The following is a 57,671-nucleotide window of genomic DNA, read 5'->3' as shown; positions in this document are numbered from 1 at the left end:
ACTACATAATGGAGTCCGTGCTCTTTTTGATATGCTCTGTGATACCTTATATAAAACAGGTCTACTGCAACTACAACAGGAATATCTTGATCTATCAATTCCTTTACTCTGTTATATGCGCCATCTGGGTTGTTTTCAATATACATTTTTACAATAATTTGATCTTTATCTGTAACAGCTTTATGTTCAATATTATTTTCATAAAGCTTAGGAACTGGAAAATAGATAAGTTCGAATGATGTATTTAACTCTTTTTCTGAAAATTCCACTGAGGTATTGTATTTATATAGATAATTTACTCCCATGTATCCTGTTTCTTTATCATATAAGAACGAAAGGTAATCGGCCAATAATATATTAGGATTAAGCCCTAAATACAAAAATTGAGCTGATAATGCATTATGGAAACAGTCACTAACATAGGGTTCGAAAAATCTAGGTACGTTTTTAATACTTTTCATTGCCATTATTCAACACTCCTAAAAAGGCATTTTGATTTACTGCAAGTTGTAATATAACGCCTATTTTCAAAATGAAATTTTTCGATTTTATACATTTCCAAAAACACTTGTGGTTTTTGTGGCTCGAAACCTTGTTCGTAGATACATTACTTTCGAACTATTTACATTTTGCGGCGTTCCAAAAAGGCGGTAGATAATCTCACTGCCTGAAAACCAAAATTGTGGCCGTCACTTATAGAAGTGGGGACATTTTATAGAATCTTTATTATGCCTAGAATCAAAATAAATTATTGATTTCAAAATTGTGATTATAGATTTTTCGAATGTAGTTTTTTAATTGTAGTTTTTTAATTGTAGTTTTTTGATTATATTTTTTCGATTATAATTTTTTGATTGTAGAAAAATTTTATTAGAATCAGCGGCATCTTTGTAAGGTGTTGTTCTCTCAGTCTGAAAACCAAAGCGGTATCCACTGCTTATAAAAACAGAGAACAATTTTCCTCATTGTAACTTTTTCTCTATGTAATCACAAATTGCTTTTCCAGTAGAAAAATATTCATAAGTAAGTAAATTACTATCAAATGAGATATCAAATTCACATTCAATTTCAATCAAAATTTCGACTAAAGCAATAGAGTCTATACCATAGTTGTCTCTCAAATCACTATCCAACTTAATATTATCTCCATTAAACTGACTGCGGTTTTTCAAAATTTCAGATATTTTTTCTTCAATTTCCTCTCTTTTCATAACAAAAACTCCCCTCTTAATAACTAATTAAATAATGTTTCATAATAATTGCATCATCGAATATATGAACCGTAAATGTCATCAGTAATATATTTATATATAAATTAATAATTTTATATGAGTTAATACTTTCGGAACAATAATATTTTTTAGATTTAATTTTATGAACAATATGATATAAAAACTTATATATTAGTTATAATAAGTGTTTTTGTGTTAAGCTATAATATAGTCAACACTAACTTAACACGCATAACCCTCCATTTAGTGGAATATATGAATTAACTTATTTAAACACACCTATACGTAACCTTTTCAAATAAAAGTAATTTTATTGATTTGTATGCTATTTTGACAAAATTATCTAGAAATAGTATATAACATTACATTCAAAGCTGTCAAATAATAAAATTCGACTTTTCTAATTATGCTCGGATTGGGCTTGAAAAGTATGTTTTGAAAGCCTATCAATAAGTATCCATTATATATCAAATATCTCTTTTTCGAATTAACATACTTGACTACTATGTCTAAAAATTCCGTTGAATATATTTTATTTATTCCATTTATAATCCAATATAAATATATTAAGAGTTGTTATGACTTATTAATTGTTTAACTGATTCTCGCTTTACTAAGGATGCCGACAGAAGAACTTTCTGTGGTATTCCAGTACCACCATCTATTCTTTCAAGAAGTTTACGAACAGCTATCTTTCCCATTAATTCTTTTTCTACCTTCATAGTAGTTAATTCTGGCGTCATATTTCTTGCAGTTTCAATATCATCAAATCCAATAATTGACACTTTATTTGGTATCGAAATGTTCATATTTTTCATCGCCTTCATTGTTACTATTGCTTGAGCATCATTACAGCAAACATAAGCAGTAGGTAATCCTTCCTTAGATTTTACCTCGCTAATTATTTTTTCTACCTCTTCACTTGATAAATTACCCAGGCCTTTATCAAGCACAGAGTATCCTTCATTCATTTCAAGATTATACTCTTTTAGTGCTTTTGTATATCCCTGATATCTGTCATAAAAACTAACAGATAGCGAAACATCTCCAATAAACCCTATTTTTGTATGTCCACACTCAATTAAGTACTCTGTTGCAAGATATCCGCCGCAGTGGTTATCTGTTAATATACAATCCATTGGTAAATTATCAAAATAATTATCAACCATAATAACGGGGAGATTATATGAATTTATTGATTTTATAGTTTTTGGAGAATTTCTTCCAAGTGTAATTATACCTGAAATCATTCCCTCCTTGATGCAATTAGGCATTCCAAATACTTCATCATTCTCATCGTAATAATGTATTATTGTATTTAAATTGTTCCTTCTTGCCTCGTCCTCTATGCCTAGCTGAATATAGCTGAAAAATCCAATTGAATCACGGGTGCTTTTGGCTATAACAAGACACAGGTTACGCGTGTTTGAAGCCTTTACAGCGTTTGACTTATATTGATATCCCATGCTTATAGCAGTATCTTCGATTGCTTTCCTTGTTGCTTCACTAATACCTGACATCCCTCTCAATGCTAAAGAAACTGTATTTTTCGATATCCCAAGTTTCTTTGCTATTGTATCCATTGTAACTTTCTTTGGCATATATCCTCCATTTATATTTCAAATAACAATTTAATTAACTCAATATTTCACATAAAATTTCTAAGGGAGTAATTTTATCCACATTTTTATTACAAAATAAATATAAAATTTAGTACTATCTTTTTGTGAATCAATTCCAAATTAATTCTATGTCTATCCCATATATTACTTATGAAATTATAACACATGTATATTTTTATTTACAGCATTAGGTAAAAATACACATATTATATTTACAAATTTTACTATTTATAAATATCTATTGTCAAATATAGTGATTATGGTTTGATTTGTCGGCTTTTCAAAGTTCTTAATCATATAAACATATATATTCAAATATCATAATAAATAAGTCAATTTTCATATTTTACTCATATAGCTTAATCTTCAAGTTTTTTTCTTTCTTATATCAAGTATCAGCCACCCTCCAAGAATCAATGATACCGCATATCCAAGCACTCCAATCAATGGTATACCCAATATTTTCAGTTCCATATTTGTAGTACAAATTAAACTTGAACCAATTAGCAATCCAGCATTAATAATACAAATAACCAATCTATTTACCATTTTATCAATAGCAGCAAGCGGTTCTTCTGAGCCTGTTAGTTCCATATTTACCTTCGCTTGACCTTTTATTACCATTTTTAAAATATCTGAAAGCTGCGCGGGAATATCCAAAGTTTTCCTCGCTGAACCATATAATGTCTTTCCTACATTCAATATCTCTTGTGACAAATCTATGTTATTTAATACTTCTGAAGCCATTCGGTTTGTCATTACTTGAACTACATTTATATCTGGAGAAATTTTAGCCAATACACCTTCTATTGTTATTATTCCGCGGCTCAACATACTCATTCCCTTTGGCATGGATATCCCATGGGTATTTGCAAGGAAAAGGAACTCCTCGATTATAATTCCCAAGTCCATGTCTCCAATGCTCTTATTCCCATATTTAGACAGCATATCACTTATATCTGAATACAGCCTTAAATGATTAATCCTTCCCTTATGATTGCCAAGGGTTATTAAAATGTTCTTTATTTCATCAATATCATTTTCTGCAATAGCTTTGATTGCATTCTTAAACAGTAGCTTATCCCTATTAGACAGCCTTCCCATCATTCCTAAATCAATCCAAACAATCTCTCCGCCTCTAATTCGAATATTGCCAGGATGAGGATCCGCATGAAAAAATGCATCATCAATAATTTGCTTTATGTAATTATCAGCAAGCTTTAATCCAATTTCATTTAAATCATATCCCATTGAAACTAGTGTCTCAGTATCATCTATCTGAACACCTTCAATATATTCCATTACAAGTACCTTTGATGTGGTATATTTATGTTCTATTTGGGGACAGGTAGAATATACAATATCTTTATTATAATCATAGAATTCTTCTGCGTGACGTGCTTCAATAAGGAAGTCCATCTCCTGACTAGTCACTGTCCACATTTCATCGAGTATTATTCCAAAATCCACTGCATTTCCTGTATTAACAGCAATCTTTAAAATTTTTGAGGCTTTTCTGAGTAATGATATATCGCGAGCCATAATATCCTTTATGCCCGGGCGTTGCACCTTAACAACAACCTTTTCCCCACTTTTAAGAACTGCAAAATGTGCTTGTGCAATAGAAGCTGAGCCTAAAGGTGCACTGTCGAAGCATTGAAACACCTCTTCAAGCTCTGTTCCATATTCATCCTCAATAACTTTTTTTACTTCTGAAAACTCCATTGGTTTTACGTCAGCACGCAGTTTCTCAAGTTCTTTACAGTATTCCATTGGAAGTATTTCATTACGCATTGACATAATTTGTCCAAGCTTAACAAAGGTAGGGCCTAATTCTTCAATTATTTTTCTTAGCTTTTCTGGTGTAATTCCCTTAACAAGATCATTTTTTACTAATACTGAAATTATTTGACCTAATCTTTTTTTATTACTATCTGTACTATTCTCCTGTCTCCCCATCTGTATCTGTCCTCTCCAATTCTGCAAGCTTAGCCTTAATTGCAGCTATCTCTTCCTTGCTCAGTTTGTCAAGCTGCTTGGTAATAGACATTACATTTTTATCAGATGTATTTATTTCTGATGAATCAACGTTAACTTTCGCTGCCTCTTGTGTATCACATGTACTAAAGGGTACTTTGATTTTTGAATTAATATTTCTCTTAAGTTCTTCATTTAAAACCTTACCCTGCTCAACTGTAATTTCACCCTTTTTTACAAGTTCGTCTAATACTTGTTTTGACTTTTCAGCAGTTGTAGCAACTGCACCAATTCCAGCTAGTATAATCTTTTTTAAATCATCACTAATATTATTAATCATAATATCCTCCCATTCCTCTTTTTAGTACAAAATTATAATCAAAGACCCTCTGAGTTTTGCAAAAATAACCTCATTTTTAACTGCATAAGTTGACTTTCTATCAAGCTGCTCACAACCTGTTTGGGCGTACAACATAATATAACTGCCTATAGAAGGGTTTCACAGACATTGAGTTTATTATATAGCTTGTACACTATCTATCTTGGTAAGCTATTTGCGGTTAAAAATTTATAAAACACCATGTTTTCACAAGGTTTTAAGCGCAATAGCCTTTTAATTATTCTAATATAATATTAAAATACCCATTTGTAGTCAAAAAAAATCACAACATGCTTAATTAAATTATAGATGATTAGCCATATAAATAATAAGCTAAGTTATTAATTTATTCCTTCCACTCATCAATAAGTATTCCGTAGTGTTTTTCATCATCCCAAACGCCATTCTTATATCTGACTTTTCTGAGTTCGCCCTCTTTAGTCATTCCAACTTTTTTCATAATATTTTCTGATTTAAGATTATTAGAATTACATCTTGCACTTATTTTATGTAGTCCTAGCCTTGTAAAACCAAAATTAATAAGTGAATGTGCAAGTTCTGTAGCATAGCCCTTCCCCCAATATTGAGGAAGTAAAAAATACCCTATTTCGCCGCATCCACCATTAGAATTTAAACTATGAATAACAATATCTGCAAACCCAATAAATATATCTTCTTCCCGTAGAAATACAGCATACGCATAAGAATTATTTCTATTAATCCTATCATCATGATTAAGAAATCCTTCAAAGAATTCCCTCATTCCCACTTCATTTTCTATTTTATCTATCCATGCATACTTCATTACCTGTTCATTTGAAAATATAGAGCAAAACAGCTGATAGTCTAGTTCAGTAAAATATCTGCATTTCAGTCTTTGACTTTCAAATTTCATTTTGACCTCCATATAAATTAGCTTCAATTAATATATTATTCTATTAATTGAAGCTAATATTCTTAATTATTATATATTTAAAGTATACATCTGCTTACAAAATCTTCTTTCTCTTTATTCTAGCAAAATTCGAAATACAGTATTTTTTTCATTTGTATTAGTGTAGCTAATTTGATTTTTAGCACAATAATTAAAAATAAAATCCAAATTATATATTCCCTTATCATAACCATATATATACATAACAATATCTTTTTTGCCTTCACTTAAACTCTTCTTGACTAAATTTTGAAACTCCATATAGTTATGAACTACTAAGTCGTTATATACAAAATAGTTATACTTTGTACCAGATGCAACCGGCCATTTACTAGTGTCCCAGCTATGATCCCGTAAGAATTGCTCTTGCGTCATATTGAAATAATCATAACTTACATATCCTTCCTCATCAGGGGTAGGATCATTCCATGTTACGTCTAGCATATAGTATTCATCATCCAGCTTCAAAATGTTCCAAGCATGATTTTCATCTCTAGAAGTACCAGTAACTACATCACATTCTATTCCCACCCTATTCAGTAATAATTTTGTCACCTCTGCATATGCCTGGCATACTCCTGTGCCATTGATTAGCAGTCCATAAGGAGTATATGACTCATCTGGTATGGTATCATATAAATAATTATCATAATCATATTTATAATTACTTACTATATAGTCATGAATAGCTAATTCTTTTTCGTAATCAGTCATATCATCGGATATAATTTCAGATACGATTTCCTCTATTTTTTCTATAACTAAAAAATCCTCTGAAGACAATCTTGTTGATGCTATATCGTTTACCATAGATTTCTGTATTTTATGTACTTGGGAGTAAACAATATCCATTGTCAATTCAGCCATATTACTATACTCTAACCATCTTGCATTAACCTTAGTTGCTCCATATGGAGTAATATCTAATTGATTAAAATCCTCAAAGATATAGTCTGAGTCGTCAAAATTACTGCATTTTAGGTTAATTGTTGGTTGAAGGGTAATAGAAGCTAATCTCAATGCCTCCAAAAATTCAGTATTATTGTTTATAACAGTTCCATCTTCAACATCTTTTCCTTCTTCTACTTGTGATGCCAAGGTTCTATCAACATAGATTGTTTTTGTAACTCCATCCCACTTAACCTTAGCTCCAAAAGCCTCAGCTATATACTTTGCAGGCACATATGTTCTGCCATCCTTAATTATGGCAGTTGTGTCCATTTGCTTAGTTTGTCCATTTAATTGATAGCTGCTCTTTCCTATGTATATTACTAACTCTGTATCTCCAAAATAAAATTCTGCCTTCTTGGCTCTCGAGTTCCAAGAAACTGTAGCCCCCAATGCCTCACCAATATATTTTGCAGGTGTTTGAGTTCGTCCCTTAGCATCTACAAACGGCTGTGCATCTGGAAAAACAAGAGTGCTGTCGTTTACCACCACAGTTATTTGCGGTTGTGTAGCAAATACTCCTGTAGAAAAAATAATTGTTAAACTTAGTGCTATTATTGATACTAATGATATTTTTTTCATGGTGTATCCATATCAAGAAATCTAATAAAATTATTAATGATTGATATGGAATTGATACCCCCTTAATAATTATTAATGTTTTGCAGAACCAAGGATAATAATGTGTGACTACTATAAAGCTGAAAAGGAACAATATCAGTTCTTAACAGGAACTGATTATTACAATTATATTAACTAAGCCATCGATAATTCCCTAGCACCAATAAGCTTTAATAGATAAAAGTTTATTGATTCAGTTAAATCAATATTTAGCAAAATGCTTATATTCTCAGATTATTTACCTTAGATATAAATTACTTTATAAAATATTTTGTTACTAATTAAATAATACCACATACTCAATAAAATTTCTCTCTTTTTTGATAATCATTATAACACCTAGATTCAAAATAAAATTTTTTCGATTTAATATACCGCCAAAAGCACTTGTGGTTTTGGCTGACCATATGTTTCAATGCCCTTTGCAGTTTGCTTTTGCTGCATTCTGCAAATATTATCCCAATAAGCTGCCATATTCTTACCCCCTTGCATATTCCTTGAACACTTCTTCATTAAGTTGTAGTTCAATGCCTTAAGCCACGTAACCAAGACGTCCAGCAGCGTTGATATGGCAGCCTCCAATGTTCTGACTATGTACTGGACATACTGTATTTTCTATACATTACATTCAGCGGTGTTTCATCGAGTCGGAAGATATTCGCACCACATAAAATAATGGGATATTCTCCAATTATATAAGAGGGGGATATTTTTCTTGTCTCGTTTTTTCCAAATCAATCTATACATTCCCAAATTTGAAGTTAAAATCATATGATATTCCATGAAGGTGGTATATCTTATAAATAAGACTGGGGGAATAGCAAGTGAAATTTATCAATCCTTTGACTAAAGCAATGATGAAAAGCAATAAGCAATTAAGAGAGTTTCGCACTTCTGATACTACATCAGATAAATATGATTTTGAAGCAAATTTGAATGCGTTACTTGCTCAACAAAACTTTGCAAGTGAATTTTGCAAAAAACTCTACGCAGAAATTAATGAGTTCGATTCCAACCTAAATGAAGAAGACGAGGTAGTTGCCAGACTTGTAAATTTCGGAGAAATAATACAGTTCGGAATAGAAAGTATAGGCTTTTCAGATCCAAGCCTTATAATTTTCAGCGGACATACAGCTGATGGTTCCCATGTACAATTAGTTCAGCATGTTAGCCAAATAAGTGTACTACTTCTATCAGCTAAAAGACCAGACCCTGAAAAGCCAAAATTTCCAATTGGTTTTCGCCAAGTAACTTAATTGTATATTTATTTTAGTGTTAATTGAAATAAAATATTATATGATATGGCCTTAAAATTAAATACCTCAAACTCCGAATTGAAATTCAAATTTACAAAAATTCATGAAAACTCAAAGCCCAATAATAGGTTCCTTTAAAAGATTGGAATATATTCATTGGGCTTCAAGCACTTTTCTATATAGAGTTAGCACATAAAATTCCATTGGACTGTAAATTTTTCATAGTTAGCTGTCAGATAAATTTTTATTTTCTTAGGCAACTAATTCATACAATTGATTCTACCTAGGACTAGCTGTCAAACGAAAAGTAGAGTCGTGCTTAAGTTTACAGTCTGCAATAGCTTATTTTGTGAACAAGGTTAAATCTATTATTTCCGCCATCCTTTTGTACCCTGCTGGGCTAAGATGCAAATGGTCCCCACTGTCATATGTGCCTAAAAGCATGGTTTGATTGTTAGGATTTCTTACTGCAGCATCGAAATCAATAACCGCATCAAATTCCCCACTTGTTCTTATCCAATTGTTTACCTCTGTTCGTACCTTCTCATAACTAGCATATTGTGAGCCACCAATTGGTGTAATTGTAGCGCCATAAATACGAATATTTTTTGCATGAGCTTTAGCAATAAACTGCCTATAAGCATTTATTATATTTGCCGAAGTGGCGCCTGAACCTATGTCATTTACGCCCTCAAATATTATTGCATATTTAACTCCGCTTTGTTCCAAAATGTCACGGTCAAATCTTGTAAGGGCTGTCGGTCCTAAACCTCCTGACAATATTGTGTTCCCGCCTATGCCCATATTAAGCACTGAAATATTTGATGTTGCAGGATTTTCTAATAAACGATTAGCAAAAACATCTGTCCATCTGTTATTTTCATTTGTTGTAGAACCTCTTCCATCTGTAATTGAATCACCTAATATAGCAACAGCATCATATTTATCTTCTGTATATACATCTATTCCTGTTATAATATACCAGTGATCTGTTTTTACCGCTGATGGCATACTTGCGCTCGCAACAGCATTTCCTGTTTGAATATATGATGTTGTTCTTGAGCCAGGATGTCCTGTCAATGCCGAGGGCACACTTCCAAAGTATATTGTAATAGCCATATTAGTTAGTTTAGTTAAATTGAAGTCCAGTGGGTCAGAAGTTACAGTTTTACCAGCAGCAATTGTTACAGACTCTTTACCATCAAATTTTACTACCTTATCTGTACCTGTTTGAATTGAACTTCCACCTGCAGATACTGCTAAATGTACTGAATTCATTACAACAGGAGAATTTCCATATTGATTGGAAAACTTTAATCTTACCTGATTTCCACCAATTGAAACACGAACAACCTGTCTGAGTGTGTTGTTTGATAGTCCTGGGCTTGGAGGCATATTATTTTGCTCAGTCAATTGCGGTGCAGTTCCCCATGTTCCTACCCATTCATTAGTTATTACTGGAATTTCTCCTTCGGGCAGCTTGTCTATCATACCCAAAAGATACTTCTTCATAATTGCAAAATCGACTGCGTCTATTGCCTTATCAAGATTTAAATCCATTTCTTCTTTAAAAGCTTGACCAGGATTCATTAAATATTGCTTAATATACGCAAAATCTAAAGCGTCAATGCTGCCGTCATTATTACAATCCCCATAAACTACTGCTCTAGCCTGTGTAGCAGCAGTTGCAATACCAGATACATTACCCACATTACAAACACTTAGGATAAGACCTAGTACAATTAAAAAAGATAACACTCTTTTCTTCAAATTGAACATTTTCATACCCCCCATATTATATTTTTCAAATCCCAAAAATTTTACTTCCGGCATAATTGATTATTATGAAAGATTATGTATAAATTAATACAAATAAAAGCTTAGAATAACAGCGAAAAGTATAACAAGCATTATGCTTCTGTAATTGACTTAGTAAGCTGAATTTTGTCAAAGTCCTCCTTTCTTATTGTCATATTTAGCAGCGTATCATATTTCTATAAAGATAGCTGAACTACGCCCCACAAGTGTATTGTATCATATATAATACAATCATAAAATAATAAAGCTTAAGATTGGATTTTGACGAATTTATTGTATAAATACTCAGAGTGCATTACTTATTTTTGATTTAAAAGAAAAGACGGAACATACTATACTTTTTCTTGCTTTTTTTCGAAAACTTCAAACGTAACAGTCTATAGGAGTAGTAGAATTATAATTGGCTGGTTTAAAAAATAATAGCTAGAAGCTTAACATTTTTTGTTGTTCCGAAAACTAACTTTGTTATGAAGCTAGTTAACCTTTTTTGATTTTGAGGCATTGGGAATTTGTTTAGGTTATTTTACTTCATTATGAAACTATTTAACATTTTATTTGATGATGCCATCGCTCCTGCAATTTTCAACCTGCAAAAGCCGAATACCTTATAAAACAATAAGGAGACAGTTATACATCCATCCCCTTATCGTTAGTCCCTTTGTATTAAATTGTTTTACACTATCTATGTAAAATATGATTGTGGAATAACAACTTGGAGGAGGGTGAATTTTTATAATAATTTTTATTAAACTTATATATTCCGATACAATTTCCCCATACAATAAATATCAAAAAAAGACCTTAGAATTCTCCAAGGTCTTCATTCCTGTTGTTTGTAGAATCAGTATTTAACCTATAATTAATCTTGGATTTTAAATCCAAGTATTATAACTATCAACGTGTATATCTGTTTAGTTGCTTCTACTTTATTTTTTCAAGAGTATCCTAAACTAAAATATAATTTTATAAATACTGTAAACTAACAGCAATAATAATTATATATAATATAGCTTAAACCTTACTACACTCCATTTCTTCTGTCTTCTTTACAATTTTGATTTCTAAACCAACGCTATCAACATATTTAATAAAGTTCTTAAGAGTAGGCGAATTATCTATTGTTTCAATCCTAGAAACCATTTGCTGTGTTAGCCCTGACTTTTTAGCAACATCACTTTGAGATAAGCCCATATCATTTCTCATTTTAACAAGCTGCTTAACAATTTCATATTCTCGTTGTGATTCATTATATTCTTTTTTTAGTTCATTATCATTTTTTATTCTTTTTTCTATTTCTTCTTTTTCATTAACTTTCTTAAATGGCATAAATATTCCCCTCCTCGCTTCAAATGAATCTTTTATCGAGAGCATTTTCAAGTTCCCTAACTCTTTTTATAGCTTTATTCAATTCAAACTTTTCTGCCTTATTCTTTTGCTTTTTACAGGCATGAATTAGATACATATTTTCTCCATCAGCTATAACATACATAATTCTATTATCAAAAAACTTAATTTCCCAAAGTTTTCCTTAAATCTGTCTAGTATTAAGTATCTCTAGTGCTTCAAGGCCTTCCTTTTCAAGTTTTCCGAGAATTGTTAATCCCTCTGCCCTTTCCTTTTTCGGAAGTTTATCTATATATTCTAGAATTAAATCCTTACCTCCACTTGTTTCATAGTGGTATACATTCATATTATTTCTCCTATGTTTAATGTTTATACATCAAATATGATGTATCTACACTATTAGTTTACACCATATTTGATGTAAATACAATATATATTAAGTATCTTTATGTTTATAATATTTTTAACTAACAGCAAATACAGTTCAAAATCTAGCCCGATAAGTTATACGCCTTTTTCTAGGTAAATTATACTTTTAACAATATACAAATTATAAATTGAGTCGTTTAGGACACGCTAATCCTTATGTTACATTGTCGGTATATAGCCATGCATTGAAATCTGCAGATAAACAAGCAGCTGATATAATGGAACTTATTGTCACTAATACAAGCAATAATAGTGACACCAAAAAGGCTTAATCTTTTAATATCTTTTAATAACTTTTAATTTTAATAGTACCCAAATAGTACCCATAATTTATTTGTTTTAACGAAAATATAAACATAAAAAAACCGCTAAGCCTTATGACTAGCGATTCTTCATGGTTGCGGGGGAAGGACTTGAACCTACGACCTTCGGGTTATGAGCCCGACGAGCTACCAACTGCTCCACCCCGCGATGTATAAAATTTAATTGTACTATTATTATATACGGCAAATAAATTTTTTATTCACAAATTTAATCCCGCTGACAACTATTATAATTTAACATAAAACTTTGAATATTGCAAGTATTTTTTAATATTTTTTTAAGTAAAATTTATCTAAAATTTATCAACTCATTTGAAAAGTTAAATTACGCCTCTACTCTATCTACCTGAGAATACATAGCAAATCTCCTAGTTAAAATCTAGGTCCAGGATTTCGTCCGCACCTCCTCTGTACCCCATCCTTGTTAAGCAAATGTAATTTACTTTTTCACTCAATTGGTATTCTTTAACCAATAAATTTACCTAAAAATTTTCTTGCTCACCTTAAGCAATACAAATCCTTGTATAAAATAATAATACCTCTCATTTAACTTGAGGACGCTTATCATTTTATGCTAATTATATAAACTACTATTCCACAGTAGCCCAAATGATACTATTTTTATCAAAAATTCTAGACCTTTTCCTTAATATAGGGTATTATAGTCACAGGAACATTTTAATTGCTTGTAATGAGCATTAATAATTTACTTATCACAAAAATAATTAATTTATTAAAAAACGGAGGCTGTAATAATATGTTGAAATCTATTTTAAAAAAGTCAACGGCTCTTTTATTAGCTGTAATTTGCACACTTTCATTTACAACTAGCTGTTCAAAATCAGACAAAACTGAGTCTACAGGCAAACCACAGGTACAGATTGAAATGGAAAACGGTGATAAGATGGTTCTTGAACTGTATCCAGAATATGCTCCTGAAACTGTTAATAACTTTGTCAGCTTAGCAGAATCAGGTTTTTATGATGGCTTAACATTCCACAGAATTGTTAAAGGGTTTATGATACAAGGCGGCGATCCTAAAGGTGATGGAACAGGTGGATCAGAGAAAAATATAAAGGGTGAATTCAGCGGAAATGGATTTGAACAGAATACACTTTCGCATACTAGAGGCGTTATTTCAATGGCTAGAAGTCAAGACCCTAATTCAGCATCAAGCCAATTCTTTATTGTTCATGCAGACTCTGCATTCTTAGATGGTCAATATGCTGCATTTGGAAAACTCATCAGTGGTGAAGATGTTCTTGATAAAATTGCAGATACTCCAGTTGAAGCTAATCCTTTTTCTGGTGAAGTTTCCGTACCAACTGAACCCGTTAAAATTAAAACTGTAAAAGTACTTAGCAAGTAATTTAAAAGCTTAAAAACTATTAAAGTATTAATATTAAGAAAGTGGACAGGTAATTTGATTATTGGCCTGTCCACTTTTGTTATTTACTCATTATTCAAGTTGAATTGTAGGCAGATAACTTTCTTTTGGAAAATTGAGTTAGAAATAGTTGCATTAATTAGATTATAGAAAGTCTATTCTATGAGCCCAAAGATAAACTTTATAATTAACAAAGCAATAATTCATCTGACCAATTTTTAGTTAATTATGTTGCAAAACCATCACAACTCAGAAACAGCTATCCTTATCTGTTCAAGTGCCTTTTCAAGTATTGCTCTAGGACATGCCACGTTCATTCTCATAAAACCCTCACCATTTGATCCGAAGTATGTGCCTGAACTCATGGCTACACCTGCCTTTGAAGTCATAAACCTTGTGAGTTGTCCTCCATTTAGACCTAATTGTCTGCAATCAAGCCACATAAGATATGTTCCTTCTGGACGCTCCACTTTTATTTTTGGAATATATTTGTCAAAATAGTTCTTAACAAAATTTACATTCTCCTCAATATATTTTAATAGCTGCTCAAGCCACTCTTCTCCATGCCTAAAAGCTGCCTGTATAGCAGCAATGCTCATACAATTATTACCTTCCACGTGAAGTTTGTCCCACATTTGGTCAAATTGATGCTTAAGTTCTTCATTAGGAAAAATAACAATTGATGACTGAAGCCCAGCTAAATTAAAGGTTTTTGTAGCAGAAATGCAGGATATTGTTATTTCTCTAAGCTGTTCTGATATTGAAGCAAATGGAGTATGTTTATTCCCCCATAAAATCAAATCAGAATGAATTTCATCTGAAATAACCTTTATACCATATTTCAGACATATATCTCCCAACTTCTTTAGTTCATCAAATGACCATACTCGTCCTACAGGATTGTGCGGACTGCACAGAATCAAGTATTTTGCCCCTTGCTTTGCTTTTTCCTCCAAATCCTCATAATTCATATAGTACCTACCATCAACTTCTTTTAACGGGCTTTCCAGCAGTTCTCTAGATGCCTGCTTAACCGCATTAAAAAAAGGACGATATACAGGTGTTTGAATTATAACTTTGTCCCCTGGATTGGTGAGTTTTTGAATAATCATGCATATTGAAGGCATAACTCCCAAACAAGAACTCATTAACTTTTTATCTATGTTCCAGTTCTTTCTTTTCTTTTGAAATTCGCATACATCATCAAAATATGAATCTGGTCTCATCGTATATCCAAATATGCCATTTTCTATTCTATCCTTCATGGCATCAATAATAGGTTGTGCTACTTTAAAATCCATATCAGCGACCCATAAAGGTATAAGTTCTGAAGAGCCATAAAGTTCTTTAAGCTTTGCATGCTTTTCAGCAAATGTAGACTTTCTATCAATTATTTCATCAAAGTTGTATTTCATAGCTGGTTGGCCTCCTTACAAAAATTAAAAGACAGTATAAACAGAATTAATAGAATAATTTGATTAAAATAAATAAAGGATTAAGATTCTATAAAAGTAATCTCAATCCTTTATTTGGTGCCGAAGACCGGAATCGAACCGGTACGGAGGGTTAACTCCGCAGGATTTTAAGTCCTGTGCGTCTGCCAGTTCCGCCACTTCGGCTTGGCCACCATCGCTAACCATTCGCGACTAGCTTATTATAATACTATATGCACTAAAGTGTCAACACCTAAATTAAAAATTTTTTAAAAAATTTTAATTTTTTTATATAAATTATTATAGTACTTGTAATCCTCTTTATTATTTTATATAAAACAAAGTAAACAAATCATAAAAGCACACAAAATAAGGCCATTACAAGCGCCTAAAAATTAATTTAAACCATAATAATAAATGTTAAACTGAAAACGAGTATTCTGAAACTGTATATTAATCCAACGTTAATTAATACTGGGCTGATTTTCTATATCCGCCGCCTCCACGTTTGGAATCAACATTTTTCTTCAAGTCATGTAACCTTTCATCGCTATCTTTCAAAAATTTTGCTAAGCGATCCTCAAATGATGTGTTACTGGCAGCATTTTTGTTGCTATTCCATTCTATCTCCATTGGAGGCTTTACAGACATTGCAGCTTGTTTTGGTTCACAAGCTTTTTTTATAGAAAGGCTCACTTTACCATTTGAATCAATTGAAACAATTTTAACCTTTACAATCTGATTTTCTTTAAGATGAGCATTTATGTCCTTTACATACTCTTGGGCAACTTCAGAAATATGAACTAATCCTGTTCTCCCCTCTGGCAATTGAACAAATGCTCCAAATGCCGTAATGCCAGAAACCTTACCCTCAACTATTGTACCTACTTCAAGCGGCATAAAATAAGAAATCCTCCCCAGTTAACCAAGCTTACTACGTACTAAAACTTAATTTTTTTAAGCCATCTTCTTACGTTTACGTCAAGCTATAGTTATTTATTAGTATCAATATATATTTTTTCGTTATCTTTAATATAGCCTAATTTTTCTCTAGCCATTTGCTCATAAAACTCATCAGTATTAATCAATGATTTCTGTTTCAAAAGCTGCTGATTCTTGGCTGTCTCAATATTAATGTTTCTTTGCAGTTCTTGGTTTTTAAGTTCCTTTTCGTCAATACTGATTTGAAGTGTATATAATGTATATCCAAAATAACAAACTGAAATAATTACTAAATATGTTAACAGTTTCAACTTCTTTTGTTTTTTCATTATTAACCCTCTCATCAATATCTTTTGTAAAATAAAAATTGCTACTCCAACATTTTCTATATTCTATATGTCGGTAAAAACTCCTGCAAAATTAATTATTTTTTATTCTTTTTTTAATTTTTTTAAAGTAGCCATTCTCTTTAATTTCTTTTCAGTAACACTACTTGCTTTACTGCTAAAACCTTTTATTTTATCAAATAATATTTTAGTAAAAATAAGAGTTTGATTGGAAATAAAAGAAATTGGTTTCTCCAATAAGGCATATATTTTTTTTATTATAAATTTAACTAATATTATTAAAGGATTAAAAATAATCCTCAACAACTTATATAGTAATTTCAGTATTACTTTTACAACCTTATATAGCATTATAAATGGATAACTTACTACCTTAAATATAAACAAAACTATTCTTTTTATTATATTAATAATCATTACAGAGGAAGCAATAAATATACTGCTGAATAACGCCTCATATAGTAACACTCCAATAATATTTCCTATAAATATATATCCTCGCATCTCACCACTATTACTTTTATACACTGTAATGAATAAAAATACCGCAACTGCAAGCCAGTAAATAATATCTTCTATACTTACTATTACTGCATTTGTTTTTATTGCTCTTCTTTTTATTCTTAAAAAATCATAAAAGAAGGCTACTATCGCACCGCCAACAATTGCATACATAAATATGTATACTTGGTCTACAATATGTATCATTTGCTTTACCACAAGCCTTTACTGTTTTATAATTAACCTGAAGTTACTACTTAAACATTTTGCCAAAGAAAGACTTTGATTTACCTATTTCCCCATCACTGTATTCTAAAGAATAAATATCTCCTTCAATAATAAGTTCATTGCTCTCTAGGCAAAGTTTATTTATGTGAAGTTCTCCGCCACGAATAATAAGTATTCCTAAATCCGTTATAGCAACTATCATCTGATCGTTAAAGCTTTCAACATCAACAACACCGGTAATAACTAGTTTTTCTCTGTTTTCAAGCAGTAAAGTTTGATTTTTAGGCTTTATTATTTTCTTTTCTTCCATTATTAAATCCCTCCTTTATCCTATACATATGCATGTACAAATAAAAAAAGAACAAACACGCACCAGCGTTTTGCTCTTCTTTAAAATTACTTATTAATTTAAACAATTTAATTTAAACAATAAAATTTACTTTATAACGTACATTTCTTTTGCATCGTCCTTTGTTACATGCTCTGTGACCCTAGTTATCTCAATTGTCGTTGTATTATTTCCAAATTGAATTTCAACTACATCGCCAACCTTAACCTCAGAGCCCGGTTTAGCAATCTTATCATTGATTTTAACTCTACCTTGCTCACAAACTTCATTTGCAACGGTTCTCCTTTTGATAATCCTGCTTACCTTTAAATATTTGTCTATTCTCATTTTAACCTCCAATCTGCTCTCGGCAGATAAAATAATCCATTTTGCAGCGAATTATTTTTAAGCTAATTTAACCCCCTGTTTGACTTTTACATACTAGAAACCTCCAAAAATTAATATCTATCATGTAAAGTTCTAAATAAATTGTACTTATATAGCACAGATACTATCTATTAAAAAAATCTGGAGGCTTCTGCGCTTAAATAAATCCGCTAAGATATTCTATCGATATCTTTCTATTGGTTAACCTTTTCTTTTAAGTCTTTACCAGCTTTAAATGTAGGAACTTTACTCTCTGGAATATCAATTTCCTCCATTGTCTGAGGATTTCGTCCCTTTCTTGCTGCTCTTTGCTTAACTTCAAATGATCCAAAGCCTATTAGCTGAACTTTATCATTATTTGCTAATGCTTCTTCTACACTTTCAATTAATGCACTTAGCGCTTTTTCAGAATCTTTTTTAGTCAATCCTGATTTTTCAGCAATGCTGTCTACTAATTCTGACTTATTCATTAACAATTCCTCCCATAAGGTATATTATAACGCCTAGAATTAACATGAAATTTTCAATTATAAAGTATAAAGAAATTTCATTACATCAGTAGCGTTTCATCGAGGCGAGAGATATTCTCACGCCTGAAAATCAACACAATATTCACGTCTTTTTGAAGTGGTTGCCTCGTTAAAATACCTAGAATCATATATAAGATTTTTCTATTAAATTTTTCGATTGTAGAAAAATTTCACTTCTTCAGCGGTATTTCACCGAGATCAATGATATCTCACTGTCTTTAAACAAATGCGGTACGCGCTATATTATTAAAGAGGGTAGCTTTAATTACCTTGTTATAATACCTAGAATCATTGTGAATTTTTTCGACTATAGAAAAATTTAACTACTTATTTCACTTCTTTTAGAGGCATTTCGAGGTATTTCAACGAGGTCAAATATATTCTCACCGTCTTTAATCAAATGCAGTACACGCCGCATTATTAATGATGATGACTTTAATTACCTCGTTCTAATATGATTCTAACCATTTTTATCATATTTATGCATTTTTGCCTCTTCCCAAAGCTCATCCATTTCAGAAAGACTCATTTCATTAATATTTTTACCAATTTCTGAAGCTCTCTTCTCAACAATTTCAAATCTTCTGATAAATTTATTTGTAGACTGAGATAAAGAAAGTTCAGGATGTACCTTTAGGAATCTTGAAAGATTTACAATTGAAAACAATACATCTCCCAATTCATCTTCAATACCTGCTTTATCTGACTTTTTATACTCAGCTTCAAGTTCATTTATTTCTTCTCTAACTTTAGCAAAAACATCATCTATATTATCCCAATCAAACCCTACTTGAGCAGCCTTCTGCTGTACTTTGAAACTTCTCATAAGAGCAGGTAAATTTGCTGGTACATCCTGCAACACAGAAGTTTGATTTTTGCTTCCCTTCTCCTTTTTTTTGATTTCCTCCCAGTTTTTTAGAACTTCACTGGATGTTTCAGCGCTAACATCTCCAAAAACATGAGGATGGCGATGTATCATCTTGTCACAAACCCCATTTATAACATCCTCAATACTAAAATCTCCGTTTTCTTTTGCTATTTGTGCATGAAATACTACCTGCAGCAAAACATCACCCAGTTCTTCACACATCCTTTTTTTATCTTCTAAATCCACAACCTCCAAATACTCATAGGTTTCTTCTATAAGGTACTTTTTTAAGCTCTGATGAGTTTGCTCTCTGTCCCACGGGCAGCCTTCTTCACTTCTCAGAATTTCCATAATATTTATCAGTCTCTCTAGTTTACCTTTATCCATTTTGGGTTCTCCTTATTTCTATCATAAAATTATTACCATAATAAAATTATTGCCATAATAGTCAATTTACCGATAGTCTTATCTGCGTTTAATTTAAGTTTTAAAGCAAAATTAGCTTTAATGCACTAAAAAATATTATTGACCTTAAATAGACCGTCGAACGCATTTATAAAACCAATCCCACTATAGTCTGCTATTTAATTATACAAACTTCTTAATAATACGCATATAAAATAAACCAACTGGGATAGTTGATTTCAATATGGTGTAACAGCCTAAAATTAGCATTTTTATTATACTATATTTTTAATTCAAAAGAAAAGCATATGTAAACTAGGATGTTTTGTATATGAAACAGAATAACAAATAGCAATATATGCTTTTGTTATTATTTCTGAAATGTCTTAAGAGATTACAATCCTTTTTAAAATAATTGAGGAAATAATGTTGATGATAATAAACTCAATTGAAGAAAGCTTATAATAGCCCTTGCGTTTGCTTTGAGAATCTTGCTAATTATCTCACAGTCAGCGGAAGATTATTTAGCAGAATAAAGTCAATTACTATTGGCAAGCCTAACAAAATGAAGAATATGCATTAATTAGCTAAGTTAACCTAACTAATAGGTATAACTAGTTTTTTTTCATGCTTGTATGGCAGCTAAGACCTAAAATAGTAATTGACTTTAGCATTTTATTATAATTTAATATTTAGCTTATACCAATTTTTTTGCCTACAGTAGTATCTTTTTGTTAGCTTAATTCTGTAGGTAACTACTAAATTACATTCTCAGTTTCGTCTGCTATCACTTCAAATAATTCATCATCTTGATTATCATTTGAATCTTCTACAGCTTCTTCATTTAAGCCTTCATTTGAAACATCATTTAAATCTTCTGTATCTATTCCCTTATACTTTGAATCAGCAAAAAATACCCTGTCAGCAACCACCTCTGTGACATAATGCTTATTTTTTTGATCGTCTTCCCACATTCTTGTATGTATACTTCCCTGCAGAGCTATTCGATGCCCCTTTGCGAAATACTTACTTGAAAACTCAGCTGTTTTACCCCAAGTTACAATAGGAATAAAATCAGTTTTCCTATTCTCAAATACTTTTTTAATGTCTCTGTCAACTGCCAATACAAAGGAAGCTACAGCTTTAGAATTTTTTGAGGTATAACGTAAATCAACATCCTTTGTTAATCTACCAACTAGACTTACATTATTCATAATTATTCTCCTTCTGCTCTAACAATAAGAGCTTATATTTATATTATTACTGCTCTCAACCTAAACATATAAATTCTTAAAATAACTTTCTCAGAATATTTATTTGTTAAGCTTGAAAAGCATATGTAACCTATAAAATGAATTTTTCAGCTCAAACTTCGTAGCTAAATATACTGCTAAAATCTAATACACAGGTGTGGCAGCTTTATCAAATGAAAAGTAAATAGATAAACTCGAAATTATACTAGGTAAGCGCTAATTATACTTTTGAGATATTTGGGCAACAAACCATTGATATTTCTACCACTTCAATAGGCTTTCTATGTGCGAAGTTTGAGGTTTGAGTTATTTAGATATTAACCAAACACAGAACTGTTAATTTTGAATCATACAGAAGTAATCTCTATACCTGTCCAAGTATCCTATAATTCATTATCAATAGACAAACAGTGTATAGATACTTTTTAGGGATTGGCATTGTTTCCTTTTTGAGGATAATTACTAGAAAGAGAGAATTCCCCAAAAATAATAAAGATTAACTTTTGTCTATAAATTGAAATGTTTAAAAAGCACAAAATATGTTTGAAATGAAATTTAACATAATCCATACAATACTTTAAATTTAAATACTGGATAAAAGCCGAAAAGTAAATTTGAAAAAATAAAATTAACTAAAAGATAATATTAGAATATTAAGAAATGAACATCCATGCATTTTTCACAAATTCAAGATAATTATATAATATATGGCATTAACTGTCAATATCCATTTATTTATCAGTATTTATTTCCACCCTAAAATCATAATCAGCAGAATTAACTTTTAGAAATTTGTATAAAATGGGAGAACTACATCGATATCAATTTTAAGACCATCCATGTCCATTATTTTATTAAATTTATGGTAATTAATTACCATGAAAGGCTTAAATACTGAAATTTAAAAACTTTATGTTTGAAAATCACTATACATTTTATGTAAAAGTCTTGTATATTCATCCGGCTTTGTTATACAAAAGTTTAAAAATTTCTAGACATTTTATACAGGACAATAGGATAAATTATTATAAAGGAGAAGACCTAATGTTTCAATCCTCTCCTTAAATTAACCTAGTTCATTTGTTATACTTTTATTAAATTTAAATAACCTATTCACTCAACAGTATTTTTATTAATTTTGTTCCATTTGCTTACCTAAAAAACTAGCCGCTGATTGAGCAAGTTTAACTTCAATCTCACCCATTTTTGTATTTGCATCAGTAGACAGTAAAATAACTGAACCTATTGGATCGCCTTCAGATATTATAGGAGAAACTACTTGTGACGTATACTTTCTTTCTCCGTTTTCATCTGCCAATATCAAAATAGCTTTTTCTTCAGGAGATTTTATAAGTAGAGTAGTTTTGTCTTCAATGGTTTTTTCCACTTCACTGCTCAATTGTTTCTCAAGGAATTCCTTTTTAGACGCACCTGAAACTGCAATTATAGAATCTCTGTCAGTTATACAAGTAATGTGTCCGCTTGTTTTATGCAATGATTCTGCATATTGTGTGGCAAAATCGCTGAGTTCTCCTATAGGAGAATACTTCTTTAAAATAACCTCTCCTTCCTTGTCGGTAAATATCTCTAGTGGGTCACCTTCCCTTATTCTTAAAGTCCTTCTTATTTCTTTCGGTATAACAATTCTTCCAAGATCGTCTATACGTCTAACTATTCCAGTTGCTTTCAATTTAGTATTACCTCCTTAATAGGTTATTTTAGTCTTAGTATTGTTAAGTTGATGATTTTTTATACATAATTGGTAACTCAATTGATACCATCCATTTTTTACACACAAAAAAGAACCACACAATGTGTGATTCTCTTTTTTAAGTATAATTATTCTCCGTATAATTCTAAATTTAATTTGTTTAATACTTTATCATTTTTAATGATTTCGTATTTTTTGTCTTTCTTCCAGCCTTCTAATCTTTCAGTTATTTCCTCAGTAAATTTCGCCATTTTAAGATTTGATTTTATGTCTTCTTTAATTTCATCAAAATCCTTTACAGCACGTTTATCTACTCTTACAATATCATAACCATAAGCAGCATCAACAATTCCTACTGCTCCCACATCATTTGCAAAAGCCCAATTTTCCAAATCAGCAAGAACTGCATATTGAGTACTTAATTGACCTTTTACGAAAGTCATTTCAATGTTATCAGCAGTTGCACTTGAATTATTCTCTGTTGCTAAAATTTTCATATCTTTTCCAGCTTTTATTTGTGTTACTATATTTTCTGCCTGCTTCTTTAGCTCAGACTTTTTCCCTTCACTAACTGGTGCACCATTATTGTCATAAGTAGAAAGTACTATGTGTGATATTGTAACCTCTTCAAATAATTCCGGATTGTCATCATAGTATTTCTTCACTTCTTCATCAGTAACAATTATCTTGCTATTTTTTTGCTCTTCTTGAATATAATTTTGCTGTAAAATAAGTCCTTTGTAGAAATCCTTAAATTGATTATATGTTACACCATAATCAATCTTAATGGATTCCTTAGCTGCTTCTTCACTTCCATATTGTTGAATAATAGTAGAATCAATATTATTTATATCCTCATTTGAAAGTTTAACTCCAGCCTCTTCAGCCTTTATCAGCATAATTTTGTTTTCCTGCAATTGGTTTAGAGTATCCTTTTGTATTTGCTCTTTAATTGCTTCTCCATTCTTTTGTTGATTCCAATCATAACTATCTATTGTAGTATTGGCATCAACACCTGCACTTGCTAAAAACTGCTGCATATTAATCTTTGAAATGACTATATATTCTGGTGCTGTAATTTTATACTTGTCCACTGTAGCTACATATGCGGCTGACCATGGCTTAAAAATAAATAATACTACAGTAGCTGCTATTATTACCAGAGCAGCAAAAACTCCAATAATCAAACCCTTTGATTTTTTCTTTCCTTTCTTTTTTGCAGTTCCTTTTACACTGGTAGCTGCAATTTCATTTTCTTTTGCATCTGTACTTGTATCAGCAATTGTATTTTCTATTGCTTCCTCATTTACATTTGCATTTTCATGTACATTCTCATTCTCCAAAGGTAATCGCTCCCCATTATATATTTTTCTGACTCATGAATCCTGTATTTTACAAAATCCCACTATAATAATTATATTCAATTATTCTAAATACTGCAATTTAATAATGTCATGTAATAAAATCTTAATATTTGACAGTATATCCTTTGCATTATTATTATTCAGTTTAAATGTTATATATGGATTACTGCTTGCATTAAACAAAATTCTTCTAGGGTATTTATCCATAAGACTTCCGATATATAATGAAACTTTGACTGCAGATTTACTTAATTGAAAAATAACATAATCGTCCTTTTGCTGCACATTAATAAATCCACATTTCTTTGCAAGCATCTTTATATATGCTATATCCATTAAATTTTCTACTTCCTCTGGAATATCTCCATATCTATCTATAAGTTCATCCTTAATATCAATTACATCATTTTCATCTAGTATGGCTGCTATTTTCTTGTACATATCTATTTTTAGTTCCTCAGAACTTATATAATCATCATCAATATATGCACTTACATTTAAGTCAATGGAAATTTCCTCATCAGATATATTACTGTTATCACCACTATATTCACGGACAGCTTCCTCAAGCAGCTTGCAATACATTTCATATCCCACAGTTTCCATATGCCCGTGCTGCTCAGAGCCAAGTAAATTACCAGCACCTCTGATTTCCAAATCCCTCATTGCTATTCTGAAACCTGAGCCAAACTCAGTAAACTCTTTTATAGCCTGAAGCCTTTTTTCAGCCACCTCAGACAATACCTTATCCCTTTTGTAAGTAATATACGCATAGGCCAATCTATTTGAGCGGCCCACTCTACCTCTTATTTGATATAGTTGAGACAGTCCCATTCTGTCTGCATCCTCAACTATTATTGTGTTCACATTTGGCATGTCTAGCCCCGATTCAATAATTGTTGTACAAACTAAAACATCATATTCACCGTTTATAAAGCTATACATAATGTCTTCTAATTCTTTTTCATTCATTTGACCATGGGCTATAGCTACTCTCGCTTCAGGTACAAGGGTCTTAATTTCGTTAGCCTTTAGTTCAATTCCTCTAACCCTGTTATATAGATAAAAAACCTGTCCATTTCGTGAAAGTTCTCTAATTATGCCATCCCTTATTAATTCAGCATTATACTCCATTACATATGTTTGAACAGGATACCTCTCCTCAGGAGGATCTTCTATTACACTTATGTCTCTTATTCCTACTAAAGACATGTGCAAGGTTCTTGGTATAGGTGTAGCCGTTAAAGTCAACGCATCTACATTAGGCTTTAACGCTTTTAGCTTTTCTTTATGACTTACACCAAATCGTTGTTCTTCATCAACTACAAGAAGTCCTAAGTCTTTAAATTCAATGTCCTTTTGCAGTAATCTATGAGTTCCAATTAGTACATCTATATTTCCATTCTTTACATCCCTTATTATTTTCTTCTGTTCAGCTGCTGTACGAAATCTGCTTATTACATCTACTGTTACAGGAAAATCACTCATTCTCTTCTTAAAATTCTCAAAATGCTGCTGCGCCAATATAGTTGTTGGAACAAGGTAGGCAACCTGTTTCCCATCCATTACAGCCTTAAATACTGCTCTTATTGCAACCTCAGTCTTTCCATATCCTACATCACCACAGAGAAGCCTATCCATGTGCTTATTTGATTCCATATCCTTCTTTATTTCATCAATACACTTCAGTTGATCATCTGTTTCATCATAAGGAAAAATTTCTTCAAACTGTCTTTGCCAAACTGTGTCTTTAGAAAAAGCAAATCCATTTGATGCTTCACGTTGTGCATACAGCTTTATTAACTCAGCAGCAAGCTCTCTAAGTGATTCTTTTACCCTATTTTTTGTTTTAGCCCATTCTGTACCACCAAGTTTATTAACCTTTGGCACCTTGCCCTCTGAGCCTATATATTTTTGAATTAAATCTAACTGGTTTGTTGGAATATACAAAAAGCCATTATCCTGATATTTTATTTTAAGATAATCTCTCTTAATTTCACCAACTGATAATTTTTCAATACCTATATATTGTCCTATTCCATGTGCTTGGTGAACAACAAAATCACCTACATTCAGGTCAGAGAATGCCTTAATTTTATTACCATCATGCTTGGATTTTGCCTTCTTTATCCTTTTGTCTTGTCCAAATACTTCTTTGTCACTTATTATTACAAAACCTATTGTAGGGTATTCAAATCCCTTTTGAAGGCTTCCACGGGTTATCACAACCTCTTTGTTTAAAAGTTCTCTATCAAGGTTATCTACAAAGTTTGCCACAATTTCATTAGCTGCAAGTGTTTCAACTAATCTATGACCTCTTCCGCTAGGACCTGAAAGAACAATAATTTTATATTCTTTTTCTCTTAAATGCTGTATATCATTAACAAGCAACTCCATATGATTTTGATATGAATTACCAGTCCTGCACGGAATTGAAATTTGAGTATATGGCCTTATAAAAGAATTATTTGAAGAAATTGCAGCCATAGTAACAATTCTTAACCTATGAACACTCTTTAAAATATAATCCATAGAGTGATCCCAGCTTGCTCCATTTGGCAACATTGCACCCTTCTCAAGCATACTTTTATACAATTCATCCTGTTCAAGGGCTAAATTCTCAATTCTCTGTTCAATTCGCAATGTTTCATCAAAGACGGCTATTACATCGTTGTCAATGTAATCAAGAATTGATGCTGGTTTTTCCAGTATATATGGCATATATCTGTCTATTCCTGCAAAATAGTGGTTTGTATTAATTTTTTCAATGTCCTCATTAACCCTTTTAACTATTTTGCTGCTTATATCAGAATTTCCTTTCTTGTTTAGCTTCTTTACATATTCTGATAAATCCTTATTAATCTTGGAAATAATATTTTCCTTCGTTCCTTGCTTATATACAACATCTCTGGCAGGTGATATCTGACATTTGTCTATTGCTTCCGTTGAACGCTGAGTATTGGCATCAAAGTATCTAATGGAGTCAACTTCAGTATCAAAAAGTTCTATACGAAAGGGTTGCTCCTCATTTATTGAAAATATATCGATAATTCCTCCACGAACTGCAAATTGCGCCTTTCCCTCTACTAATTCAACTCTTTCATATCCATATAATACTAGTTTTGATATTAACTCATCTAATTCAATTTGTGTTCCAACATTAATGGATATAATTCCATCTCTGAATATGTCCATAGGAGATATCATTTGAACAAGTGCTTCTGCTGAAACAACCAATATTTTATAGTCACCCTGCATACATCGTAATAGGGTTTTAACTCTTTGATAGATAATATCATTACTCCTAGCTTCAACATCGTAAAGCATAGTTTCCTTCGGCGGTAAATAGAGAACATCATCCCCTAGAAATAACGAAAAATCATCAAATACTCTTCTAGCCTGCATTTCATTATATGTTATAAACAGACCTCTGGTCTTTGCATGAGTACACAATGAATATATTAAATGAACCTTCTGAGAATCAGATGGTCCAATAACCGAAACAGCACCCATATCTTCCTTTATAGCAGATAAAAGTGTATTATACTCTTTTAATTTCAGTAGAGGATCTGTAAATAAATTCATTCCTGTGCCTCCAAATTATTGTATAGAATTAATGCCGCATAACGACAGTCAGGTTCCTTATTGTAACAAAGCAAGAAATTTGCATAGCAAAGCTATTTGCTTTTCTCAAATATTCATCATTTGCATACAAATTGCCTTAGTTCAAAGATTACCAAACAAATACCTTATAACATCTAAGTCCCATTGGACAAAACACTTCAAAAAAATTCACTTGATTCTAGTGGTTATAACAATTCATAGCCTTTTCAGTTCCGCTTTTTGTTATCATTATAGCTGCTTCAGCTGCTTTTTCAATACTATTAAATATTATTTCCCATTCTTCCTTAGGGAACTTACTAAGCACATAGTCTGCAAGGTCCCACTTTTCAGGCGGACGCCCAATGCCAATCCTTATCCGTGGAAAGTTTTCCGCTTGAAGCTGATATATTATAGATTTCATACCATTATGAGAGCCAGAACTGCCTTTTGGTCTAACCCTTATTTTACCGGGTTCTAAGTCAATATCATCATATATAACTATCACTTTATCTAATGAAAGCTTGTACCAGTTCACAATTTCTCTGACACTTTCACCGCTTAAGTTCATAAATGTTTGAGGCTTAACAAGTATAACTCTTGTTTCTCCAATTATTCCATCACCATATACTGCTTTAAAGCCAATCTTTGAAAGCTTTATATTATGTTTCTCTGAAAGGTAATCTATTGTACGAAATCCAACATTATGTCTGGTATTTTCATATTTATTACCTGGATTACCGAGACCTACAATCAGAAATATGTCCTCCAAATTAGTACCTCCAGTCCTAAAAAAACTATTTAATAACTACTATATAATAGCTTTTCATTATTTAATTACATATTTAAAAGGGCGGTTCCTAAACAATACAAGTTGATAAACCAACGTTGCTATGTCAGATAAGAACCACCCATAAAAGTAAAGTCAATTACGTCATCTCTATATTTATCTGCCAATGGCTTTAAACTGCAATTGACTTTTTTAATTTACACCTGAGTAAATAAAGTGCTAATTGATATATCTCCATAAATTCTTTCAATTGCTTCTGCCAAAATACTTGCAACTGATAATGTTGTTATCTTATCAATTTTCTTCTCTTCACTTAATGGAATAGTATTTAAAACTACCATCTCTTTTATAGCCGATGCTTGTATTCTCTCAATAGCGGGACCAGAGAGAACAGCATGTGTGCAGCATGCATATACTTCCTTTGCACCTGCATCAATTAATGCATTTGCACCATTAACGATAGTACCAGCTGTATCTATCAAGTCATCAACAAGTACACATTTTTTATTTCTAATATCACCAATGATATTCATTACCTCAGATACATTTGCCTTAGGTCTGCGCTTATCTATAATAGCTAATGGACATTCTAGTCTTTCAGCCACTTTTCTAGATCTTGTAACACTGCCTACATCAGGAGAAACAATAACTAAATCGTCATGATCTATAAATTTCTCTTTAAGATATTCTGCTATAATAGGTAATCCTAATAGATGATCCACTGGAATATCAAAAAAACCTTGAATTTGTGGAGCATGTAAATCCATTGTCAATATTCTGTCTGCACCTGCAGTAGTAATCAAATTTGCAACTAATTTAGCTGAAATAGGATCCCTAGCTCTTGCTTTTCTGTCTTGTCTTGCATATCCAAAGTATGGTATAACGGCAGTAATTCTACCAGCAGAAGCCCTTTTAACTGCGTCAATCATAACTAAAAGTTCCATAAGATTATCATTTACTGGTTGACATGTTGATTGAATAATAAAGACGTCAGAACCTCTTACCACCTCTCCGATATTTACAGCAGTTTCTCCATCACTAAATCCACCAACACTAGCAATACCTACAGGAATACCTATTTTATCGGCAATTTCATTAACTAATCCCCTATTTGAATTTCCTGCAAATATTTTTATGTCCTTTCCATGCAAATTCATTTCAATTCTCCTTTTTTAACCGCTATGTTTTAATTTATTTTCATTATAACCCATATTATAATGTCTGTAAAAATGCCAAAATTCAAAACAAAATTTTTCGATTTTATACACCGTCAAAAAACACTTGTGGTTTTTGTGGCTCGAAAATGCACCTTATTCGTACATACTTTATTTTCGAACTATTATGTTCATCGGCGCATAAGTAAGGCGAGAAAAGTCCTCACCGCCTAAAAAGCCAAGAAATACCCGCCACTCATAGAAATGGAGGACATTTTCTTGCATATCTGTAATATGATTAATACATAAAATCATATTCTGTTTTGATTGTAAGTATTATTTAACCAGCCATAAAGTTTAAGTTATCTTAAAATAAGCAGAGGCAGTGGTAAAAACCGCTTTCTTAGCTAGCTAAATTTGCTAATTTGTGATTTCAACTAAAGCTAAATATTTTTAAAAGTCAACAAGCCTGCAATAATTAATATGATTAAAACTCATTTATTAATCATATTAATACCATCAAAATTGCTATCCTCGAGTCAAACCCTTTTTACTAACCCAATCATGCTTTATCACCTGACGTTCACGAGCTATTGCCAATGAATTTTCAGGCACAGCATCTGTTATAGTAGAACCAGCAGCTGTGTAAGCACCACTATGAACTATAACTGGTGAAACTAAATTAGTATTACATCCAATAAAGCAATTATCTTCAACTATAGTCTTATTTTTATGCTTACCATCATAATTCACTACTACAACTCCACAACCTACGTTTACATTTTTCCCTATCTCAGCATCTCCTATATAGGTTAAGTGTGAAATTTTCGTTTTATCTCCTATTAAAGACTTCTTAATTTCTACAAAATCACCAATCTTAACTTTGCTGCCTATAACACTGCCTGGTCTCAAATATGCAAATGGACCAACATGAGTTTCATCACCGATAGAACTGTCAATAGCAACTGAATTAGCTACTTCTACGTTATTTCCAATAATACAGTTTGAAATTCTTGAATTAGGTCCTATTGTACAATCCTCACCAATAGCAGTATTCCCCTGAAGAATGGTATTAGGCAAAATAATGCTGTCCATACCAATTTCAACACCATAATCAATATACGTAGATGATGGATCAACAATTGTAACACCGGAAAGCATTATTTGTTGATTAATCCTAGATTTGATTTCTTCTGTTGCCAAAGAGAGTGCTACTCTATCCTTAACTATTAAGAATTGGCTTTTATCCTCATAAATGCTTTTATTAGATTTCTCTGTGACTTTGAAAATATCTTTAAGAATATCTCTTGAAAGGCTTGAAATATTTAGTTCATTTAGCTTCTTAATCAGAATCTTACAATCAAAAGCATACACTACTGCTTCCCCGTCACTAGCAAATACAGCTGTTGCATTATTTCCTTCAGCAATATGAATTGTAAGCAGTCGCTGAACTGTTTCTGCTAGAATCAAAGGTTGATCTGACCAATTAATTACCACTTGCTGGGCTTGGCTTAGAATCTCTTTGCATTTCTCCAAATCCTGAAATGAGATAGATTGGATATTATTAGTTACTTCTTCTAATGGAACTTTGGACCACTGTTGGACACTTCGTCCTAAAATATTATGGTGTTCTTTTGCAACTTTTGATTTAAAATCACAATCATTATTGTCAGAAATAACTAATCCTAAACTTATATACATTGTCAAAGCCTCCATTTGTTTTTACAGGATATATTCTCTCATTTTTACAGAATAATTTCAACCCATTACTATAACTAAATATTTCAACATAATTGTATATAAGTTGTGCAATTTTCTATATTCCATAAGATAATTCAGATAGCCATTAAAAAAAAGGATACCTAAAAAAGTATCCTTTATAATTTTCTATTTTCCCTAAATTCTTTTTAACTTATCCTGAATCTTTCCTAAATTCATTCTAATTTCTTATAAGTTTTCGTAACTTGCTAATATTGCACTTTGTAGTTTTTCTCTTGCTTGTGCATTTATTGGATGCGCAATATCTCTAAATTCACCATCAGGTGTCTTTCTACTTGGCATCGCCATGAACAAACCGTTCTGGCTTTCAATAATTTTAATGTCATGCACAACAAATTCGTTATCAAATGTTACTGATACGACTGCTTTCATTTTTCCTTCTGTTTCAATCTTCCTAATTCTAATGTCTGTGATTTCCATAATGGCAAAACCTCCAAGAAATATTATGTGATTATATCTAATATTCGCCAATAATTCATACATTCCTTCTTTTTTAAATGAAATTTTGCAATATAATCTTAAAAAATTACTTGAATTTTGCGGAATACTGTCTATTTACTTGGTTTTATGTCAATTTCTGTATCCTCTTGGAAATCCAGACACGAATTTAAGGTAACTAATGAGTAATATTTATCTACCAACTTCTTTTCAGGTTGATTTGTTTCAATAAGTACACCAATACCAACTACTTCACTTTCAAATTGATGTGCCATTTCAATAATACCTTTTGATGTGCCTCCACCCTTCATAAAGTCGTCAATAAACAATATCTTGGAATTTTTCTTTAATGACTTCACAGGAAGTACCATGGTCTGTATTTTTTTTGATGAGCCTGAAAGATAGTTAATATTCACAGACGCTCCATCAGTAGCTACATTATAGTGCCTTACAATTACCAGAGGAACATCCAAGTACTGAGCAGTTGCAAATGCTAGAGGAATTCCTTTAGTCTCTACAGTTATCACATAATCTAATTCTAAATTATAAAATTTGCTTGCAAATATCATAGCAATTTTATTCACCCATTCAGGGTTATATATAATGTCAAGGATATAAAGGTAGCCTCCAGGCAGTACTCTGTCTTGTTTTGATAACTCCTTTGAAAGTTCATCAAGTGTTAACTGAATATCATTTTCATTCATATAAGGAACATATTTGACTCCTCCAGAAGCACCAGCTATAGTTATAATATTTCCCAATGAATTTTTTTGAAAAGTTTTCTGTAAAAAGTCCAAATCCTCGCTAATTGTAGATTTAGCCGAACCGAACATTGCAGAAAAATAACCCAAAGTAAAAATCTTATTGGGATTATCACATAATGTCTTCATTATAATTGTAAGTCTTTCGTTTCGTTGGATCTTATCCATTTTATCTCCTCAAATCTATAGTTTGCATTTATATAATGTCTGCTGTCAGTACATACATATGAACAATAAGTTATCAAGCCGTTGTAAGTATCAAATTTTACCTTACTACACTGATATATAATTGATAATATCTCAAACCAAAAATTTATACAACAACATTTATTATTATATAATAATTTCCGAATAATTTCACTCAAATTCATATTAACATTCGGAAATTTATTAATCAAGACTTATATTTTGAATATATTTATCCTTTAGGCGTCATATACTATTTTATGTGCAAGTGTGTTTAAATCTATAATTAATTTAGTTTTCCCAATACCTTTTACATTTCTAAGAAAATAATGTATTATTTTTATGATGAACATGCAATATGGAGATTCAATATGATTTTTTTTGAATGAATTTTTTGAATTAAATTTTTGAATTAAATTTTTTTGAATTAAATTTTTTGACTGTAGAAAAATTTAATTACACTGGCAGTATTTCAACGAGGCTGGCAATACTTTCACCGCCTTAATACCAAAGTGGAAATCACCACTTGTAATAGCGAGAGTTATTTTATTGCCTCGTTAAATTATATAGTTTAATATAGAGGAGTGTTTTCTTTGAATAATAATTCTAATATTTTGGAATCTGAAGATATCAAAAATGTACATTTTATAGGTATTGGCGGTTCAAGCATGAGTGGTCTGGCTGAAATCCTTTTGAGCCAAGGTTATAAGGTTTCAGGTTCAGATATTAAGTCTTCAAAAACAACACAAAAGCTTGAAAGCAAAGGTGCTCAGATTTTTATCGGACACAAATCTGAAAATATAAATAATCCCGACCTTGTTATTTATACAGTTGCAGTTAAAGATGATAATGCCGAAATGCTTCGCGCACGCCAATTAAATATACCCATTATTGATCGTGCAGAGCTTCTGGGGCTTTTAATGAAAAAACACTCCTTTGGCATTGCAATTGCTGGTACACATGGGAAAACCACAACTACATCTATGATAACTTCTATTATGTTAGAGGCTAATACCGACCCTACAGTTCATATCGGGGGAGAGTTAGATTGCATTGGAGGAAATACTAGAATTGGCAAGTCCGAATTCTTTATAACCGAGGCATGTGAATACTATGGCAGTTTCTTGAAATTTCATCCATTTATGTCAGTAGTTTTGAACATTGAGGTAGATCACGTGGATTATTTCAAGGATTTAAGCCATATTAAGTCAACCTTTGAAGAATTTGTTTCATTAGTACCTCCAAATGGATATATCGTGGCTTGTGCAGATGATGAAAATACGCTTTCAGTTGTGAAAAATAAAAATTGTAATATAATAACCTATGGTCTTAAAAATCCAAATGCTATGTGGAGTGCTAAAAATATTCGATATAATGAATTGGGATTTGGTTATTTTGATGTTTATAAAGACGGTGAAATGTTAGGTACTGTCTCTCTTTCAGTACCAGGAAAGCATAATATAAGTAATTCTCTTGCAGCCATTGCTGCCTGTTATACCTGCGGTTGTAGCATGGAGGATATCATATCTGGTCTGCTGGCCTTCGGAGGAAGTCACAAACGTTTTGAATTAAAGGGTTTGGTAGATGATATAAAAGTAATTGATGATTATGCCCATCATCCTTCTGAGGTTCAAGCCACTCTCAGTGCAGCTAAGAATACTGCACACAATAAGTTATTGTGTGTATTTCAGCCACATACCTATACAAGAACAAAAGCTTTTTTAGATAAGTTCTCAAATTCTTTTAGTGATGCCGATAATATTATAATAACTGATATTTACGCTGCTAGAGAAAAAGACCCAGGTGATATACATTCTAGCATCTTAGCAGAAAAGCTTCGTCAGAATGGTGTAAATGCCATTTACATCAGTGATTTTCAAGACATTGCTGAGTATCTTGATAAGAATGCCCAAGCAGGCGATTTAATACTAACAATGGGAGCTGGAGATGTGGTCCGAGTAGGTGAAATTTTCATAAACCTAAGGGGAAATAAGTAGTTTCCCTCAAATTCTAATCAAAATTAATTACACAACAAGTTAAGTAAATCAACATATAATACTAGCAATATATAATGGAAGTTCTTATGAACTTCCATTATATATTATATATTCGATTTTATTCAGTGCTTAAACCTTTGTCATAGCAAACTTTATTTCTCCCTCAGCCGCAAGCCTTCCATCAACTGTCGCCTTAACTTTTGCTTTAGTAACACCCATTTTTGATAAAAGTATTTCAGCCTCAAGAGTTAAAACATCTCCAGGTAGAACTTGATTTTTAAACTTCATGCTGTCTATACCTGCAAATACTCCTAATTTACCTTTATTCTCTTCTATAACAGCAACTGCTATGCCAGCTATTTGAGCAAGTGCCTCAACTATCAATACTCCTGGCATTATAGGATAATCCGGAAAATGTCCCTGAAAAAAAGGTTCATTTGCTGATACATTCTTAATTCCTACTGCTCTTTTTCCTGGTTCAAGTTCAATAACCTTGTCAACCAACAGAAATGGATACCTATGCGGTAATATTTCTCTAATTTCTTTATTTGTAAGCATTTAATCCCGACCTTTCAATATACCATAAGCAGCACAATTCTTGAATGTAGCTGCATTTTATGGTAATTATTTTATTTATTCTACTCAACTTTTCCACATAATAATCTAACGAGTGTTAGTTTTATTAATTTTATTTCTAAATTAATGCATCTCAGCATTTTTGATAGCAGCGCACATATACAACTCTTGCATAATAATACTTATGCTAACATCACATTATTTATAGCAAAACACGTATAGCCTGCTCAACAATGTAAACATATGAATATTACTCCCGCTATTACTTAAATACAAAATTCCTATATTCAATAAGTTTTATCACAAACTAATTTAGCATTTATCTATTACCATAAATTGTATTAATAAATATAACCTAATTATACTAAATACTATTTTTAGGTCAATATTATTACCAGGTAATATATTCTACTCATTATATAAATAATCCTCTTTTGCAGATGAACTTTATTAAAAATTAATTACCATAAACTAAATTTGTTGTCAGGCGTTGTCAGGCGGATGTTAGTTTTGGCATAGACAAGTTAGGAAAAATAAACTTTATTTGGACATAATACTTTTTCATGAAACAATGACAAGTAATAGGAGTTAACTTTATTGGATAAATAAATATTAGATAAATAACTATACAAGATAAATAACCATTTTGGATAAATTGAAAATAAATAAAACAATTCAATTCAAAATATAACTAATTCATATTTAAACTAAAAATCAAAGCATCTCTAGCTATTTGATTATAGATATTTAATTTTAGTAACTAAGCAATTCTGACAAAACCACTGCAATTAGCCAAATAAATATCAATTTTTTACCTTTACAATAAAAGCTCCTGCAACGGGTCTTTCTATCCCCCTATATGATGGCTTGTTTTTCAGTTCACCATCCACGAACATCTGAGACGTTGCACCTCCGTCTAGCATTGCAGCATGCTTAACTCCAATGGATACTAAATATTCAGCAAGTTCCTTACCTGTAAGCCCACTGCTATAGCCAGGCTGTCTGCCATCAACAACAAAAAGAACAACTCTACCATCCTCTTTTATTCCAATGGCCGTACGAGGATCTTGGTTATTTAATGAACCTACCCACCTATACTCATCAGGCACTACCGATATCCCATTATCTACCAGCATACAGCCACATTCATAAGCCTCATAAGGCTCAGTAAATTTAGGTTCCATTTCGATATTAATTTTATCCCCAACTTTAATACCTAGCTTATCAGGTAATTCAGAGTTTTTCCCAAAAAAACTAAGCAAGCTGCTATCCTTTTGTATAGGCACCTCTTGTAGTGTATCTCTAATTATAGAAGTAACTGTACCATTTTTAATACTAACAGATGTATTCTTTATACGAGCTCTATTTGTTGAACCGTATACATTTGTATATAAAACAATATTTCCATCTAATCCACTGCGATTAAGCTTATTAATATAGATTTTTTCACCATTTACACTAAATGATAATTGAGTAAATAGCTTTTCAAATCTTACACCGTTTTTATCAATCAACAAAACAGGATCTCTACCTGTTGCATTAATTACAAGTTCACTGTCAATAGCAACCATTCCCACAGGATCTCCATTCTCATAGAAAAAGCCCGCATTTATAGCAGCATACGCACCAGTTCTTTTACAAATTTCTGATAAATTCTCAAATCCAAATACATTATTATATGAAAGAACAGGTTTAAATTCTACTCTATTATCAAGGGGATCAAACTCTATTAAAAATATCTCTTGTTTCTTACCATTAATCGATGTTGTAATGTTCTTATACTCAATTGGAACTGGTCGTAACGCCTCTATTTCAGTTGTTTCAGCGGTTTGTGTAATAGGACTCTTCGTGTTTTCTGTATAAAATAAAAATTGTCCGGCATAAAATAAAATGCAGGACAATATAACAAATATACTAATAACTATAATCAAATTGTGATTATTTTTTCTCATCAATTATTCCTCCGGAAGTCTGGTTCAAAACCTCCTGCTTGCCATATTGCTTTGACATCTGCTTGTACATCATATCTCCAAGGCCTATTCCTCTTTGTGATGCTACCTTACAGAGCTCATCATCAAACATCGAATTGTATAACTCTGTAGCTGTATCACTAGAAAAATAATCTGATTTTGGCACTGTAGCTCTCATTTGTTTAAACATCATACTAATAAATATGCCTTCAAATTCTTTACAAACTTTCTTAAGTTCAGCATCATCTCCACTCTCAGCAGCTGCCTTAAGTCTTTTTTCAAAATCGTCATCAGCAACCTTAGAAGATGTGTTTTGGACACTATCAAGATTGTTTAAAGAATTAATACTTCCTATTTCCATATATACTCACCTATTTCATTAAGTTATTTGCAATCTGAAGCATATCATCAGAAGACTGAATTGCTTTTGAATTAACTTCATAAGCTCTTTGAGCAATAATTAATTTAACCATTTCATCAACAACTTGTACATTTGAAGCTTCTAGATAGCCTTGTTTTATTGTGGTTGAACTATACTCATCATCACTTACCTGTATTGGCTCTCCTGTAGCAGAATTCTTTGTGAAAAGATTTCCTCCTACAGCTTCTAAAGCATATTTATTAGGAAAAGTAACCATACCAATTGTTTGTCCTAAATCAACAGTCTCACCATCAGCATTTATATAACTCATAGCACCCTGTGAAGTAACAACAAGTTTGGAAATATCAACATCTGTATCAAACACTATCTCCTGTTCTGCACTGTCCAAAACAGGATATCCTTGTGATGTAGTCAATTTCCTAAGTCCATCCTCTGAAACGCTTATCTTAAACGAACCATCTTTAGTATATTGAACTGATTCATTTGGCATCAATATAGTAAAGAATCCTTCTCCGTCAATAGCAAAGTCTAAATTTGAACCTGTATGATCAAAATTACCACTATCAAAATTTCTAACTGTAGCACTCACCTGAGTACCATGTCCAACTTGAAGGTTTACTGGTCTACCTTTATCTTCAAGAACATATGCTCTTTCCATTGTCTGATACAATAAATCATTAAATTCTGCTCTTTCCTTTTTATATCCAGTAGTATTAACGTTTGATAAATTGTTAGAAATAACATCTACATTGAACTGCTGAGCTTTCATACCTGAGCCCGCTGTCCATAATGCTCTCATCATAACCATTACCTCCAAAAATAATATAAATTTCAAGTTATCTATTCAAATATATAATCAAAAGGGTTATCTAACTACACCCACCTCAGTTACAGCCTTTTCTAAAGTATTGTCCTGTGCTTGAAGAACCTTTTGACTTGCTTCATAAGCTCTCATTACAGTAATCATATCAACCATTTCATCAACTACATTTACATTTGACTGTTCAGAATATCCCTGAAGAACATTTCCAGTAAATTCAACAACCTCGCTGTCAGTATTCTGAATAAGATTGTTTCCAAACTTTCTTAGTTTAGTAGCATCAGCAAATTGAGTAATTTTGAGTCTATCAACTAATTTGCCATCCTGAATTATCTCACCCTTCTCATTCACAGAAAATTCCGTGTCTGAGAGCGTAATAGGTCCTTTTTCACCCATTACTAAATAACCTTCCTTAGTAACTAATTGGTTATTTGAATTTATGGTAAAAGAACCATCTTTCGTATAATATTCATTAATATTATTGTTATTATTTCCATCCATCATGCCTACTGTAAAAAATGCAGGGCTTACACCTGAACCGTCATCACTAATAGCAAAATCAAGCTTGCTGCCTGTTTGACTTAACTGCCCCTGTGTATAGTTAGTAAAAACTTCACCCACATCACTACTGAGCTGCATTCTTCCAATATTACCAGAAGGATTTAATGGGCTTCTGGTATCATTAATTCTCTTTGTTAATACAGAAGGAAAGCTCTCAAAAACAACAGTATCCTTTTTATAAGCATTAGTATTAACATTTGCCATATTATTTGTTATAACGTCAAGCTTTCTGGTATTAGCAAGCATACTCCATCCTGAAGTATATAATCCTCTAATCATAGGAAATCTCCTTGTTTAAATTCATTAATAGTTATATCGGTACTTTATATAAATTACTTAACATGAATATACTAAGAAAATTTTGCCTAAAATCAAATAAAATTTATTGAAGAAATAATACATTTTTTATTTAATAAAAGAGGATAGCCTTTAAAAGCTACCCTGCTTGATTATCAAATCCACATATAGTAAAATCACACTGTTAGTAAAAGAATTGCAAAATCCTCAACTCGAAAAAATGCGAAGACAGCGATGAATACACGAAATGAAAACTTCGCATTTTTAGGATCTATGTTTCAAACTATTTGAAGACAACGCACTTTCTTCTATGGCCTCTATATTATCTAAAGCTTTACCAGTTCCCATTGCAACACAGGATATAGAATCATCTGCAATAATAACATTTATTCCTGTCTTTTCTTGAATAAGCTTGTCTAGTCCATAAATCAAGCTTCCTCCACCTGTCATTACAATTCCTCTATCACTTATATCTGCAGCCAATTCAGGAGGTGTACGCTCCAGAACAGAATGAACTGCTTCTACTACACTTGAAATAGGCTCTTCTAAAGCTTCCATCATTTCAGTAGACGATATAGTAATAGTTTTAGGCAATCCAGATATTAAATTTCTACCCCTAATATCCATAGTCACCTCTTGAACTCTTGGATATACCGTTCCTATATTTATCTTTAGATCTTCCGCAGTTCTTTCACCAATCATAATATTATGCTTCTTACGCATATATCTAACGATTGCTTCATCAAATTTGTCTCCTGCTACCTTTATGGATGTACTTACTACTGTTCCACCTAAGGATATAACTGCTATATCAGTGGTTCCACCACCCATATCCACAACCATGCTGCCACATGCTTTTGAGATATCAATTCCAGCACCTATAGCTGCTGCTATTGGTTCTTCTATTAAATATGTCTTTCTAGCTCCAGCCTGCATTGAAGCATCTATAACTGCTCTTTTCTCTACTTCTGTAACTCCGCTGGGAACACAAACCATTATTCTTGGTTTAAAAAACTTCCTATTTCCAGTCGCCTTGTTTATAAAATATTTAAGCATACGCTCTGTAATATCATAATCAGATATTACACCATCTCTAAGCGGTCTAATTGCGACAATATTTCCAGGTGTTCTTCCTAACATTCTTCTAGCTTCTTCACCTACTGCTAAAAGTTTATTGGTATTTTTGTCAATCGCAACAACCGAAGGCTCTCTTAAAACAATGCCTTTTCCCTTAATATATACAAGCACTGAAGCTGTACCCAAATCAATACCGATGTCCTGTCCAAAACCCAAGCTTAACAACTCCCTTATTTCTTATTAAATAAATCAACACAATAATATATAATCACTTTATAACGCCTAAATTCAAAATAAAATTACTCGATTATAGAAAAATTTTAATTATTAAAAATTTTAATTATAAAAAATTTTAATTATAAAAAATTTCATTTATGAAAAATTTTATTTTATCAGTGGCGTGTAAGCGAGGCAGTAAATACTCTTCAGCGCTAGAAAGCAAAAGCGATACTGTCTACTTGTATAAGCGGACATTTTCTTACCTCGTTATAATATATAAACATTATAATTGTATGTTAATTTTAATTTTTTACCAAGTCAAAATTATCTAATAATTATATTATCATATTAAATTAAATATGCAATATTTTTGTATACTTTCAATATCTAATGACGCATTTTCACAGTCTTTATTTAGAATAAAAAAAATTTAGAAACTCCTTAACATGCATATACAACCTTCTCATACCTTGCTAAAAATATCAAACCGCCATTACATATAATACCTCAAACTCAAAAAAACTGGGAGGCCCAGCTCCAGTACCACTCTTACAGCACTCAATAATGAAGGATTGATTTTCTCTAATCTTTCGGTTACATCCTTATGGACTGTAGTATCAAAATGGAGAGAAATTATTTAATTAATAAATTGCATTTAAGCAAACAAAAAGTCACATTCTCGGCCTTTTGTTTGATCTTGCTTTTTATTACACAGTTTGCTTCTTATTCCTTTTCCATATATAAACAATCCCCAAAAATACAGCACATGTTCCAAATATAATAGTTACTATAGCCCAATTATTTTCTAAATAATTTTGATTAACTTTACCTCCAAAGCTAGCAGGTTGATTATCCTTAATTTGTGTATTTGGATCTACATACTGATTTTTAATTATATTGATGAAATCATTTGCTTCGTATATTTTATAATTTTCAATATTATACTCTTTATATAAATGTGTAAATGGAATTATATAATCTTTGTTAGCTGCTTTAATATAATAAAAGTCTAAATATAGTTCTTTAATTCTTGCATGCTTAACTTGCTTAGGAGTAATCTTTTCACTGCTTAAAATGTTAGCTAAGTTCTCAGGATTTAAGTAAAAGTCAGCAAGTTCTTCTTTTAGTTGAAATCCAGTAGAAATATCCCAACTTTCATTAGACTTTACTGCACGCACAGCCGATACAGCGTTACCATTGCTATCTTTAACTAGTAACTCCCACATTACAACACTGCGCTTAAATAATTCATCTATGTTAGAATATTTTTTCAAATTATCTCTAATCCAATAAATCTTATAATACTCATCTGATTCTTTTGAATCCTTACCCAAATTTATGTTCTCGGAAGGTTCATCATTCAAATTCCCTTTTATGACATTTACTATCATGTCTTTTTCAGAATCATCATCTAGTATTTCTATATTTAAACTCTTGTGTATGGTCTTTATAGTATTATTATCTAAAGCAAAAGTATTTGTACATAACATACATAAGAGTATTAACACAATAGATGAAGAAATACATTTTTTTGTCATACAATACCTGTACCTTATAATTATTCTTTCAAATATAAAATTAATGCCCGTCTAAACCACCTAACTTCTTTATCAACACTTATATAGAAATAATACCATATATAATAATATATTCAAATTTTTATATACAAAGTAAATCTGAAACATCTCTGGTTTGTTGTCAAAACATCTGATACTAGTAAGTTTATCTGAGCGTATCAGGCATCTTTCACATTCACAACAGATGGCTCATGCTTTGCCAAAAACAACAAATAGCCATTATATATTCCCCCAACTCAAAAAAGCCGGGAAAACCCAGCTTAATGCTTATCTTTAATCGTAATTAATTTTATTTAAACAAAAACGTAATTTTTATTTTGCTTGATATTTCGCTTTTGTTGCTTCTCCACCACGTATATGTCTTTAAGCCTTAGTTTCCTCAAGTATTACCTTTAAATAACTTATAAGCGAAAGATTGCATTTTATATATTCTTTCTGTTACATCCTTGTGAACTGCAGTAATAAAATGGAGAGAATCTTTATGAAATCTCAAGCATAAACTGTTCAAGTAACTTATGTACATTTGTATAAGGATTCATATCTTTAATATTATTTTCAATTTTATTGCCTGCTGACTCATGCAGTTCATATAATTTCTGTGCATTTTTTATAGCATCCTCAACACTACCTTTTCTGATTATTTCTCTTATTGTACCTGCATTTGCTTTAACATAATCATTAGCAAGATGGATTCCAAGCTTCTCATATATTTTTTTCTTTGACATCTTGCTATCAACTATTTCAAAATGCATCAACAGCCAAACTTCAAATAAAAAATTCGAAACTAAAAGATTATATTCTTTTGTTGATGCTATCATATCATTAATAACGCTTTGAATATCCTTCGGAGAATCACAATCAAAAATTAGATATTTTGTATAGTTAATATACTTTCTATTATTTGATTCTGATTCCATAAAGTTATTAGCAAAATTGAAAACTTTTCTAGAATTTCCATTTGCAGATTCAGTCTCAATTTTGATATCGGTATACTTATTTTTCTTATTTATTATATTAGCGAAATAATCTAAATATAGCTTTTCCGTCATGCCCTCACAGAAAATAATAATCCTTCCTAGAAACTGCTTCTCTATTGCCACTTTCCTTTCAGGTGTTAATGTTGTTTTAGGCATTTTTAGTCACCACCAATTATTTCATCGTAATTAAATATAGGAATGGCTCCGTACTTTCCTTGAAGATAATCCTTATTAAAGCTAGCATCTTCACGAACTTTTAAGTCTGATAATGCATAAATTTTTGAAACTCCTTTAATATCCTTGTCAACAAATAGAACCTCATCTCGTCTAAACTGTTCTTTGTTTAGTATTGATATATCATGAGTAGTAAATATAAGCTGGGCTTTTTTATTACTGTTATCTTGAAAAATATCTACAATTAACTTTGTCAAAAGTGGATGTAATCTTGCAGATAGTTCATCTACAATAAACACTCCCCCGTTTTCAGTCATTTCAATTACATTTTGTATATATGATAAAAATCTCAGTGTTCCAGTGGATTCTTGTATTAAATCGAAATATTGTTTGCCAGTCACCTCACCAGCAGAATTATAAACATTATGGATAGACTTAACTATCTGTTTTTCCGTTTCCTTCCCTGTCTCCTCGTCTAATACGATTTTCTTTTGAACCTCCAATCCTGATATACCAACATCAATTCGCTTCAGATATGATACTATTTTATTTCTATACTTCTTATCTTTTAATATTTTATCATTAAAACTAACCATGCCTCCTACTTTCTTTATACTTACTTCAAAGAATATCTCCAAATAAACATTGTAATCCTTAATGAAAAAGTCAATGAAATCCTTCAACACAAGCTCTTTTTCTGTTTTATCAAGCAAATATTCAAGTACAGAAAGATGAAGTCTTTCAGGAATTACTTTTGAGTATTTATTTAAAATGTTTCGATATTGACTCCCGAACGAGAGCTTATTTCCATTCCTTTCAAAAACTTTATTTTCATTTATATAATACCATTCACTCAATACATTATCAGGAGTACATTCGAAACCATATTGAATAATTTTATTATTATAACAAAAAATGATTTCGAATTCTGATACGTTATCACTTTCGTCTGATAAAAGAAACTGATCTAATTCTACTTTAAATTTATTATCAATTTCTGTATTATCAGATTTACGATTTGATAAAAATTGTTCAAAAATATATTTTTTAAAGAAGTACATAGCCGAGATAAGGTTTGATTTTCCTGAAGCATTTGCTCCATATATTGCAGTGGTTTTTAAAACCTTCATTTTATCATTAATCTCTAAAACATGTGTTGGATGCTGAATATAAGAAGTTGCCCTAAAATCTATTATTACTTCATCCTTAAAAGACATAAAATTTCTTGTTTTAAACATTATAAGCATATAATTCACCCCTAATTATTCTGAATATAGTATATTATTTTTTCTTAGTTTTTTCAATTATTTCTCGTAATTTTCGTATTTTTTTAAAATTTTATCACTTTTTTTAATATATATAACCCTATTATAACCTATTTTTTCGAACTATATTCTATTTATAAAATAAAAAAATCATTAAGTAGTTCCTTAACATGCACCTACAACATTCTCATGCCTTGCCAAAAACAACAAATAGCCATTATATATTCCCCCAACTCAAAAAAGCTGGGAAAACCCAGCTTAATGCTTATCTTTAATCGTAATTAATTTTATTTAAACAAAAACGTAATTTTTATTTTGCTTGATATTTCGCTTTTGTTGCTTCTCCACCACGTATATGCCTTTCAGCTTTATTCTCCTCAAGTATTACTCTTACAGCGCTCATTAATGAAGGATTGATTTTCTCGAGTCTTTCGGTTACATCCTTATGGACTGTAGATTTTGAAATGCCAAATTTTTTAGCTGCGTACCTGACAGTTGTCTTTTTGTCAATAATATAATTTGCGAGTTCCAAAACCCGTTCCTCTATATATTCCTTCAACCATATACCCCCCTTTGATAAGGCAATATTTAATGCTTATGCATTATTGCATTTATATAGCTATTCTTATAGCAAGAAATATAAATTTGGCTCTATCTATAGAAAAACCTTTAATACTTAGCTTACAAAGCTTTTGTAAGAACCGGTTGTACCTATTCTTCAGGCTAAGTTCACTTATGCTTTATAAACTTATACCTTTCTATTTTTTAAGCCGTTTTGTAATCTATAGTGTATATATATGCCTTCAAATCTAGGCTTATGAATATATAGGAAGAATTTTTATTTGTAATGTTTTTCAGTAAATTATAGTCATTTCAGAGTCCTATCTCAATGTAAACAAGTTGAGTGTATATTTGTAATTAATAGTATTATAATTATCTATATATACTTGTTGACTTTTGAGTATAAATGCATTAAAATTAATTCATAGTAACCATATATGAAATGTATAATTACTACAAATAATCAATGCTTCTTATGTTTAATGACACAATTTCAATTATTTAATTGAAAAAGACGAAATTATATACATTACTCACGTACTTACTTCAGCACTAAGAAATCATTTCATCTTAGCCGGTATAAACACATAATTTCTCTAACATAGCAAATGTATTTTTTGAAAGCTATAAACAAATGACTTAATAAATTTATATCTGTAAGTAAGAAATACTCTTATAAGAAATAATCTTATTTATAGTTTCTTCAACATATTAAAATACAGCAATTGAATAAAATTTATATATATACAAAAATTAATCAAAATGCAGTATAAGAAAATTAATAGATTTTAAGAGGAGGAGTTATTATATGTCAAAGGTTTACAAAAGCTTAACAGATTTAATTGGCAGAACACCATTGCTTCAATTATCAAATTATGAAAAGAAAAATAATCTTAATGCAACTCTTATCGGTAAGTTAGAATATTTTAATCCTGCTGGCAGTGTAAAAGACAGAATTGCAAAAGCTATGATTGATGACGCTGAAGCAAAAGGCATATTAAAAAAGGATTCAGTTATTATAGAACCAACCAGCGGAAATACAGGTATAGGCTTAGCTTCAGTTGCAGCTGCCAGAGGCTATAGAATTATACTTACTATGCCAGAAACTATGAGCGTAGAACGTAGAAACTTATTAAAAGCATACGGTGCAGAACTTGTATTAACAGAAGGCACTAAGGGTATGAAGGGTGCTATAGAAAAAGCCAATGAACTTGCAGCTGAAATACCAAACAGCTTCATTCCCGGCCAGTTTGTAAATCCAGCAAATCCTGCAATTCATAGAGCAACAACAGGTCCTGAAATCTGGGAAGATACTGACGGAAAGGTTGATATTTTTGTTGCTGGTATCGGAACTGGCGGAACAATTACAGGTGTAGGCGAATATTTGAAATCAAAAAATCCCAATATTAAAGTAGTGGGAGTTGAACCAGCAAGTTCACCTATCCTTACAAAGGGATATGCAGGCTCACATAAAATTCAGGGTATAGGTGCCAACTTTGTACCTGATACACTGAATACTAATATTTATGATGAAATAATTCCTGTTGAAAATGAAGCTGCTTTTGCAACAGGAAGAGAACTTTCTAAGACAGAAGGTCTTTTGATTGGAATTTCTTCTGGTGCAGCACTATGGGCAGCAACCCAGTTGGCAAACAGACCAGAAAATGCAGGCAAAACAATTATAGTTTTACTCCCCGATACTGGCGAGAGATATTTGTCAACACCATTATTTGCAGACTAAAACACTGTATATGGCCTATAGTATTGACATTTGCTCAATTTTTACTAGTTAATTACTATCGGACGATACATCGGTTAATATTCGATGATATCTTCCGATAGTTTAGGTTTGAGGCTAATTTAAAAAACATCATTGTACGAAACGTATGCTTTTTCGAGCACAAAACACCGAACAGGTTTTTGATGTTTTGGTGCAGGGTATCAATATCCTAAGCAATCAACCCTAATATATAATTTTTAACTATTATTGCTTTGCCTATGTCTTAAATATATGCTATAGTTATCTAAATTGTAATTTGCAATAATACTAGGAGGCTCAAAATGAAAGCAATAATTGATAAGCTATATAATACACAAAACTTAGATAGAGAAGAGTTTCTTAATTTACTCAATAATTTTGATACCAATATTAGTGAATACTTATTTTCCAAATCACGAGAGGTTGCTTTAAAGCATTTCGGTAATTCAATTTATACAAGAGGTCTAATAGAGTTTACTAACTACTGTAAAAATAATTGTTATTACTGCGGCATTAGAAGCAGCAATAAAAACACAGAGAGATATAGATTAAGCATAGATGAAGTGCTTTCCTGTTGCAAAACTGGTTATGAGTTAGGCTTTCGCACCTTTGTACTGCAAGGCGGTGAAGATAATTACTTTTCTGACAATGAAATAGTTGATATTCTAAAAAAAATCAAGTCTAATTATTCAGACTGTGCTATTACTCTCTCAATAGGTGAAAAAAGCTATGAATCCTATAAACGCTACTTTGAAGCAGGTGCAGACCGGTATTTGCTTCGTCATGAAACTGCAAATGAGGAGCATTATCAAAAGCTTCACCCAAAAAGCTTATCCTTAAGTAACAGAAAACAGTGCTTATATAATTTGAAGGATATAGGCTTTCAGGTGGGTACAGGATTTATGATAGGTTCACCTTATCAGACAATGGAGAATATTGTTGAAGATTTAATGTTCATTAAAGAATTTTCTCCCGAAATGGTGGGTATGGGTCCCTTTATACCTCACAAGGACACAATATTTTCTAACGAGCCTGCTGGCAGCTTAGAATTGACACTATTGCTGATTGGAATTGTACGATTATTGCTGCCAAATTCACTTATTCCTGCTACTACAGCTCTTGGTACAATTGATAAAAATGGGCGCGAAAAAGGCATTCTTGCAGGTGCAAATGTTGTAATGCCAAACCTCTCTCCTGTTTCTGTACGTAAGAAATATTTATTATACGATAATAAAATTTGCACAGGTGAAGAGGCTGCAGAATGTAACCATTGTCTGCAAAACCGTATGAAAAGCATTGGCTATCAGCTAGTTGTCGATAGAGGAGATTATAAATATAAATAATTCAACTTTTTAAGAATAAGAACATAGGGATTCAAACTTAAAGAATGAAAGGTTAATTATTTTATTAAAACTTGTTTGATTACAAGGCAGCAGCCATTAGTATTAAAAATAGATGGACTTTTCATTAGAAAATTGAGAAAATAATGTATCATTTTTATAAACAGGGTTGACTAAGAACTTATCCGTAACTAGCCTTTTTAAGGCCATTGCCTATTATTAAATAGGCTTTTACTTAAAAGTTCTTTAGTCAACCCTTATTATTTTTTAGAAAAACATGCTTAATAATATTTATGGTATAAATCACTAGCATAATTAACTATTAGTTTTTTCATAACTTAAGTATAATGCCAATCTTCCATATTGGATTTTCACAGCATTTTTTTCATAAATAAATTCTGAAATATTTATCTCTAGAATTATGGTATTATAAAATTTATATTTCTCGTTACACTCCTATATCTAATGCATATTGCAATAAATATAGGTGTTATTTATTGCACAACTATGGCTTTTAACCATACTGTAATTCTTAACTTCTAACACTATTTGTAAGATTTCCTGTATATTTCAACTACATCCTCGTGAGAAAGCTGAGCAGCATCACAATTAAATAGTGCTCCCATTGTTTCCCTTGCATTTTTCGCTATTTTGTCAAGTTCTTCCAGATTCACACCATAATCGGACATTTTGAGTTCATCCACACCACATGCCTTTTTAAGCTTTGCCAATTCCGTAACAAAATCCATAGGCTCTTTTGCATCAAGTTTACCAAGAGCCTTTGCCATATCTACAAGTCTTTTGTCACAGGCACCTGATTTTGCAAAAAATGTGTAGTATTCTTCACTAATCATAATTAAACCTGCTCCATGTGGCAATTCTGGATGAAATGCACTAAGAGCATGCTCTAAAGAGTGCTCAGATGTACAGCCTGAAAGCCACTCAACCATACCTGCTAAAGTATTTGCCAGAGCGACCTTTTCACGAGCCTCCTCATTTGAACCATCATTAACAGCAACTTTAAGATATTTCCCTAATAATTCAATACTCTTCAACGCATACAAATCACTCATCTCATTTGCAACTACATTTATATATCCCTCTGTACTGTGAAATAATGCATCAAATCCCTGAAATGCAGTCAAATGTGGTGGAACTGTCATCATTAAATCAGGGTCTACTATTGATAATGTGGGAAAAGTTTTGTCATAACCATATCCAATTTTCTCATTACTGATGTCATTTGTTATAACAGTCCAAGGATCAGCCTCTGTACCAGTTCCTGCAGTTGTTGTGATAGCCACTATTGGTAACGGATCATTTGGTACAGGCTTTGCCTTTCCAGAACCACCACTGATATAATCCCAATAATCGCCTTCATTAGTGGCCATTACTGCAATTGATTTTGCCGAATCTATACTGCTGCCGCCGCCAAGTCCTATTATAAAGTCACATCCGCTATCCTTTGCAAGTTGTGCTCCTTCCATTACATGCGGCTTAATTGGATTTGGCAATATTTTATCAAACAATACATATTCAACCTTTGCTATTTTCAGCTGTTCTTCAAGTCTGCCAAGATATCCGTGTTTTTTCATTGACGTTCCTGCCGAGGTTACAATTAAAGCCTTTTTACCAGGCAACTTCTGTTTATGCAAATTCGATAACTGGCCCTTACCAAACAGAATTCTTGTGGGCATAAAATAATTAAAACTCATTAAAAAATCCTCCTGCATTTAAAATTTTTATTCTCTAATGTACTAATTCATATACTTATTGTGATAATAATAAGTATGAACACTTATAGACAGAGTTAATAGTCTATATTAGTTAGTAATTTGTAACTTATTCTAAACAAAATAAAATATAACATTGTATATTTATTTTAAGTACTACTATTTTAATATACCATTTTTTTAATAATATAAAACAATATAATTATTATCAATTTTTCTGCTAATTATTATATCTACTTCCCATAGTACTCTCCGTGCAATATATATCTATTGCTCGCCCACGAATTTGATGCTGAAATAATTACAGTGAAGAACAATCATGTTTGTCAAATGTATTCAGCGGTATAATTAGCTATGATACCCCCCTATACAAATTCAACAAATATCTTGTTAGTAACACATTTAGATAAGTTTATGCAGAAGCACCAGTAATCATGTACTTTAAAGTCAAAAAAGCCGCCTATTCAAATGAATAAGCGACTTCTTTGAGAATATATAACATATTAAGAGAGAGACTACCTTCGCTAACCTGCTAATTCATCAGCAGATACATTTTCCTTACCATAATAAGCTCTTAAATACATTTCTTTCATTTCACTCATAAGTGGATATCTTGGATTTGCACCTGTGCACTGGTCATCAAATGCCTGTTCTACCATTTCATCTAAAGTTTCAATAAATTTACTTTCATCTATACCAGCTTCTTTTATTGTCTTAGGAATTCCAACCTTAGCTTTTAAATCATCAATCTTAGCAAGTAATTTATTAAATTTATCTTCATCATTTACACCATTAATTCCAATAAAGGAAGCAATTTCAGCATATCTCTTTAATACTTCAGGATACTTGTATTGTGAGAAGGTACCCATTTTTGCGGGTGCCTCAGCAACATTGAATTTCATAACCTCATTAATAAGAAGGGCATTAGCAACCCCATGCGGCAAATGATGGAATGCTCCTAGCTTATGAGCCATTGAGTGACAAATTCCCAAGAAAGCATTAGCAAATGCCATACCAGCTATAGTTGAAGCATTAGCCATTTTTTCTCTAGCAATAGGATCCTTTGCTCCATTTTCATACGCTGATGGAAGATACTCAAATATGCTCTTAAGTGCCTGCAAAGCTAGACCATTTGTATAGTCTGAAGACAACATTGAACCATATGCCTCAATTGCATGTGTTAATGCGTCTATTCCTGATGCAGCTGTTAGACTCTTTGGCATATGCATCATCAAATCCACATCAACAATTGCCATATCTGGCATCAACTCATAGTCAGCAAGAGGATACTTTACTCCTGTCTGCTCATCAGTAATAACTGCAAAAGGTGTTACCTCTGAGCCCGTACCTGCTGATGTTGGCACTGCTACAAAATATGCTTTTTCACCCATTTTAGGGAAGTTATATACTCTTTTTCTTATATCCATAAATCTCATAGCTAAGTCTTGGAAGTCAACCTCAGGGTGTTCATATAATGTCCACATTATTTTACCTGCATCCATTGCTGAACCACCGCCAACTGCTATAATAACATCTGGTTTAAATTCGATCATAGCCTTTGCACCAAGCTTTGCACACTCAAGTGTTGGATCTGGAGCCACATCAAAGAATGTAAAATGGCTGATGTTCATTTCATCTAATAAGTTTGTAACTGCCTTTGTATAACCATTATTGTACAAGAAAGTATCTGTTACTATAAATGCTCTCTTTTTGTTCATTACATCCTTAAGTTCTCTTAATGCAACACCTAAGCAGCCCTTTTTAAAATATACCTTTTCTGGTGCTCTAAACCATAACATATTTTCTCGCCTTTCTGCAACAGTCTTAATATTGATAAGATGCTTAACTCCAACATTCTCAGAAACTGAATTTCCTCCCCATGAACCACATCCAAGTGTTAATGATGGTTCTAATTTGAAGTTATACAGGTCTCCTATTCCTCCATGTGCAGATGGTGTATTTATAAGAATTCTGCAAGTTTTCATTGCTTCAGTAAATTTATTAATTTTCTCCTTACCGCTTACTACATTGATATATAAAGAGGATGTATGTCCGAACCCCCCATCAGCTACTAGCTTTTCAGCCTTTGCCAATGCATCTCCAAAGTTTTTTGCTCTATACATTGCTAAAATAGGTGAAAGCTTTTCATGTGCAAACGCTTCTGATAGTTCAACAGATTCTACTTCACCAATTAGCATTTTAGTATCATTAGGGACACTGAAACCTGCTAGTTTTGCAATAGTATATGCAGATTGACCAACTATTTTTGCATTTAAGACTCCATTAATCAAAATAATATCTCTAACCTTTTGAGTCTCATCTTTATTTAACATATATGCTCCACGACGAACAAACTCTTTTCTGACCTCATTATAAACCTTGTCTAGAACTATAACTGACTGTTCTGAGGCACAAATCATACCATTATCAAAAGTTTTTGAAACAATAATTGAACTAACCGCCATTTTTATATCAGCACTATCATCAATAATAGCTGGTGTATTACCAGGCCCAACTCCAATTGCAGGCTTACCTGATGAATAAGCTGCCTTAACCATTCCAGGTCCGCCAGTGGCAAGGATTATATCTGCTTCCTTCATAACAATACCTGACAGTTCAATTGAAGGTTCATCTATCCAACCAATAATTCCTTCTGGTGCACCTGCTGCTACAGCTGCATCTAGGACTATTCGTGCTGCTTCGATAGTGCATTTTTTTGCTCTAGGATGTGGTGAAAAAATAATACCATTTCTTGTTTTCAGAGATAATAATGCTTTAAAAATTGCAGTTGATGTAGGGTTGGTTGTTGGTACTATAGCCGCTATTACACCTAATGGTTCAGCAATTTTAGTTATTCCAAACGCTTCGTCCTTTTCAATTACACCACAGGTTTGAGTATCCTTATAGGCATTATAAATATACTCTGATGCATAGTGGTTTTTTATAACTTTATCTTCTACAATTCCCATTCCTGTTTCTTCATGTGCCATTTTTGCAAGAGGAATTCTATTTTTATTAGCAGCTAGTGCGGCAGCCAAAAATATTTTATCTACCTGCTCTTGAGTATAGGTTGCAAATACTTGCTGTGCTTGCCTTATCTCAGATATCTTTTCCTGCAAACTCTCTACACTATTTACCACTAAATTTTTATTTGACATAATTATTCACCCTCCATTTTTAGATTTTAACGCTTAGATTCAAAACGAAATTTTTCTATTTGCAGAAAATTTCATTACATAAGCGGTAATTAACAAGGCGGAAAATACTCTCACTTCCTAACAATTAAAATCGGTAATAACCATTTAAAAAGTGGGACGCTTGCTTCCCTCGGTATAAATACTGCTTAGTTGTAATAACACTCTAATTATTGTTATTTTTTTAACAATCAATTGTAAAAAAAATATAACTTACATAAATTGTATTTACTAATGACTAAAATGCATATTTTTAATATGTTAATTATTTAACAACTTCTACAATTACATTTTACAACCTTGTTAAATAATTGTCAATACTATATTTAAAATAATTTTTTGAATTTATTATAGATAATTACTATTAAACTTTGACAATAAAATATATACAACAAGCATTAATAAACTTAGAAACTATATATTATAGATGTTCAAACTCATAATAAAAACGGTTCTATATCTGAACTTTGAAAACTTCAGACCAAGAATTCTACATACCCTAAAAATGAACAAGAGCCAATCACTCGTTAAAGCGATCGGCTCAGTAAAAATTTCAGTTTACTGTTCCACCCCAACTATTTACATAAACCCGAAAAAAAGCAATCGGCCCTTTAATAATTTCAGTTTACAGTTCTACCCCAACTATTTACATAAACCCGAAAAAAAGCAATCGACCCTTTAATAATTTCAGTTTACAGTTCTACCCCAACTATTTACATAAACCCGAAAAAAAGCAATCGACCCTTTAATAATTTCAGTTTACAGTTCTATCCCAACTATTTACATAGAACCCAAATAAAAAGCGCACATAGCGAAGAGCATTAATACTCCCTACCATGTGCACCTTTAAAAATAATTGTAGTTTCTATTCTTAGCTATGTAACTTTCATACTAATTATTATTAGACTTTGACTTAGTGTATACATCAAATGCAACGGCTGCTAAAAGAACCATACCCTTTATTGTCTGCTGCCAATCGATTCCGACTCCCATAATTGACATACCATTATTTAATACGCCCATTTAGTGGTGTTCTTCTTATAGACGGCAATCCTGTATCTATTGAAGATGTCAGTAATGCTAGGACAAATGGAATTTATTGCGTATGGCAGGATATAAATCTATACCCAAACCTTACTGTAGCAGAGAATATTTTTATGGATTATTCCTATTCAAAAAAGAAATTATTTACAACAGTAAATAAGTATAAGATGCATCAAGATTGCAATGATATTTTTAAAAGTTTCGGCATAGATATTAATCCACGATCTACTGTAGCCCAATTGGGATTTGCCCAAAAGCAGTTAGTTGAAATAGTAAAAGCTTATGTATCCAATGCAAAAATTATAATATTTGACGAGCCTTCTTCTGCATTTACTTCCTCTGAAAAAGAAATTATATTTAAAATTATACGTTCACTAAAAGAGAAGAATACTGCTATTTTTTATATTACTCATTTAGTAGAGGAAATAGAGTTGATTGCAGATAGATTTACAGTAATGCATCAGGGCAAAGTTATTGGAACTCGTAAAGTTGGCAGCGGAACCAAAGAAGATATAATTAAGATGCTTTCTGTACCAGCTGAAGTAAAGCGTTACCCTCGGTTAGACATACCTCTCGGTGATATAGTTATGTCAGTTAAAGACTTAAGTGCAGCTGATATCCTTCATTCAATAAGTTTCGATCTGAGAAAATCAGAGATTCTAGGTATAACTGGGCTTATGGGTGCTGGAAGATCACTGCTTGCACAATGTCTCTTTGGCATAGTTCCCATAAAAAGCGGTTGTATCGAAATAGATGGGCAAAAACAAAAAATTACATCCCCACATGACGCAATAAAAAAAGGTATTGCTTTTCTTCCCGAGGATAGAGCTGTAAGTTCTATATTTGGTTGTCTCAGCTTGGAAAATAATGTTACTGTATCGTCTCTAAAAAGATTTGAGCAGTACAAATACCTGCATAACCAAATAATGACCGATGTTACAGATACATATATTAAAAAACTAAGCATCAAGCCTGGTCTTCTAAATGACTTGCTTGAAACCTACAGCGGAGGCAATCAGCAAAAACTGCTGTGGCACGTTGGATAATGAGCCGTTCAAAAATATATATCCTTGATGAGCCTACACGTGGAGTTGACATAGCTTCAAAAATAGATATATACAACATAATGCTTGATTTAGTCACAAAAGGCGCATCTATAATATTGATTTCATCTGACGTGGAAGAAATATTAGGAATGTGTGATAGAGTACTTGTGCTTGCAGAAGGACGAATATCTGGTGAATTTAATCGAAATGAAGCAACAAAAGAGGATATAATGTATAAATCTACAATAAAAAGCTTACCTTAGACTAATCACTTGGATATTTTATACATAACTGGTAACCAGTTTTGCCTAAGAACTAGAAAGCTTTTTGGCAACAAGCCACTATCAATACTATCGAACCACATATTATTTGTGCAGAGTTTTGCACTAAAAGCTCATTATAACTCATTATATTAGTAGATTTCTATATATTCTCCCAGTTCCTTAAATAATTTACTTGTCTCAACATCATCAGGAACTACTAAAGTCAAGGGTTCATTTAACTTAAGAATAAACATGCCTAAAATAGATTTTGCATCAGCCATTCCACTTTTTCCGTGTATCCATATATCAAAATGATATTTTGTCACAATTGAGTTTATTTTCTCAATATCTTCTATGTTTTTGATTTTAATTGGCCTAACCATATTAACCTCCACACCTTTTTTATTTTATAGCTAAAAGTATGCTCATTTTCGAGTAAAATTATTAATTACATTCGAAATAAATTTTACAAAACAAACATATGTATTGGTGTTATATGGTAATAACCTTCTGTTAACATTTCATTATTAAAATGCCAGACATACATTACACTAAAACCGAACATGCAATTAACAAGAAAATGCTCTGATTGATTTCGCACACTGCTCCAAGTATATCACCTGTCGCTCCGTCAATCTTTTTGCTTAATACCTTTATTAATAGAAATGCGCTTATAGGAGAAACTGCCAAAACAATCCACATTTTGTAGTCGAAAGTTAATAAGCTAATCACAATATATATTATTAATCCACCAATCAATTCCTTTTTACCGCAGAAATCAATAAAAGACTTACCTAGGCCTTCTTCTCTCCTAGCATAAGTAGATACAGCAGAACTTATCAATGAACCAATTCTGCCTGCCATAGGCATCAACATTACAACCCTCAAAAAATATGTGCTGTTTATTTGGCATAACGCAGCATAATTTATTAACAGGACACTTACTATCGCTAGTACTGCGTTTGTTCCAACCCTACTGTCCCTCATTATTTCCAGAATCCGTTCTTTGGAACGATTTGAAAAAAGCCCGTCAAAGGTATCACCTAATCCATCTAAATGCAATCCTCCTGTTATTAAAATATAAGTAATCAAAACTATAGCAGCCACCAGAGGTTTTGAAAGTAGATACAGCAATCCAAATGAAAATGCTCCCAAAATAGTTCCAATCACTATTCCAACTAATGGGGCAAAAACCAAGCCTTTACCAAAGTCCTCAGCATCTGCTGAAAGCCTTAATTTAATAGGTATTCTTGTGAAAAATTGCAGCATTAGCACCAGTCTCTTTATTGCTGTATTCAAATTTATGTTCCTCCTTTATTTCTCTTCATCAATTCTCCCATAACTTCTAATATACCCACATATAGGTACTAATGTTATATACCGAGATGTTTTGCTGTTCAATCAAATAAATCGATTGTTATCAAGGTTATGAATATCCAACCGACATCGGTGATTATTCCTTTCAGCTATGTAAGTCATTTGTTATCCTAAGCAGGGTGATGTTGATACCACTAGCGACATCACCCTTTCAGCTATATAAGTCATTTGTTATCGCTGTATATTA

At 31.8% G+C, this 57,671-nt stretch carries 50 protein-coding genes, 2 tRNA genes and 1 pseudogene (1 of these 53 cut by a window edge); 7 read left to right on the top strand and 46 right to left on the bottom strand.

Annotation, left to right across the window (positions count from 1 at the left end; genetic code table 11):
- The 7 genes from EHE19_RS02685 to EHE19_RS02655 all read right to left on the bottom strand — a co-directional run.
- On the bottom strand, window positions 1-467 hold the 5' portion of the coding sequence (locus tag EHE19_RS02685; RefSeq protein WP_137697796.1) for a BtrH N-terminal domain-containing protein. 658 nt of this gene lie to the left of the window's left edge; the window shows 467 of its 1,125 coding nt (coding positions 1-467); it begins with the start codon at window positions 465-467; its stop codon lies off the left edge, out of view.
- A gap of 495 nt (window positions 468-962) precedes the next feature.
- Window positions 963-1,211, bottom strand: a complete 249-nt coding sequence (locus EHE19_RS02680) for an acyl carrier protein (RefSeq protein ID WP_137697795.1) — start codon at window positions 1,209-1,211, stop codon at window positions 963-965.
- Window positions 1,212-1,798: 587 nt separating this feature from the next.
- Complete coding sequence (locus EHE19_RS02675) at window positions 1,799-2,833, bottom strand: LacI family DNA-binding transcriptional regulator (protein WP_137697794.1); 1,035 nt, start codon at window positions 2,831-2,833, stop codon at window positions 1,799-1,801.
- A gap of 387 nt (window positions 2,834-3,220) precedes the next feature.
- Complete coding sequence (locus EHE19_RS02670; RefSeq protein WP_137697793.1) at window positions 3,221-4,813, bottom strand: ABC1 kinase family protein; 1,593 nt, start codon at window positions 4,811-4,813, stop codon at window positions 3,221-3,223.
- On the bottom strand, window positions 4,794-5,171 hold the full coding sequence (locus tag EHE19_RS02665; RefSeq protein ID WP_137697792.1) for a phasin family protein: 378 nt from the start codon (window positions 5,169-5,171) through the stop codon (window positions 4,794-4,796). The genes EHE19_RS02670 and EHE19_RS02665 overlap by 20 nt, the downstream gene beginning before the upstream one ends.
- Before the next feature lie 385 nt (window positions 5,172-5,556).
- Window positions 5,557-6,105, bottom strand: a complete 549-nt coding sequence (locus EHE19_RS02660) for a GNAT family N-acetyltransferase (protein WP_137697791.1) — start codon at window positions 6,103-6,105, stop codon at window positions 5,557-5,559.
- Between the two features lie 114 nt (window positions 6,106-6,219).
- On the bottom strand, window positions 6,220-7,674 hold the full coding sequence (locus EHE19_RS02655; protein WP_137697790.1) for a stalk domain-containing protein: 1,455 nt from the start codon (window positions 7,672-7,674) through the stop codon (window positions 6,220-6,222).
- Between the two features lie 863 nt (window positions 7,675-8,537).
- Between EHE19_RS02655 and EHE19_RS02650 the strand changes: the two genes are divergently transcribed.
- The gene (locus EHE19_RS02650) at window positions 8,538-8,969 is read left to right on the top strand and encodes a DUF6173 family protein (protein WP_137697789.1); all 432 of its coding nucleotides are present in this window, start codon (window positions 8,538-8,540) and stop codon (window positions 8,967-8,969) included.
- Window positions 8,970-9,311: 342 nt separating this feature from the next.
- On the opposite strand, the gene EHE19_RS02645 is transcribed toward EHE19_RS02650, so the two are convergent.
- The 5 genes from EHE19_RS02645 to EHE19_RS02625 form a co-directional block, all read right to left on the bottom strand.
- On the bottom strand, window positions 9,312-10,748 hold the full coding sequence (locus EHE19_RS02645; protein WP_137697788.1) for a GDSL-type esterase/lipase family protein: 1,437 nt from the start codon (window positions 10,746-10,748) through the stop codon (window positions 9,312-9,314).
- Window positions 10,749-11,798: 1,050 nt separating this feature from the next.
- Window positions 11,799-12,113 carry a helix-turn-helix domain-containing protein gene (locus EHE19_RS02640; RefSeq protein ID WP_137697787.1) on the bottom strand — a complete coding sequence of 105 codons (315 nt, stop codon included), beginning with the start codon at window positions 12,111-12,113 and terminating at the stop codon, window positions 11,799-11,801.
- A 19-nt stretch (window positions 12,114-12,132) separates the two neighbouring features.
- A complete protein-coding gene (locus tag EHE19_RS20035) occupies window positions 12,133-12,300 on the bottom strand; it encodes a type II toxin-antitoxin system RelE/ParE family toxin (RefSeq protein ID WP_342343345.1) in 168 nt (55 codons plus the stop codon).
- Window positions 12,301-12,315: 15 nt separating this feature from the next.
- The gene (locus EHE19_RS20030) at window positions 12,316-12,477 is read right to left on the bottom strand and encodes a hypothetical protein (protein WP_342343338.1); all 162 of its coding nucleotides are present in this window, start codon (window positions 12,475-12,477) and stop codon (window positions 12,316-12,318) included.
- 478 nt (window positions 12,478-12,955) lie between these two features.
- Window positions 12,956-13,031 (bottom strand) — tRNA-Met (locus tag EHE19_RS02625).
- 609 nt (window positions 13,032-13,640) lie between these two features.
- On the opposite strand from EHE19_RS02625, the gene EHE19_RS02620 reads away from it, so the two are divergent.
- Window positions 13,641-14,252: a peptidylprolyl isomerase gene (locus EHE19_RS02620; RefSeq protein ID WP_137697786.1), complete on the top strand. Its 612-nt coding sequence runs from the start codon at window positions 13,641-13,643 to the stop codon at window positions 14,250-14,252.
- 260 nt (window positions 14,253-14,512) lie between these two features.
- Here the strand turns inward: EHE19_RS02620 and EHE19_RS02615 are convergent, their stop codons facing one another.
- The 18 genes from EHE19_RS02615 to purR all read right to left on the bottom strand — a co-directional run bounded on the left by EHE19_RS02615 (window position 14,513) and on the right by purR (window position 33,257).
- On the bottom strand, window positions 14,513-15,685 hold the full coding sequence (locus EHE19_RS02615; protein ID WP_137697785.1) for a MalY/PatB family protein: 1,173 nt from the start codon (window positions 15,683-15,685) through the stop codon (window positions 14,513-14,515).
- Between the two features lie 115 nt (window positions 15,686-15,800).
- Window positions 15,801-15,889 (bottom strand) — tRNA-Leu (locus tag EHE19_RS02610).
- A gap of 282 nt (window positions 15,890-16,171) precedes the next feature.
- Entirely contained in the window at window positions 16,172-16,603 is a 432-nt protein-coding gene (locus EHE19_RS02605) for a S1 domain-containing RNA-binding protein (protein WP_137697784.1), read from the bottom strand.
- A 92-nt stretch (window positions 16,604-16,695) separates the two neighbouring features.
- Complete coding sequence (locus tag EHE19_RS02600; RefSeq protein WP_137697783.1) at window positions 16,696-16,974, bottom strand: FtsB family cell division protein; 279 nt, start codon at window positions 16,972-16,974, stop codon at window positions 16,696-16,698.
- A gap of 102 nt (window positions 16,975-17,076) precedes the next feature.
- The gene (yabQ, locus tag EHE19_RS02595) at window positions 17,077-17,700 is read right to left on the bottom strand and encodes a spore cortex biosynthesis protein YabQ (protein WP_137697782.1); all 624 of its coding nucleotides are present in this window, start codon (window positions 17,698-17,700) and stop codon (window positions 17,077-17,079) included.
- 46 nt (window positions 17,701-17,746) lie between these two features.
- A complete protein-coding gene (gene yabP, locus EHE19_RS02590; protein ID WP_137697781.1) occupies window positions 17,747-18,031 on the bottom strand; it encodes a sporulation protein YabP in 285 nt (94 codons plus the stop codon).
- Window positions 18,032-18,157: 126 nt separating this feature from the next.
- Window positions 18,158-18,397 (bottom strand): RNA-binding S4 domain-containing protein, encoded by a 240-nt coding sequence (locus EHE19_RS02585; RefSeq protein WP_137697780.1) that lies wholly within the window; start codon window positions 18,395-18,397, stop codon window positions 18,158-18,160.
- A 233-nt stretch (window positions 18,398-18,630) separates the two neighbouring features.
- Window positions 18,631-18,906 carry an HU family DNA-binding protein gene (locus tag EHE19_RS02580; protein WP_137697779.1) on the bottom strand — a complete coding sequence of 92 codons (276 nt, stop codon included), beginning with the start codon at window positions 18,904-18,906 and terminating at the stop codon, window positions 18,631-18,633.
- A gap of 520 nt (window positions 18,907-19,426) precedes the next feature.
- A complete protein-coding gene (gene mazG / locus EHE19_RS02575) occupies window positions 19,427-20,221 on the bottom strand; it encodes a nucleoside triphosphate pyrophosphohydrolase (RefSeq protein ID WP_137697778.1) in 795 nt (264 codons plus the stop codon).
- A 776-nt stretch (window positions 20,222-20,997) separates the two neighbouring features.
- On the bottom strand, window positions 20,998-21,453 hold the full coding sequence (locus EHE19_RS02570) for a single-stranded DNA-binding protein (RefSeq protein WP_137697777.1): 456 nt from the start codon (window positions 21,451-21,453) through the stop codon (window positions 20,998-21,000).
- Window positions 21,454-22,624: 1,171 nt separating this feature from the next.
- Window positions 22,625-23,182 carry a stage V sporulation protein T gene (gene spoVT, locus EHE19_RS02565; RefSeq protein WP_137697776.1) on the bottom strand — a complete coding sequence of 186 codons (558 nt, stop codon included), beginning with the start codon at window positions 23,180-23,182 and terminating at the stop codon, window positions 22,625-22,627.
- Window positions 23,183-23,331: 149 nt separating this feature from the next.
- Window positions 23,332-24,546 (bottom strand): peptidylprolyl isomerase, encoded by a 1,215-nt coding sequence (locus tag EHE19_RS02560; RefSeq protein WP_137697775.1) that lies wholly within the window; start codon window positions 24,544-24,546, stop codon window positions 23,332-23,334.
- Window positions 24,547-24,627: 81 nt separating this feature from the next.
- Window positions 24,628-28,152 (bottom strand): transcription-repair coupling factor, encoded by a 3,525-nt coding sequence (gene mfd, locus EHE19_RS02555; protein WP_137697774.1) that lies wholly within the window; start codon window positions 28,150-28,152, stop codon window positions 24,628-24,630.
- Between the two features lie 217 nt (window positions 28,153-28,369).
- On the bottom strand, window positions 28,370-28,930 hold the full coding sequence (pth, locus tag EHE19_RS02550; RefSeq protein ID WP_171003584.1) for an aminoacyl-tRNA hydrolase: 561 nt from the start codon (window positions 28,928-28,930) through the stop codon (window positions 28,370-28,372).
- Window positions 28,931-29,154: 224 nt separating this feature from the next.
- Complete coding sequence (locus EHE19_RS02545) at window positions 29,155-30,114, bottom strand: ribose-phosphate diphosphokinase (protein WP_137697772.1); 960 nt, start codon at window positions 30,112-30,114, stop codon at window positions 29,155-29,157.
- Between the two features lie 525 nt (window positions 30,115-30,639).
- Window positions 30,640-31,812 (bottom strand): DapH/DapD/GlmU-related protein, encoded by a 1,173-nt coding sequence (locus tag EHE19_RS02540; RefSeq protein ID WP_137697771.1) that lies wholly within the window; start codon window positions 31,810-31,812, stop codon window positions 30,640-30,642.
- Window positions 31,813-32,058: 246 nt separating this feature from the next.
- On the bottom strand, window positions 32,059-32,310 hold the full coding sequence (gene spoVG / locus EHE19_RS02535) for a septation regulator SpoVG (protein ID WP_137697770.1): 252 nt from the start codon (window positions 32,308-32,310) through the stop codon (window positions 32,059-32,061).
- A gap of 131 nt (window positions 32,311-32,441) precedes the next feature.
- On the bottom strand, window positions 32,442-33,257 hold the full coding sequence (purR, locus tag EHE19_RS02530; RefSeq protein WP_137697769.1) for a pur operon repressor: 816 nt from the start codon (window positions 33,255-33,257) through the stop codon (window positions 32,442-32,444).
- Between the two features lie 611 nt (window positions 33,258-33,868).
- On the opposite strand from purR, the gene murC reads away from it, so the two are divergent.
- Window positions 33,869-35,272, top strand: coding sequence for a UDP-N-acetylmuramate--L-alanine ligase (murC, locus tag EHE19_RS02525; RefSeq protein ID WP_137697768.1), 1,404 nt, complete (start codon window positions 33,869-33,871; stop codon window positions 35,270-35,272).
- Window positions 35,273-35,401: 129 nt separating this feature from the next.
- Here the strand turns inward: murC and fabZ are convergent, their stop codons facing one another.
- The 11 genes from fabZ to spoIIID all read right to left on the bottom strand — a co-directional run bounded on the left by fabZ (window position 35,402) and on the right by spoIIID (window position 45,726).
- Complete coding sequence (fabZ, locus tag EHE19_RS02520; protein ID WP_137697767.1) at window positions 35,402-35,830, bottom strand: 3-hydroxyacyl-ACP dehydratase FabZ; 429 nt, start codon at window positions 35,828-35,830, stop codon at window positions 35,402-35,404.
- 821 nt (window positions 35,831-36,651) lie between these two features.
- Window positions 36,652-37,800, bottom strand: coding sequence for a phosphodiester glycosidase family protein (locus tag EHE19_RS02515; protein ID WP_137697766.1), 1,149 nt, complete (start codon window positions 37,798-37,800; stop codon window positions 36,652-36,654).
- Window positions 37,787-38,179, bottom strand: coding sequence for a rod-binding protein (locus EHE19_RS02510; protein WP_137697765.1), 393 nt, complete (start codon window positions 38,177-38,179; stop codon window positions 37,787-37,789). The genes EHE19_RS02515 and EHE19_RS02510 overlap by 14 nt, the downstream gene beginning before the upstream one ends.
- Window positions 38,180-38,189: 10 nt before the next feature.
- Window positions 38,190-39,002: a flagellar basal-body rod protein FlgG gene (flgG, locus tag EHE19_RS02505; protein WP_137697764.1), complete on the bottom strand. Its 813-nt coding sequence runs from the start codon at window positions 39,000-39,002 to the stop codon at window positions 38,190-38,192.
- Window positions 39,003-39,065: 63 nt separating this feature from the next.
- Window positions 39,066-39,860, bottom strand: coding sequence for a flagellar hook-basal body protein (locus tag EHE19_RS02500; protein ID WP_137697763.1), 795 nt, complete (start codon window positions 39,858-39,860; stop codon window positions 39,066-39,068).
- Between the two features lie 282 nt (window positions 39,861-40,142).
- The gene (gene mreB, locus EHE19_RS02495; protein ID WP_137697762.1) at window positions 40,143-41,171 is read right to left on the bottom strand and encodes a rod shape-determining protein; all 1,029 of its coding nucleotides are present in this window, start codon (window positions 41,169-41,171) and stop codon (window positions 40,143-40,145) included.
- A 496-nt stretch (window positions 41,172-41,667) separates the two neighbouring features.
- Complete coding sequence (locus EHE19_RS02490) at window positions 41,668-41,808, bottom strand: sporulation transcriptional regulator SpoIIID (protein ID WP_244648377.1); 141 nt, start codon at window positions 41,806-41,808, stop codon at window positions 41,668-41,670.
- Window positions 41,809-41,881: 73 nt separating this feature from the next.
- Window positions 41,882-42,712, bottom strand: coding sequence for a hypothetical protein (locus EHE19_RS02485; protein WP_137697761.1), 831 nt, complete (start codon window positions 42,710-42,712; stop codon window positions 41,882-41,884).
- A gap of 518 nt (window positions 42,713-43,230) precedes the next feature.
- Window positions 43,231-43,884 carry an RloB family protein gene (locus EHE19_RS02475; RefSeq protein ID WP_137697760.1) on the bottom strand — a complete coding sequence of 218 codons (654 nt, stop codon included), beginning with the start codon at window positions 43,882-43,884 and terminating at the stop codon, window positions 43,231-43,233.
- A gap of 2 nt (window positions 43,885-43,886) precedes the next feature.
- A complete protein-coding gene (locus EHE19_RS02470; RefSeq protein ID WP_137697759.1) occupies window positions 43,887-45,149 on the bottom strand; it encodes an AAA family ATPase in 1,263 nt (420 codons plus the stop codon).
- A 328-nt stretch (window positions 45,150-45,477) separates the two neighbouring features.
- On the bottom strand, window positions 45,478-45,726 hold the full coding sequence (gene spoIIID, locus EHE19_RS02465) for a sporulation transcriptional regulator SpoIIID (RefSeq protein WP_137697758.1): 249 nt from the start codon (window positions 45,724-45,726) through the stop codon (window positions 45,478-45,480).
- Window positions 45,727-46,536: 810 nt separating this feature from the next.
- Between spoIIID and cysK the strand changes: the two genes are divergently transcribed.
- A complete protein-coding gene (cysK, locus tag EHE19_RS02460) occupies window positions 46,537-47,469 on the top strand; it encodes a cysteine synthase A (RefSeq protein ID WP_137697757.1) in 933 nt (310 codons plus the stop codon).
- 320 nt (window positions 47,470-47,789) lie between these two features.
- Window positions 47,790-48,830, top strand: a complete 1,041-nt coding sequence (gene hydE, locus EHE19_RS02455; RefSeq protein ID WP_137697756.1) for a [FeFe] hydrogenase H-cluster radical SAM maturase HydE — start codon at window positions 47,790-47,792, stop codon at window positions 48,828-48,830.
- 542 nt (window positions 48,831-49,372) lie between these two features.
- Here hydE and EHE19_RS02450 read toward each other — a convergent pair.
- The 3 genes and pseudogenes from EHE19_RS02450 to EHE19_RS02440 form a co-directional block, all read right to left on the bottom strand.
- A complete protein-coding gene (locus EHE19_RS02450; RefSeq protein ID WP_137697755.1) occupies window positions 49,373-50,542 on the bottom strand; it encodes an iron-containing alcohol dehydrogenase in 1,170 nt (389 codons plus the stop codon).
- Between the two features lie 542 nt (window positions 50,543-51,084).
- Complete coding sequence (gene adhE / locus EHE19_RS02445; RefSeq protein WP_137697754.1) at window positions 51,085-53,718, bottom strand: bifunctional acetaldehyde-CoA/alcohol dehydrogenase; 2,634 nt, start codon at window positions 53,716-53,718, stop codon at window positions 51,085-51,087.
- Window positions 53,719-54,645: 927 nt separating this feature from the next.
- Window positions 54,646-54,777: pseudogene (locus tag EHE19_RS02440) on the bottom strand (sugar ABC transporter permease); the annotation flags it as partial.
- Between EHE19_RS02440 and EHE19_RS02435 the strand changes: the two are divergent.
- Both EHE19_RS02435 and EHE19_RS19655 read left to right on the top strand, forming a co-directional pair.
- Window positions 54,750-55,844, top strand: a complete 1,095-nt coding sequence (locus tag EHE19_RS02435) for an ATP-binding cassette domain-containing protein (RefSeq protein ID WP_244648322.1) — start codon at window positions 54,750-54,752, stop codon at window positions 55,842-55,844. The pseudogene EHE19_RS02440 and the gene EHE19_RS02435 overlap by 28 nt on opposite strands.
- A complete protein-coding gene (locus EHE19_RS19655) occupies window positions 55,844-56,107 on the top strand; it encodes a hypothetical protein (protein WP_244648321.1) in 264 nt (87 codons plus the stop codon). Before EHE19_RS02435 ends, EHE19_RS19655 begins: the two co-directional genes overlap by 1 nt.
- Before the next feature lie 149 nt (window positions 56,108-56,256).
- Here the strand turns inward: EHE19_RS19655 and EHE19_RS02430 are convergent, their stop codons facing one another.
- Together EHE19_RS02430 and cobS are read right to left on the bottom strand one after the other, a co-directional pair.
- A complete protein-coding gene (locus EHE19_RS02430) occupies window positions 56,257-56,490 on the bottom strand; it encodes an HPr family phosphocarrier protein (protein WP_137697753.1) in 234 nt (77 codons plus the stop codon).
- 163 nt (window positions 56,491-56,653) lie between these two features.
- Window positions 56,654-57,376, bottom strand: coding sequence for an adenosylcobinamide-GDP ribazoletransferase (gene cobS / locus EHE19_RS02425; protein WP_137697809.1), 723 nt, complete (start codon window positions 57,374-57,376; stop codon window positions 56,654-56,656).
- Window positions 57,377-57,671: the final 295 nt, after the last annotated feature.

Source organism: Ruminiclostridium herbifermentans, from assembly GCF_005473905.2.
In the GTDB taxonomy this organism is placed as follows: Bacteria; Bacillota; Clostridia; order Acetivibrionales; family DSM-1351; genus Ruminiclostridium; species Ruminiclostridium herbifermentans.
This window is presented reverse-complemented; position numbering and strand designations above follow the sequence as displayed.

Bases quoted from the DNA above. Each gene is read 5' to 3' on its own strand.
- EHE19_RS02680 (WP_137697795.1), bottom strand. From the start codon at position 1,211: ATGAAAAGAGAGGAAATTGAAGAAAAAATATCTGAAATTTTGAAAAAC.
- EHE19_RS02675 (WP_137697794.1), bottom strand. From the start codon at position 2,833: ATGCCAAAGAAAGTTACAATGGATACAATAGCAAAGAAACTTGGGATA.
- EHE19_RS02670 (WP_137697793.1), bottom strand. From the start codon at position 4,813: ATGGGGAGACAGGAGAATAGTACAGATAGTAATAAAAAAAGATTAGGT.
- EHE19_RS02665 (WP_137697792.1), bottom strand. From the start codon at position 5,171: ATGATTAATAATATTAGTGATGATTTAAAAAAGATTATACTAGCTGGA.
- EHE19_RS02660 (WP_137697791.1), bottom strand. From the start codon at position 6,105: ATGAAATTTGAAAGTCAAAGACTGAAATGCAGATATTTTACTGAACTA.
- EHE19_RS02655 (WP_137697790.1), bottom strand. From the start codon at position 7,674: ATGAAAAAAATATCATTAGTATCAATAATAGCACTAAGTTTAACAATT.
- EHE19_RS02645 (WP_137697788.1), bottom strand. From the start codon at position 10,748: ATGTTCAATTTGAAGAAAAGAGTGTTATCTTTTTTAATTGTACTAGGT.
- EHE19_RS02640 (WP_137697787.1), bottom strand. From the start codon at position 12,113: ATGCCATTTAAGAAAGTTAATGAAAAAGAAGAAATAGAAAAAAGAATA.
- EHE19_RS20030 (WP_342343338.1), bottom strand. From the start codon at position 12,477: ATGAATGTATACCACTATGAAACAAGTGGAGGTAAGGATTTAATTCTA.
- EHE19_RS02620 (WP_137697786.1), top strand. From the start codon at position 13,641: ATGTTGAAATCTATTTTAAAAAAGTCAACGGCTCTTTTATTAGCTGTA.
- EHE19_RS02615 (WP_137697785.1), bottom strand. From the start codon at position 15,685: ATGAAATACAACTTTGATGAAATAATTGATAGAAAGTCTACATTTGCT.
- EHE19_RS02605 (WP_137697784.1), bottom strand. From the start codon at position 16,603: ATGCCGCTTGAAGTAGGTACAATAGTTGAGGGTAAGGTTTCTGGCATT.
- EHE19_RS02600 (WP_137697783.1), bottom strand. From the start codon at position 16,974: ATGAAAAAACAAAAGAAGTTGAAACTGTTAACATATTTAGTAATTATT.
- yabQ (WP_137697782.1), bottom strand. From the start codon at position 17,700: ATGATACATATTGTAGACCAAGTATACATATTTATGTATGCAATTGTT.
- yabP (WP_137697781.1), bottom strand. From the start codon at position 18,031: ATGGAAGAAAAGAAAATAATAAAGCCTAAAAATCAAACTTTACTGCTT.
- EHE19_RS02585 (WP_137697780.1), bottom strand. From the start codon at position 18,397: ATGAGAATAGACAAATATTTAAAGGTAAGCAGGATTATCAAAAGGAGA.
- EHE19_RS02580 (WP_137697779.1), bottom strand. From the start codon at position 18,906: ATGAATAAGTCAGAATTAGTAGACAGCATTGCTGAAAAATCAGGATTG.
- mazG (WP_137697778.1), bottom strand. From the start codon at position 20,221: ATGGATAAAGGTAAACTAGAGAGACTGATAAATATTATGGAAATTCTG.
- EHE19_RS02570 (WP_137697777.1), bottom strand. From the start codon at position 21,453: ATGAATAATGTAAGTCTAGTTGGTAGATTAACAAAGGATGTTGATTTA.
- mfd (WP_137697774.1), bottom strand. From the start codon at position 28,152: ATGAATTTATTTACAGATCCTCTACTGAAATTAAAAGAGTATAATACA.
- EHE19_RS02545 (WP_137697772.1), bottom strand. From the start codon at position 30,114: ATGAATTTGCATGGAAAGGACATAAAAATATTTGCAGGAAATTCAAAT.
- EHE19_RS02540 (WP_137697771.1), bottom strand. From the start codon at position 31,812: ATGTATATAAGTTTAGGATTAGTTATTTCTGACAATAATGATTGTGAT.
- spoVG (WP_137697770.1), bottom strand. From the start codon at position 32,310: ATGGAAATCACAGACATTAGAATTAGGAAGATTGAAACAGAAGGAAAA.
- purR (WP_137697769.1), bottom strand. From the start codon at position 33,257: ATGGATAAGATCCAACGAAACGAAAGACTTACAATTATAATGAAGACA.
- fabZ (WP_137697767.1), bottom strand. From the start codon at position 35,830: ATGCTTACAAATAAAGAAATTAGAGAAATATTACCGCATAGGTATCCA.
- EHE19_RS02515 (WP_137697766.1), bottom strand. From the start codon at position 37,800: ATGAGAAAAAATAATCACAATTTGATTATAGTTATTAGTATATTTGTT.
- EHE19_RS02510 (WP_137697765.1), bottom strand. From the start codon at position 38,179: ATGGAAATAGGAAGTATTAATTCTTTAAACAATCTTGATAGTGTCCAA.
- flgG (WP_137697764.1), bottom strand. From the start codon at position 39,002: ATGATGAGAGCATTATGGACAGCGGGCTCAGGTATGAAAGCTCAGCAG.
- EHE19_RS02500 (WP_137697763.1), bottom strand. From the start codon at position 39,860: ATGATTAGAGGATTATATACTTCAGGATGGAGTATGCTTGCTAATACC.
- EHE19_RS02485 (WP_137697761.1), bottom strand. From the start codon at position 42,712: ATGACAAAAAAATGTATTTCTTCATCTATTGTGTTAATACTCTTATGT.
- EHE19_RS02475 (WP_137697760.1), bottom strand. From the start codon at position 43,884: ATGCCTAAAACAACATTAACACCTGAAAGGAAAGTGGCAATAGAGAAG.
- EHE19_RS02470 (WP_137697759.1), bottom strand. From the start codon at position 45,149: ATGCTTATAATGTTTAAAACAAGAAATTTTATGTCTTTTAAGGATGAA.
- cysK (WP_137697757.1), top strand. From the start codon at position 46,537: ATGTCAAAGGTTTACAAAAGCTTAACAGATTTAATTGGCAGAACACCA.
- hydE (WP_137697756.1), top strand. From the start codon at position 47,790: ATGAAAGCAATAATTGATAAGCTATATAATACACAAAACTTAGATAGA.
- EHE19_RS02450 (WP_137697755.1), bottom strand. From the start codon at position 50,542: ATGAGTTTTAATTATTTTATGCCCACAAGAATTCTGTTTGGTAAGGGC.
- adhE (WP_137697754.1), bottom strand. From the start codon at position 53,718: ATGTCAAATAAAAATTTAGTGGTAAATAGTGTAGAGAGTTTGCAGGAA.
- EHE19_RS19655 (WP_244648321.1), top strand. From the start codon at position 55,844: ATGAGCCGTTCAAAAATATATATCCTTGATGAGCCTACACGTGGAGTT.
- EHE19_RS02430 (WP_137697753.1), bottom strand. From the start codon at position 56,490: ATGGTTAGGCCAATTAAAATCAAAAACATAGAAGATATTGAGAAAATA.
- cobS (WP_137697809.1), bottom strand. From the start codon at position 57,376: ATGCTGCAATTTTTCACAAGAATACCTATTAAATTAAGGCTTTCAGCA.